The sequence below is a fragment of the Hydrogenovibrio thermophilus genome, assembly GCF_004028275.1.
Lineage (GTDB): Bacteria > Pseudomonadota > Gammaproteobacteria > Thiomicrospirales > Thiomicrospiraceae > Hydrogenovibrio > Hydrogenovibrio thermophilus.
In genome coordinates, this window is sequence record NZ_CP035033.1 from 1,958,090 (window position 1) to 2,015,294 (window position 57,205).

Here is a 57,205-nt window from a genome sequence, read left to right on the forward strand (position 1 = left end):
AATCGGCCTGTCGTTGGACACCTTAGAAGCCGCCCTGCGCAAAACCCTCGGCAAAAAAGGCGACGAGGTTGTCCAGCAATCGCTGGAAGCCGTCAAAATCGGCACCACTCTGGTGGCGGAAACACCCTATTGCCGTCTGCCGGATTGGACGCCCACCGACACGCCGCGCTGGAACATCAGCGGCAACGAAGCTTGCGGACTGGGCGCCCTGCGCGGCGGCTTGAAGCTGGCCGCGGCCTATCCGATCACCCCCGCCACCGACATTGTCGAATACCTTGCGCCGCGCATCGAACAACTGGGTGGCAATGTACTGATTGCCGAAGACGAGCTCGCCGCCATGAACATGGTCATCGGCGGTTCTTTCGGCGGTTTGCCGAGCATGACCGCCACCTCCGGCCCCGGCTTTGCCTTGATGACCGAAGCCATGGGCCTCGCCATCGCCAGCGAAACACCCGCGCTGGTGGTGACGGTGATGCGCGGCGGGCCGTCCACCGGCATTCCCACCAAATCCGAACAAACCGATTTGAACCAAGTGCTGTATGCTTTCCACGGTGAAGCGCCGCACGTGGTGGTTGCACCGTTGAACGTGCAGGAAATGGTGCCGATTTCACAATGGTCGCTCGGTCTGGCCGAAGCCCTGCAAACGCTGGTGGTGGAAGTCACCGACCAGCATTTGGGACAATGCCGCGCCATTATCGACCCGGTGCCGCCGCAGGATTTCGGGTTGCAACGCAAAACCGCCACACCGCAGGAAGGCGCTTATCGCCGCTACCAACTGACCGAAGACGCCATTTCACCAATTGCCTGGCCGGGCATGCCGGACACCCAATACACCGCCGACGGCCTGGAACACACCGAAGTCGGCGTGCCGTCCTCAATGGCCTCCGACCATTCGGAACAACTGGCGAAACGCGCCCGCAAAATCGCCGAGTTCGATTACGGCGACCGATGGGCCAGCCTCGACCTGCCACCGAAAACCAAAACCGTCGTCATCACCTGGGGTTCCAGTTATGAAGCGGTGCGCGTGGCCATCGACAACCTGAATGCCGACGGCGCCAACATCGGCTTGATCGCTTTGCGTCTGTTGATGCCGCTGCAAACCGACGCCTTGCAAAAACACTTCAAAAGCAAACAGGTCATCGTCATCGAACAAAACGCCAGCGGCCAGTTGTATCATTATCTGCTGTCGCAAAATGCGATTCCGGTCAAAGCCGTTTCTATCGCCGAAGCCGGGCCGATTCTGTTCAATCCCGCCCGTGTCGAACACCACTTGACCGCCTGTCTGGAGAATAACCAATGAGCACCGACGCCTTGAACCACGTGGAAGTCAGAACCACACAAAATGCCGCCGAATCGGATAATCCCGCTAAGCCTGCCAGACCGGCCAAACCCAATGATTATATGTCCGACATTCACCCGGTCTGGTGTCCGGGCTGCGGTCACTTTTTCATTTTGCGCGCCTTGACCAAAGCCCTGGCCTGGTTGAATTTGCCGAAAGAGAAAATCGGGCTGGTGTCCGGCATCGGGTGTTCCTCCCGCTTGCCCGCCTACCTGGATGTGTACGGATTCCACGGCGTCCACGGACGTGCTCTGGCCGTGGCCAGCGGCTTGAAATTGAATCGCCCGGATTTGACCGTGTTGGTCGCCGGCGGCGACGGTGACGGCTACTCCATCGGCGGCAACCACTTCATTCACGCCTGCCGTCGCAATATGAACATGACCTACATCGTCATGGACAACGAAGTTTACGGTATGACCAAAGGCCAACCGTCGCCCACCACCGCGCCGGACTGGCACAGCAAACTCGCGCCGCACGGCACCGGCATCCGCTCCTTCAACCCACTGGGCATTGCACTGGCCTCCGGCGCCAGCTTTATCGCCCGCGGTTTTTCCGGCGACCCGAACGGCTTGAGCAAATTGATTGTCGAAGGCATTCAGCACAAAGGCTTTTCGTTGATTGAAGTGAAAAGCCCCTGCGTGACCTTCCGCCCCGAAGAAAAGGAATGGCAAAAAACCATGCGCCCGTTGAATGTCGAACCCACGTCCGACGTCATCGAAGCCGCCAAAGCCATTCACGCCAGCGACGGCTTCGATACCGGCATTTTCTATCAGGCCGATTTGCCGATTTACCCGGACGGTGACAGCACGGTCAAAACTGGGCAAACCGAACAAGCCACCTCCGAAGCATTGGCCGACGACCAGGCGCAAACCATCCTGAACCGTATTGAAGAGGGCCATTTGGTATGAACGCACTCCACACCAAAACCCAGCCACGCCCGCACCTGAAAACCAGCCATAAAAACCTGGCCTGGGTGCTGGCGGCCGTCAATGAGATGATTGAAGAATCCATGTACCATTGCCAAACCTTCGGCCACACCTTGCAGGCGCATCACAACCCGAACGCCGCGCGGATTTTCGATTCCATGCTGCCGCATTTCGAATCCGAACAATCCTTCCTGCTGGACAAACTGCCCAAGGTGCAACTGCCGAGCATTCCGCCTTGGGAGATTCCGCATCAGGAATACGAACACCCCGCCATGCGCCTGTTCCAAGCCCATTATCTGATGACCGAAGCCGAAGCCTGGAAACTGATGGGCGAAATGATTCAGGTGCACACCTGTTTTTACAACCAGCTTTTGGAAGAACTGCAACAGGACGAAATCCGCGAACTGCTGCAATCCCTGCAAAAGCACTGCCAGATCTGCCGGGAAATGTGCAAACAGCAAAGCCTCACCATCGAACCACATCCCGAGGATTTGGACCCGCCGAATATCCAAGGATGAAAGGTTAGAAGACTCGAAAGGATAACTCATGCTGTCCACCTGGTTTCAGAAACTCACCCAAAGAATCCTGCACCCGTCTTTAAGCTGGGTGCTGCCGGTCAAAGGTGTGTATTTCTATGAAACCGACGCCGTGGAAAATCATGGCTTGCTGACGCCGGGCGCCATCGTCACCCTCAAACCGGAACCCGATAATGAATTCGACCGCCATGCCGTGCAAATCTGGCTGAACGGTTCGCCCTGCTTGCTCGGTTACATCCCGCGCAGCCATTCGCGCCGCATCGCCTGGCTGTTGCAACACGCCCAGCTCAAAAGCGCGGAAATCGAATCCGCTTATCGGCAATATCACCGGCTGTATATTTACGTCCGCCTGCAGTTTGACGTGCGCTGGTGGCAAGCCGTGCAATATTGGATTCGATAACTCACACCGCCAACCGCTTCGCGAAACAGTTGCCCGCCCTGCCGAGTTTTGTCACAATGGGCGTTCACATCTTTAACACAGCGAATCACACAAGCCTATGACAACCGACACCAATCTGGAATCCCTCGCCCAACAACTCGATGCCTCCGGCGACTATCAAGTCCTGCGCCGTTTTCAAGCCGTTTCCCAATATCAGGCACCGCAAGGCGATGATTATCATAAAGTCTGCATTATCGACACCGAAACCACCGGGCTGGACACCTCGGTGTGCGAAATCATCGAACTGGGTTATCAGGTAGTGGAATTCGATTCGCAAGGCCACTTCTATCGCGTATTACTCGCCAAAAACTTCCTCAACGAACCGGAAGGCGAAATCACGCCCGAAGTCACCCAAGTGACCGGCCTGACCCTGGAAGACGTGCAAGGCCACCGCATTCCGTGGGAAGAAGTCGAAGCCGATCTGGCGGACGTGCAACTTTGCGTGGCGCACAACGCGGCTTTCGACCGCCCCGTGGTGGAACGTTATAACGATTTGTTTGTGGAAAAGGTTTGGGGCTGCTCCGCCAGCCAGGTGGACTGGTTTCACCTCGCCAAAGTCGGCTCGCGCAGCCAAGAGTTTTTATGCTGGAAAGTCGGGCAGTTTTTCTATGGCGCGCACCGCGCCTTGGACGACGTGCAAGCCCTCACTCATTTGCTGAGTTTCCCGATTTCCGAATCGCAACTGCCCGCCTTCCACTTCCTGCTGGCGTCCGTGCGCCAGCAAAAAGTGCTCATCAAAGCCACCGGCGCGCCGTTTGATTTGAAGGATGCGTTGCGCCAACGCGGTTACCGCTGGCAAGTCTCGGAACGCGTCTGGCAAAAAATCTTCGACGCCAGCCAACAACAAGACGAAATCGCCTGGCTGATTGAAAACAACACCCCTAATCCAGACGTGATTAAAATCAAAGCCACCGATACCTTTTCAGTGCGTGCGCAGTAAGATGAATACAAAAAACGCCCAGGCCTGGGCGTTTTTAGAAAAGGTTCCTAGACTTAATTAAAATCAACCAAGCCGATGGCTATCGACGTTGTGCTTACCAAGCAAGAATATTTTTAGTTATTAATCTTACGCCTGTGTAATGCCTCTTTGCACTCGACTCGGTAAAACAAAAAGTATTTCTGCTAGTGCCATAGCAAAATCAACCACTCTCTCCGCATCCGCCTGAGAAGGAAGACTTGCTTCTTCATCGGCATGACGTTGATCATTTGCATCCAACCTTACCTCATGCGCCCAAGTAGCCATATCTTGCGTTATTACGTGATCTTTTACTGTTTTTTCAATTCGATCATAGAGGCTTCCTTTAGCATACCCCTTTAGTTTCAACATTGAATCCACAGCGCTTGCTGCGAGCATGACTGCTCCTGATGGTGCATGCAAACTATCTATAGCTTGTTGCAAAAAAGAACGAGGCCTTTCAGGTATATCTTCTTTTATCGATTTTGGCAAAGGATAGATTTCTACTACTTCACCACGATCAGCGAAACTAGCAGCAGTCACAACACCACCACACCTCTCACATGCATAGACATTCCAAACCCTGTAATTCGCCCCCATATGATCTCTAGTGTCTAATTGTTGTTTTGCAGATAGATTTGGATTAGCAACCGAACAATGAGGACAACGGTCAATTACTAAATTTTGCGATAATGTTGGCATAATACTCTTGATCCCTTATGGCTATAGTAAAAATACCTAGATAATTAGAGAAACCCCCACCCTCGAAACTTTCTCACTTAGTGTAATTATCCTACACACTTTTCAACTTAAACGTTAATCAAAAAAACCACCAGGCCTGGTAAGTTTTGGATAATCCAATCTAGCTAATACAAAGCCCTTCTTTCTGGCTTCTCGGCCATTTTTTGATTTGCAGTTCGCGCTTTAAAGCTTGGCTTTTGTCGGGATGGTTTTCGGAATAGACCAGTTGGCAGGGTCGGCGGCCTTGGGTGTATTTGGCGCCGCCGTTAATTTCGCCATTGTGTTGGCGCAGTCGGCGTGGCAGGTCGTTGGTGATGCCGCAATAGAGGGTGTTGTCGGCGCAGCGTAATAAATACACTTGCCAGTCGTTTTTAGAGGTTTCGGTTGTTTGCGTTTCGTCAGTCATCTTTGGAAACGCTGGGCGGAATATCAAACACCTTGGCGACACCTCGGCCGCGCACATCGGCGGCGGCTTGCAGGCCGTTGTCGTCCTGCACAATCAATTGCACGTCGCCCAAGTAGTTACCGCGTTTCAAACGGTAGCCCATCAATTCCAACGCCTGACGGGTGTCGGTGTCGAGTTCGGGGTGGTATTGAATCAAATCCTTCGGCAGCAGTTGATGATGCACGCGTGTGGCATCCACCGCTTGCTGGGCGGGCATTTTGCGGTCCACCACATTGACGATGGTTTGGAACACGGAGGTGATAATGGAGGAACCGCCCGGTGTGCCGACCACGACTTCGGCTTGATTGTCCTTGACCAGAATGGTCGGTGACATGGAGGATAACATGCGTTTTTCCGGGGCGATTTCATTGGCTTTGCCGCCGACCACGCCGAACACATTCGCCACTCCGGGTTTGGTGCTGAAGTCGTCCATTTCATCGTTCATCAGAAAACCGGCACCGGAAACCACCACGCCGCTGCCGAACGGCATATTCAAGGTGTAGGTATTCGACACGGCATTCCCGTCACCGTCCACCACCGAGAAATGCGTGGTATCCGGCGATTCGCCCAGGCCTGGTTGAATTTGTTCCGATTCGGAAATCTCGTCCATTTTCACTTCGCTGGCGCGGCGTTGCAGATACGCATCCGAAATCAATTGCTGAATCGGCACTTCGACGAAATCCGGGTCACCGAGGTATTTGGCGCGGTCGGCATAAACGCGTTTTTCCATTTCCGCATAGAAGTGGGCGCGCGTGGCGTCCGGCGGAATACCGGCTTTGTCCATCGACACCAGCGCGTCTTGGAATTCGTCGTCCAGCAAGGCTTTCATTTTCAGCAGTTGCACGATGGCGATGCCGCCGGAGCTGGGCGGCGCGGCGGAAATGACTTCGCGCCCTTTCCATTCAGCGACAATCGGCTGACGCCATTTCACGCGGTAATCGGCCAAATCCTGACGGGTAATCAAACCGCCGTTGGACTGCATTTCCTTGACCAGTAAATCGGCGGTTTCACCAAAATAAAAATCGTAAGGCCCGAGTTTGGCGATGCGTTTCAAGGTTTCCGCCAACTCCGGTTGCTTGAAGGTTTGCCCGGCTTTGAGATGACCAAAATAGGTTTTGAAATTGAGCGGTTGTTTGGATTTGTCGGCAATCCAGTTTTGATACCATTGGGCGACTTTGACCAGATGCTCGGACACCACAAAACCGTTTTCGGCGTAATCAATCGCCGGTTGCACCAGCATCCACCACGGCATGGAACCAAATTTTTGGTGCGCTTCCCATAAACCCAACACCGTGCCCGGTACGCCGGAAGCTTTGTAGCCGACCAGAGACTGATACGGAATCACGCGTTTTTTGGCATCCAGATACAAATCACGATGCGCGGCTTGCGGGGCTTTTTCGCGGTAATCGAGGAAATACGCCTGCTGATTCTGTTGCGCTGCGTCAGCCGAGGATTTCGGCTTGGGAAAATACAAAGTCATAAAACCGCCGCCGCCCAGGTTTCCGGCCTCGGGATAGGTCACTGCCAAGGTCAGGGCCGCGGCAATGGAAGCGTCCACCGCATTACCGCCGCGTTGCAGAACCTGCTGGGCGACTTTGGCGCTGTATTCGTCCGGCATGGCGACGGCGGCTTGTTTGGTCGGCGAGGTTTGTGCGGCCTGAGCACTGCCCCAAACCGCAACGGCCACCACCAAAAACGAAACGACTTGTAACATTCGACGCATGAACAACATCCTGTTTTATCTTTTTATTATTTAAACAATCCGCCTATTGTAACAAACCTTGTTTTTGTTACGGTTTTATCCGTTTCGCCGGTGAGACAGACAATTCGAAGAACCGCCAGGCCTGGTGAAAACCGGGATAACCGTTTGCGAGTTTAACCTTCGTTGTCCGAACCGGATATTTGCGTGGCGAAATAATTGTAGAACTGTTTGGCCACCCGGCCACTGCGCCCGCCGCGAGCGGTGGCGAAATTAATGGCTTCACGATGCAACATTTCACGGTCGCCCGCATAATCGGTAAACAATCGATCCACCATTTGCAGGTATTGATCCTGCGGCGGCGCGTAAAAGGACAAACGCAAACCGAAACGGTCCGCCAGCGAGGTGCTTTCTTCGACGGTATCACCATGATGGATTTCACCGTTCGGGCCAAGCGTGGCGGCGAGGTTGTCCTGCATTTTTTCGCTGACCAAGTGACGACGATTCGACGTGGCCATCATCAGAATGTTTTCCGGCGGGCGCTCGATGGAACCTTCCATCAACACTTTTAAATAACGATAGCGCGGGTCACCGGCTTCGAAGGTCAGGTCATCGCAATACAGCAGGAATCGCCACGGCAATTCGCGCAACAAGTCGCTGATTTCCGGCAGGTCGTCGATGTCTTGCTTTTCCACTTCCACCACGCGAAGTTTTTGATCGCCATAAGTGTTCAGCGCGGCTTTGACCAAAGACGATTTGCCCGTGCCACGCGCACCCCACAGCAACACATGGTTACGCGGTCGGCCGTCCAGAAACTGTTCGAGGTTTTGACGGAATTCGGCTTTTTGGGTGTCGATGCCCAGCAAGTCGTCCATTGCGATGCTGTCCAAATCGGAGACGGCGCGTAAACGCCCTTTTTTACCGCGCCAAACGGCGGCGTAGGTCTTTTTCCAGTTGATGTCTTTTGCCATGATTCTTTACGCTGAATGAGTGTGAACGTCGGATGAAACGGCGCCTAAAAGAGTTTAAAACTCGACGGATTGAATCATGATAGCGCAAATTCGCGACAAGACAAACGCAAAAACAATGAGGGAATAAATTTAGAAGAGGAGGAAGAAAAAGGCCGGTGAACCGAAGTCCACCGGTTGACATTACGTCAAGGAAGGATTGCCTGAATTATTGGTAATCGGTATACGAATGGTTTTCGTGATAGAACGAATAAACAATCACGCCAAGCGTCACCAATACGGACAAGCCAAGAATCAATCCAATCATGGTCGGATTATTCGCAAACGTGAAGTAGGCCGTGGCCCCTTCCCAACTGGTAATTGGACTCGCATTCATCGTATTTCTCCTTTATTACGTTGAATATTACTCTGAAATCAAATTAAGCGGTTTTTCCGACGGAAACACCGGAATCATCTTTGCCGTTATAAGCCGGAACCGATTCAGGATACGCTTGCAACGGTACTTCGACGATGTCCAAACCGGCCATTTCGGCTTTCGGTGGCACACGCAACAAACCGAACTTCGCCAATACCAACGATACGAAGTATCCAGGAATGAAGCCGACTAGCGCCATGACAACCGCACTTTGCAATTGACCCATGAAGGAAATGTTCGGCGCACCTTCGACCACATTCGGGAAGCCGCTGAACACACCCAGCATCAACAAACCGACCACACCACTGGCACCGTGCACACCGAAGGCACCGACCGGATCGTCGAGTTTGAAACGCGAGGACAGTATCTTATCGACCATTGGCGCGACGGCACCACCGATGAAGGCGATCAGGAACGCAAGCGGTGGATAGTAAAGATCCAGACCTGGCGCGGAAGCCACGATACCGGCAATCGCACCGGACAACATCCAGAACGGCTGACGTGTCATGACATAAGCCCCGATAATCCCGCCGGCAATCGCCATCAAGGTATTGAAACTAATCGCGGAAAGCGTGGTTTCGTTACCGAAAATAGACGTCCATTGCGCGCCCGGCATATAGATGATACAACCGCCCAGGAAACCGAAGAAACCGACCACGATCAACATCAAACCGATCATGCTCATCGGTACGCTGTGACCGACAATCGTATTCACTTCGCCCTTCGGACCGAATCGACCGATACGTGCGCCCAGATTCAGCAACACACCCAAGGCAAAGAAGCCCGCGACCATGTGCACGGCACCGGCGGCACCAAAGTCATGATAGCCCCATTCGGTGGTCAACCAACCGGTTGGGTGCCAACCCCAAGACGCGGCCAAAATCCACACCACAGACCCCAGCAGAACCGCCAGAACCAGGAAGGAACTCATGCGAATACGCTCGATGACCGCGCCCGAGAAAATCGACGCCGTGGTCGCTGCGAACAGCACGAAAGCACCCCAGAAGATACCGGAGGCATTATCCGACAAGTTCGGCCCCATGTTTTCCGACCAAGGCAACCCGGCGGCGCCTGCTTCGAAATCCGGAACGAACCCGTTGTACATACTCAAATAAATCCACCATCCGATGAAAAAGAAAGTGGGAACCATAAACGCAAACGCCAGAATATTCTTAACCCCGGACGCCAATGCGTTCTTAAGACGGGACGCGCCCATCTCATAGGCCAGGAAACCGACGTGAATAATGACCATCAGACCGGTACAGAACCAATAGAAAATTTCCATATTGATTGTATCGGACATTTCAATCATCGCCTGTAAACTGGCTAATGTAGGTGCTGATTGCTCCATAATTGAAACCTCTTAAAGTTGATTAAAGGACCCATCTAATCGTTCAAAAAAACTCAATCCCGATACGCGGTGCGTTTCGAATCTCAATTTTTTCGAACAACTTCCTCAGGTCTAACACGACACGCCGAGCATCCAAAACCGAACCTTTCCCGACAATGCCAAACAAAACCGCCCCTTTTGGAACGCTCAAAACAACACGTTTTTAACCACCTTTAAAGTCCCCGATGACTGAAAATGGCATCCAAACGCAAGCCACAAAACCAATGCCTGTCAGCATTGCAAATAAATGATGTCGCCTTCGTCGGCCCCCTGACATCACTTAAATTCATTGAAATGGAGCAAGATAAGCCCCATTTATAGATTAACTTCTCACCCGGGTTCGTTCCGGATCGTAAAACGGTAAGGCCACCACCTTGGCCGGAATGCGTTTTTGCTGCCCGTCCAGCTGCCCGACTTCCAGCTCGGTATCCACCGCGGCGAAGTCGGGTGCCAGACGGCACAGCGCGATCTGTTTTTTCAAAATCGGCGAAAAGGTCGCGCTGGTGACAACGCCGACCGGGAAACGCCCGTTGTAAATCTTGTCGCCGTGATGCACAGGTTCATTGCTTTGCACCGCCAGCCCCATCAATTTATGACGGCTTTCCGGTGCCTGACGCTCAATCGCCTGACGCCCGACAAAATCTTCATCGTTGGTTTTCAGCGGCGTGGTAAAACCGATGCCCGCTTCAAACGGATTGGTTTCCGGGCAGAATTCATGCTCGGCGAAAATCAAACCGGCTTCGATGCGCAGCTTATCCAGCGCATCGAAGCCCAAGGGCGCGATGCCGTATGCCTGACCGGCTTCCCAAATCACATCCCACAAGGTTTCCGCATCGTCCGGGTGGCACCAGACTTCAAATCCCAGCTCCCCGGTGTAACCGGTACGGGACACCATCACCGGCGTTCCGGTCGGCCCGCCTAGGCGTCCGATGGTGAAATGGAACCAGGCCAGGTCCGCCACATCCGTTTGGTGTTCCGGCGTCCAAATCAGCTCTTGCAACAGCGCCCGACTGTTCGGGCCTTGCACCGCGACATTGTGGAGCTGGTCGGTCGATTCGCGCACCGTGACCTGATGCCCGGTTTTCTCCGCCAACTCGCGCAACCATTTGCCGGTATAAGGATCACCACACACCCAACGGAACGCCCGGTCGCTCATTTTGAACAAGGTGCCATCGTCAATCATGCCGCCGGTTTCGTTGCAAATCGCCGAATAGACGATTTCCCCCACCGAGACGCGTCGAACATTACGGGTAATGGCATACTGCATGAACACTTCGGCATCCGAACCGACCACTTCGAACTTACGCAGCGGTGTCAGGTCAATCATGGCGACCTTTTCACGGCACGCCAGATATTCGGCATTGACGCCCCAGCCTTCGTATTCGGTCGCCACCCAGTAACCCCGGTATTCGGCAAAATGTTTGGTGAGTTTCGACGTTCGACTGTGAAAGCCGGTTTGCTTGGTCATGCGGGACAACTCCTCTGGAATGGTTCGATAAGCGATGGAACGGGTAAATTGTTCGTTCTCATCGTAGATTCGGACATGAATGTCGGTCGGATGCCAACCGTTGGCCGGGTCGATGTCATCCGGGCAGGCCGACGAGGCACACAACAAATCCCGATTGGCTTTCAACAAAACGTAATCGCCGGGGCGAGACCAGGGTTCCGCAAACCCGATGGTGCCACACGGCTCGACATAGGTATTGAAGAAGAAATTAATCGCCGGCCAGCCACTGCGCGGTTGAATACCGTATTTTTTCAAAGCGTTGTTGAAGTTCTCGGTACAACTGATGTGACCGAAATACCCCTGGTCTTCATAAAACTTCGGACTGCAGGCGAACAGGAAGCTGTCATGACAACCGACCGTATCCTGAACCACTTCCAACATGGTTTGCTGGTCTTCGTCCATGAACTTGGAAAACAATCCCGGTTGCGGTAAGGACAAACCCATATTGGTTCGGGTCGCGGTGCCGTCGATCATCTTTTCTTGCCCGGCTTCCAGCGCGGCCTTATCGAATGCGATGAAGTCGGAGCTTTGTTTGCCTTGCACGTCGATGATTTGAATCCACTGCCCGGCTTTCACTTCATAAGTGCGTGCGCTGCTGTGCGGAACGCGGATTTCCTGTACCGGTTCGGCCAGCGGTTCCGGCAAATCAACCGGCGCCTGGGCATAATGCACCACCTTCAACTCGGTGGTCGGCTGATGGGCATCCACCGCCATGTTGTCGCCCGCGGCCACCACAACGAGTGTGACATCCTGCTCGGGTGAAATATCCGGTAAAGCTTGCGCAGTAAACGTATAGGCGTCACTCAAGGCCGCCTCTTTCACCTGCCAATTCTGAAACCGCGCTTTCAAACGATTAGAGGCCTGACCGTTGGCGGCCATCAGATTTAGGGTGCCATTCGCCGGACCGACCGTCACGGCGTCCGAAACCGGTAACCGATAACCGTTGTCGGAAGCGAAGAACACTTCACATCCCTGACAACCGTCGACCGAAGCCACTTGCACCCGATCGCCCGCTTGGACCGACAGACAGATGGCGTCCTGTCCGGGAATCCGGTACCCCTTTACATAGGCATGTGTTTGCGTCATGATGTTGCTCTCACTGTGCTCAATAAACGATTTGGTACATAACAGCGCATTTGCACTCAATCAGTGCGATTTCGGCAAAAAGACGATATGACTTTTCCCGACAAAATGCGGATGACTGACCCGATTTATTGATTCCTGATAATAAACAAAATTTACTGATATGATTTATTATTCAAGGACTTTGCACAATACTCCGTTGGCAGTAACCCCAATGGAGTAGGCCTGAATTCCGCTCCATGGCATGTTTGGTGCTTCTTCTCGTATCTGGGTAATAAATTGCACAATCAATGAGCCAAAAAGGTGAGCAAGGTGAGTCGGAATGGTTAACCTGGGACAACTGTTATCGTTCAACATTTCCACACTTTGGCATCGTTCCGTCCGCAAGACAGCGCCTCATGCTTTAAACGCGCTTGATTATTCGGATATCGCCTTCCAGCTGGCCACCACCGACAACCTGAATAACCTACTGCCCAGCCTGCTTTCCCAAAGCGCTCTGCAAGCCCAATGCACAGCCGAACTGCCTCATTACGACAGTCTGTTCATCCTGACACCATTGGCCGGTCATAAATACCATGTACACGCGTCGGCCCTCCTGCCGCCCAATCCGCAACTGATGAATTATTTCGAATCCCTGCGCATCCGCACACCGGGGCTCAGCAACTCGCAGCGCATCGACCAGGTCGGCGCGCACAATATTGTGTTCTTCCCGCTGCAAAACCGTGAAAGCCATGAAGAAGCCTATCTGGTGGTGGTTTTCAAAGGTCCGATTCCCGGGGACAATCACGCCGCCAACCTATTACGTCCATTACGCAACGCATTACAGAAAGGGCTACAGGCGCATCAAAAACACCAGCAGCAAATCGACCAGGCCGTGCAGCAGGAACGCGAAGCCCAGGCCGCCGATTTACACGACTCCATCGCACAGATACTGAGTTATCTCAAAATGCGGGCTTATACCTTAAACAGCGCGTGCCTGGAACTCGAAGACCCGACCTTCCGAAAACTGAGCAAAGACATTGAACAACAAATCGGCTTTGCGCACCGCTTGACCCGCGAGATGATTTCGTCCTCCCGCGTGACCTATGAAGAACCGCACCTGTCAAGCGCCATCGAAAACACCATGAATGAATTCGAACAGCTTTCCGGCATCGTCTTCGAGCTGGATAACCGGGCGAAAGAACCGCTGGAAACCGTCTCGCATCCGAATGAAGTGCTGTTCATCGTGCGTGAAGCGCTGTGTAACCTGGTGCGGCACTCCCATGCCTCCCACGCACGGATTGTCATGACCCATCGCGCCGATGTTGGCATCAGCATCACCGTGGAAGACAACGGCATCGGCATCCGCCCGGACCCCGCCCGAAAGGACAGTTTCGGGCTCCGCATAATGGAAGAACGCGCCCGCAAACTGGGCGCCAAATTACAAATCGAAACGCGTCAGCAAGGTGGCACGCGCGTTTGTTTACGGCTACCAAGGAAACACTGACACCATGAAATCCCCTACGACAGCGAATGCTATCGTCGTCGACGACCACCCTTTATTCCGACGTGGCGTCGTTGAACTGCTGAATGAAAGCGACCGTTTTGACGTCATGCAATCCTACGGATCGGCATTGGACTTGATTGAAGACATGCCGGAGATACCGCCGGACTTATTGCTGCTGGATTTGCAGATGCCCGACATGAGCGGCATCGAAGCACTGAAAGCCCTTCGCCCGCAACTGACCGACACCAAAATCGTCATGCTGACGGTGTCGATGGATAGTCAAAGCCTGATGGAAGCCATCAGCATCGGTGCCGACGGATATCTGCTGAAAGACACCGACTCCGAGCAGATTCTCGACCACCTGTCGGCGGTGCTGGCCGGAAAAATCGCCATCGACGAATCCGCCGTGACCTTGCTGGCCCAAGGCATTCGCACCCAAGGCCAACCGGCGCCCACGCAACGCGAACCGGAAAACCACGAGGACATTCTCAACGAACTGACCGAACGCGAACGCCAAACGCTGGAATTGATTTCAAAAGGCCTCAGCAACAAGCTGATTGCCCGCGAACTCGGCATCAGCGACGGTACGGTCAAAGTCTACGTTAAAAATCTGCTGCGCAAACTCGACCTGCATTCCCGGTTGGAGCTTGCGGCCTGGAATCATCGCCTGAAAGCGTCGCAAACGGACGAATCGTCATGACCGCCTGGCTGCAAAGCGCGGCCGATTGGCTGCGAAGCCCCCAAAGTTTGAATCTGGAGACGCTGATCGACAGCCTCAACGACGCCGTCATCGTCATCGAAAAACACAATCGGTTGCAGTACGCCAACCGCCATTGGTCACAATTGACGGGACACGCTTCCGCCGACTGTCAGTACCAACCCTTCACCCAATTCATCCACCCGGAAGATCGCGTCAACTGGCAAATCGCTTTCCAGAAATTTCACCAGGCCTGCGACAGCCAATTATTATGGCTACGCATTCTCGATAAGGAGGATGTGGTGCATTGGTGCGAAATACGGGTGCAACCGCTATTGCCCGACCGGCCTTACCCATTAAGCGCCACTTTGTGCGACATCACCCCGCAAATCCGTTCCGACCAAATAAAGGAAGCCCGTTACCGCAGCCTGAACCGTTTAGTCGACCGGGTGCCCGCGATGATTTATCGCTCCCGCAACAACATCCACTGGACCATGGAGTTTGTCAGCGATGGTTGCCGGGAGCTGACCGGTTACACGCCGGAAAAGATGATTAACAATGCCGAACTGTCTTACGGTTCGCTGATTCACGACGACGACCAGGAAGACGTCTGGTGCAATGTCCAAAAAGCCATACAGGACAACCGTTGTTTTGAAATTGCCTACCGTTTGCGCCACGCGGACGGTCATACCCGCCAAGTGTACGAAAAAGGCTGTGCCATTTATTCCGATACCGGTTCCATTCTCGGCATCGAAGGCGTGATTTTCGCCTTGGACAGCGTGCTTTAACACATCACCTACCCCACTCGCACTACCCCGTTACCCTTTTAGAGTTACTAACTCTTAGGAATACCGAACTCCGGTTAAATCCATTAACTTATCTCCTAACGAAACAAAGAAACTTTTTTTCTTTAAAAGAAACGTCGTTTCATTACCACACTTATTTTATTAGGTTTCATTAGGAGACATCACCATGACAAAACGTGTCGCGATTATCGGCGCCGGGCCTAGCGGGCTGGCACAATTGAGAGCTTTCCAATCCGCCCAATCCAAAGGCGCGGACATTCCGGAACTGGTTTGTTTTGAGAAACAAAGCGATTGGGGCGGTTTGTGGAATTACACCTGGCGCACCGGGCTGGACGAAAACGGCGAGCCGGTGCATTGCAGTATGTATCGTTATCTATGGTCAAACGGCCCGAAGGAATGTTTGGAGTTCGCGGATTACACCTTCGACGAGCATTTCGGCAAGCCCATCGCCTCCTACCCACCGCGTGAAGTGTTGTGGGATTACATTAAAGGCCGGGTCGAAAAAGCCGGTGTCCGGGATTACATCCGTTTCAACACCGTGGTCCGCAACGTTTCATACGATGACGCCTCCGAAACCTTCACCGTCACGGTTCAAGACCACAATGAAGACAAAATCTATTCCGAAGAATTCGACTATGTGATTTCCGCCTCCGGTCACTTTTCCACACCGAAAGTGCCTGAATTTGAAGGCTTCCAGACCTTCGGCGGCCGTATCCTGCACGCCCACGATTTCCGCGACGCCTTGGAATTCAAAGACAAAGATATTTTATTGGTAGGCGCCAGTTACTCGGCGGAAGACATCGGATCGCAATGTTATAAATACGGCGCCAAAAGCATCACCACCTGCTTCCGATCGGCACCGATGGGCTATAAGTGGCCGGAAAACTGGGAGGAAAGACCGCTTTTGGAGCGCGTCGACACCCACCGCGCCTATTTCGCCGACGGCAGTTCCAAAAAAATCGATGCCATCATCCTGTGCACCGGCTATTTACACCACTTCCCATATCTGCCGGACTCCCTGCGTTTGGTGACGGACAACCGACTTTGGCCGCTTGACCTCTATAAAGGCGTGGTCTGGGAAGATAATCCGAAGTTCTTCTATCTCGGTATGCAAGACCAGTGGTACACCTTCAATATGTTCGATGCCCAGGCCTGGTATGTCCGCGACATCATTCTCGGGCGCATTCCATTGCCGAGCAAAGCGGAAATGACCCAAAACTCCCAGGCCTGGCGGGAAAAGGAATTGAAGCTGGAAACCGCGGAAGAAATGTACACCTTCCAAGGCGATTACATTCAGGAACTGATCGACGCCACCGATTATCCGTCTTTCGATATTCCGGCCGTCAACCAGACCTTCCTGGAGTGGAAACACCACAAGAAGGAAAACATCATGACCTTCCGCGATCATTCCTACCGCTCTTTGATGACCGGCACCATGTCGCCGAAACATCACACGCCGTGGATTGATGCGCTGGACGATTCGCTTGAAGCGTATCTCGCGGACGGCCCACAGGACGAAAAACTCGCATCCAACCAATGAACCCGGTCAGACATCAGGAGGCGTTTATGCAACCCGTTCCCAGTATCAAAAGTCGGCCGGTCTATGAAGACATCGGCATCGACCCGTCCGTGCAAAAACATCTGTTCATCGCGCAAACCGGCAGCTTCGACAAATTGGCGAAAATCTACCAGGCCTGCCCGAGTGATAAAAGTTGCTGGATTGTCGGCGACGACACTCAAGAAAGCCTGCCCGACAACAGTCGTTTCGTTTCGCAGGACGGCATCGACACGGTGTTCGGCGAACAGTTCGCCGACCTGCCGATTTCCAGCCACATCTATGTGGCCGGGCAAAACGAATCTTTTTTGTGGGACATCCACAACCTCGCCACCCGGGCCGGACTCGCTTCGGAACAGGTGAAGATGTTCGAACCCGTCACCAACCAGAGACGGCTGTTCTGCACCCATTGCTACACCCTCACCGAGGGCGTGACCCATTCGCCTTACGAATGCCCGGGCTGCGGTCGCCTATTGTTGGTGCGTGACCATTTCTCCCGCATCCATGCGGCCTATGTCGGCGTCATCATCAATGCGGAAGACCCGAACGACATTCCCGAAACAGAGGAGTTGAGCTAATGAGTGCCGCTATGAAAGTCCATGTCAGCGCCATCCGTAAAGTGGCGCCGACCATCAAGGAATTCACCTTGACACCGGTTGACGGTGAATTCTTTCCCTTTTCACCCGGTTCCCACATCGTGGTGGAAATGCAGGCCGACAGCAAAACCATCCGCAACGCTTACTCTTTATTGAGCGACCCGATGGATAACCGCCAATACCGCATAGCGGTTCGCTTACAACCCGAATCGCGTGGCGGTTCCGATTTCATGCATCAGGAAGTGCACGAAGGCGACGAATTGACGATTACACCGCCGAACAACCTGTTTTCGCCGGACTGGCGTGCCAAGAAACACGTGTTCTTCGCCGGGGGCGTCGGCATCACACCCTTTATGTCGTACATCCCGGAAATGCTGCGCCGCGGCGCGGACTTCGAACTGCACTACATGTATCGCAGCACCCAGACTGGCGCTTATGTGGAAGCGCTCCGCAACCTGATCGGCGAGCGTTTGCACACCTACGACTCCATCACCTCCAGCCGGGCGGAAATCGCCGACATCATGGCCCATTGCCCGCAAGGCACGCACCTTTACATCTGCGGGCCGGAATCGTTGATCGACACAGTGCGTTACCGCGGCCAACAAACCGGCTGGCCGGCGTCCCACATCCATTACGAAGCCTTTGCCGCGCCCAAACCCGGCAAACCCTTTGTGGCGGAATTGAAGAAATCCGGTAAAACCATTTATGTGCCGGAAGACCAATCGCTTCTGGAAGCTCTGGAGGCCAACGAAGTTGAGATACCGAACCTGTGCCGTGGCGGCGTTTGCGGCCAGTGCATGAGCCCGGTATTGGATGGTGATATCGAACATCGGGATGAGTTCCTATCCGAAAAAGAAAAGTCCGGCAACCGCTGCATTATGCCTTGCGTGTCTCGCGCCAAGTCCAGCCGGTTACACCTAGACATTTAATCAAAGGAAATTGACGATGAGATTAGCCCCAAAACCCGTACAAACTTTCCGAGACGACTTCACCTACACCAACAGTGACGAAGCCATCAAACGCTTTCCGTTCCCGTTTCCGGAAGACGAATACATGTATTCGGTCAATATCGAACCCCACACCCTGCCCGGACCGGAAGGGTCGGTCTACGAACACCTGTTCGACATCGACGAACACTATCTGTCGGAAATGGCGGAACGCAAACAGGTTCTGGCCGAAAACCCGAAACGCTGTTTGGCCATGGACCACATGGACCTCGCCTGCTGGGATTTCATCGACCGCGCCATGACGACCATGTCGCAGGATTATCCGAATTATTTCACATTAGAAAAAGATGGAGAACATTGGACATGGGAAAACAAACTACTCGGCATCAAGGACACCTTCACCTTCGGCGACAGCCGCACGCTGCCCCAACCCCCGATGGAGTACATGGGCTGTCAGGTGCAAGGCGATATCGCCCTGCTCGACCAACGGGACAACGACCTGTTTATGGACGCGGGCATCATCACCTGCCCGGCGGATTGGTCGCTGGCGTTCGACGCTGGTATGAGCTTTTCGCAATGGCATGGTCCAGTCCCTTTGGCGCATGAAGCCGGCATTTTCGAACGGGCCCTGAAATACCTGACCGCCATCCCGGTCGACCAACCGGTGCGTCGTTTGAACTGGACGTTGACCATCAACGCCCGCATGGACACCTCACCGGAAACCTATCCGAACTGGGGCACCGACCGCGACAGCGTCACCCCGGAAAACGTCGGCGAAAAGGTCTATCTGCGTGTCGAACTTCAGGTGTTGGATCGCATGCCGCGAAGCAATGCGCTGATGTTCAGCATCCGCACTTATCTGATCAGCATGAACGACCTGGTCACCAACCCGGAATGGGCCAAACGCATGCACCGCGTCATGAAAACCCTGCCGGAAGAGTTGATTGAATACAAAGGCTTAACACGCTATCACCCCATCCTGTTGGACTGGCTGAAACAGTTCGATTTGGAAAACTGATACACACGAATCATTGTTTACCCGCTCGGCGGCAGCGTCGGGCGATTTTTATCACGCACTCAAAAAGTAGTAAAGGAGAACGTCATGGCGATGACACATTACCCACAAGCGACGAAACGTACCGAAATCCCGAGCATGGGCGTTAATAACTGCAATGCCTTCCTGACGGATTTGGTGGTTTCCGAAGACCCGGACAAGACCATTGTCGGCGGATTTTTCAAGATCGAAAAATCCGATGAGCCGTTGGTGTACACCTACACTTATCATGAAATGAAAATCATCGTCGAAGGCGAGATGATCATTTCCGACGAAACCGGTCAAGAAGTCCATGCCCGAGTCGGGGATGTCTTTCATTTCCCGAAAGGCAGCGTCATCACCTTCCAGTCCCCAAGCGTCGGGTTAGGTTTCTTCTGCGGTCAACGTCGCGAAGGCGAAGGCTAAGAAATTAGCAACCGCACAAAATAAAAAACGGCCAGGTCTGGCCGTTTTTGAAGGTGAATCAAACCGGGTGGTTTATTCGGTTCTGTCCGTCACTTCCACCAAGTGATAGCCGAATTGGGTCTTGATTGGCCCTTCCAAAGAGCCGACCTCGGCCGAAAAACAGACCTTATCGAATTCCGGTACCATCATGCCCGGTCCGAATTGTCCCAAATCCCCGCCGCTACGGCTGGATGGACACTGAGAATTTTCACGCGCCACATCGGCGAAATCCGCACCCTCTTCAATTTGTTTTTTCAACGCCAACGCTTTCTCTTCGGTATCGACAAGAATGTGTCTCGCGGTCGCTAATGCCATTTTTACTTTCCTTTTCATTTCGATGGTCGCTCCGGTTCGATTGCAATGCCCGAACCCCAAAAGCGACCACCATTTTTTCAATCAATCATTGCTTCAGTTCGCATATAATACCCCAATATGAAAAATGAATCATCCGACAAAACCGCCATGCACTTTGCACAGATTCCCATGCAATCGGTCGGCCCGTTCAAACTCATCGGCGAGGTGGACACCGACGACCTGATGGTGCCTATGGCGACCTATGAATCGCCGCTTTGGCCGTCGGTGGCTCGTGGCGCCCGCGTCACTCATCATGCCGGCGGCATTCGCGTCACCGTCATCGACGAGCGCATGACCCGCTCGGTCCTGCTGGAAGCGCCGAATGCCGAAATCGCCCTGCGCGACACCCGCGCCCTGCAACAACGCCAGGACGACTTGCAAGCCGTGGTATCGGAATCCAGCCGCTTCGCGAAACTGCTGGACACCCACGTGCAGATTGTCGGCAAACTGATTTATTTACGTTTGGAATTCCATACCGGCGACGCCTCCGGCCACAACATGGTCACCAATGCCGCCGACCGTCTGATTCCGTGGATTCTGCAACAGTATCCGGAACTGGATTACGTCTCCATTTCGGCCAATTACTGCACGGACAAGAAAGTCTCCGCCGTCAACGGCATTCTGGGGCGTGGTAAAAACGTGGTGTGCGAAACCACCATCCCGCGCAAACTCTGTCAGCGTTTTCTGAAAACCACCCCCGAAGCGCTGGTGGATTTGCACATCAAAAAAGACCTGATCGGCAGCATCGTTTCCGGCGGCTTGCGCAGTGCCAACGCCCATGTGGCGAATATGCTGCTCGGCTTTTACCTCGCCACCGGCCAGGATGCCGCCAATATCGTCGAAGGCTCGCAAGCCATCAACCACGCCGAAGTCACGCCGGACGGCGACTTATATTTTTCCACCACATTACCGAATCTGATTGTCGGCACCGTCGGTAACGGCAAAGGCCTGGACTTCGTTTTGGACAACCTCAAGCAACTCGGTTGTGACGACAAAACCGCCAGGCCTGGTCAAAATGCCCGTCGCCTGGCCTGCATCGCCGGCGCCACCGCTTTATGCGGCGAACTGTCATTGCTGGCGGCGCAAACCAATCCCGGCGAATTGATGGCCGCCCATTTGAAACTCGAACGCCAAGCAGATTCCGATTAACGGCTCCCCCATGACCGATTCGAATATCACACAGCGCAAGCAGGATCACATCCATTTTCTTTTGCAGGATGCCGACATCGAACGCGGGCAATCGGGCTTCGAACGCATCCGACTGACCCATCGTGGCCTGCCGGAATGCGATTTCGCGGACATCGACAGCGGCACCGACTTTCTCGGCAAGCCTCTGTCTAGCCCGTTACTAATTTCCTCCATGACCGGCGGGGCGGCCGCCACGCTGCAAGCCATCAACCGCCGTCTGGCCGAAGCCGCCGAAAGCGCCGGCATGGCGATGGCGGTCGGTTCGCAACGCGCCATGATTCAGGACCCACAAGCCCGCGCCAGTTTCGAACTGCGCCAATACGCGCCGACCATCCCGCTGATTGCCAATATGGGTGCAGTGCAGTTGAACTATGGTTTCGGCCTCGACGAAGCGCAACGCATGGTGGACGTATTGGAAGCGGATGCGCTTTACCTGCACCTCAACCCGTTGCAGGAAGTCATTCAACCGGAAGGCAACACCAACTTCGCCCAATTGACCGATAAAATCGCACAACTGGCCGAAGCCTTACCAGTGCCCATCATTTTGAAAGAAGTCGGCTGCGGCTTATCCGCCAGAGACATCGAACTCGGCTTGTCGGCCGGCATTCGGTGGTTCGACCTGGCCGGACGCGGCGGCACTTCCTGGAGCCGAATCGAGTCGCATCGCGCCCATTCCAGCCAGTTGGCCAGCCTGGGTGAAACCTTCCAGGACTGGGGCCTGACCACGCCGCAAGCCCTGTTGCAAGCTCGCCCGTTTCAGGACCGGGCACACTTTATCGCCAGTGGCGGAATTCGCAATGGCATCGACATGATTAAATCGGTTATAATGGGCGGCCAAATTTGCGGGGTCGCCGCGCCGTTACTGAAACCGGCCATGGATTCCACCGCCGCAACGCTGGCAACGATAGAACAATTGAAGCAGGAATTCCGTACCGCGCAATTCCTGCTGGGTGCGCCGACACTGGCGGATGTATTTTTAAACGATTCACTGATAGAGCCGTAACGGAATTTCCTTTTAACGCATGAAAGTAGGTATTGATCTCATTCACTTCGCGACCTCGGACTACGCCCTGGGGCTGGACACTTTTGCCGAAGAAAAAGGAACCGACGTCAACAAATACCACATCGGTATCGGGCAGGAACAAATGTCCATCGCCCCACCGGACGAAGACATCGTGACCCTCTCCGCCAAAGCGGCGGCACCGATCATCAACCAAATCGACCGCAACGACATCACCGCCGTGCTTTTCGCCACCGAATCCGGGGTGGATCAGTCCAAATCGGCCGGCGCTTTTTTGCACGGGTTGCTGAAACTCTCCAACCGATGCCGCGTGGTTGAATTCAAGCACGCCTGCTACGCCGGCACCGCAGCCTTGCAAATGGCCACCACCATGGTCAAGGCCAACCCGAAAGAAACCATTCTGGTCATCGCCGCCGACATCGCGAAATACGATGTCGATTCGTCCGGTGAAGCCACCCAAGGTTGCGGCGCGGTGGCCATGCTGGTCAAAGCGGAACCGCGCATTCTCGCCATCGAACCTGGTTCCGGTTATTACACCGACGACGTCATGGATTTCTGGCGCCCGAACAAACGCACCACCGCATTGGTGGACGGCAAATACTCCACCAAGGTTTACCTGAACAGCTTGAAGCAGGCCTGGGAACATTTCGTGGAAGAAACCGGACGTCACTTTGAAGACTTCGACGCTTTCTGTTACCACATTCCGTTTTCCCGTATGACCGAGAAAGCGCATAAAACGCTGGTTAAAAAAGTCGGCGCCAAACTGAGCAGCGACACCTTTCGTGAGCAGACCGCGCCCGGACAGGTTTACAACCGCGTTGTGGGTAACAGTTACAGCGCCTCTTTATTCATCGGTTTCTGCTCGTTTCTGGATAACGCCATCCAGGATTTGACCGGTAAACGTTTCGGCTTTTTCAGCTATGGTTCCGGTTGTGTGGCGGAATTCTTCAGCGGCATCATCCAACCGGGCTACCAACAACATTTGATGACCGAAAGCCATCGCCAACAAATTGAATCCCGCCAGCCGTTGGATTACCAACAATACTTGGCGTTCTATCACCAAACGGACAGCGACGTCGAGAACATCACCTTCCCGCACAACAACAAAGGGCCTTTCCGTTTGGCGGGCATCGAAAACCACATCCGTCGTTACGAATCGGGTATCCAACCGGCTTAAACAGCTCTCAAACGATTCCCAACCGTTTCTAGCCGGGTGTAACGCCCTTTCACGTCCAGACGTCACTTCTGCTAAAATTCAAAATATCCCGCTTCGATAAGGCTTGTGCATGTCGTCTTTAAACACTTTTCCCGCCATTGCCGTATTGATTGCCTTGATTTCACTGGTGGTCGCGTTACGCGCATCCGGCCTTTTGAAAACCGATGACGGCCCCTTGTTTGCTCGCATCGTGACCCACTTAACACTCCCGGCCACCATCTTTTATGCGCTCGCCCATGCCCGTGATTTGCAGTGGGATTATGCGCTGGTGGTGCTGTTCTTATTCGCCGCGGAAACCTTGCTATTATTACTCGCCTGGCTGACGGGACGAGCCCTCAAATTATCGCGCCCGCAACTGGGCAGTTTGATGTTGGTATCGGCCTTCGGCAGTTCTGCCTTGCTCGGTTATGCGCTGGTCGAACAACTTTTCCCGAATGATGTCGAAGCCTTATCCGAAGCCGTGTTCATTTCCGAACTGGGTGTGGGCGTCGGCTTATTCACACTCGGCACTTTGGTAGCCATTCACTTCGGCCAGGCAACCAACTCGACCAACTCAATGCTTCGAAGCCTTGGACTCTTCGCCAAATCTCCGATTTTCCTGTCCATTTTGGCGGGCCTAGCTTACGGCCAGTTTCAGGCACCGGTGGATAGCCCGTTTTTCAAAGAACTGTTTGCTGCGTTGCATTTGGTGGCGCAAGCCAATACCTTTTTTGTGATTCTCACCATCGGCGTGATGTTGCAATTTCATGGTTTGAAGGCGTTGGCAGGTTTGGCAGCCGTTGCGATTGTGCTGAAGCTTCTAATCAGCCCTTTATTGGTTTGGTTACCGTCTCTGGCCATGTCGTTGCAGACTTGGCAAATGGATGTGATTTTATTGGAGTCGGCCATGCCATCGGCCTTGTTAAGCGTTGTTCTGGCGGCGCGTTACGGCTGCGATGCACCATTGGCGTCAAAACTGGTCTATGTCACCACACTGGTCAGTGCCGGTTCGATATTACTGGTATTGGCAATATTGGGATGACTCGAAAAAGAACAAGTCGGTAAGAAAATAAAGGGAAAAATAATGGCGGATAGCGGGGGATTCGAACCCCCGATAGGCTATTAACCTATACACGCTTTCCAGGCGTGCTCCTTCAACCGCTCAGACAGCTATCCGAAAGAAGTGGCGTATTTTACTGTCAAATCCTTACAAAGTCTAGCCTCGAATGCAAAATTATCACAGGGTTTTGTATTTGTCGAAAATCCCCGGTGCAGGCGCTTTTCAATCGGCATAAAAAAACCGGCCCGAAGGCCGGTTAAGGAGAAACAAAACCGACCAGGCCTGGCCGGTTTTCTTCAATCACGATCATGACGTGATTACATCATTTCTAAATCCATTTGTACCGCTTCCACACCGGCTGCGGCGCATTTTTCATCGTCCATACCATCCGGCGCACCACTGACGCCCACGGCGCCATACAATTTACCGCCGGCTTGAATCGGCACGGAACCGGCCATGAATGCCAAACCTTCACCCATGGTTTGCAACGGACTGTTGGCACGTCCACTTAGCTGGGAACCTTTCACGTTAAACATAACGGCCGTATAGGCTTTTTTCTCACTGATGGACCAGGAAACCGGTGGTGCCATGGTGTCACGTAACTTCGCTTGCGGAATTCCGTTACGCTCGACAACGGTCACACTAACCGGGATGCCTTTCTCACGGCAGGCTTCAATCGTGGCCATGGCGATTTTATTGGCGACATCCATCGACAGACGGCTGACATTAACGGCCATTTCTTCGGCTTGAACAGGCAAAGCAGCGGACACACCGATGGCGGCGGCCAAACTCAATTGCGTTAGTTTTTTCATTTTCATACTCGCTCCAAAGTATTGTTTAAGTCAAAGACTGAGGTTTACATGCCGGGCGGCCAACATTGTGGTCCCGTGCTAACGTATTTAGGAGATACAGATTTTCATTCTAAAGATTTTTACTCACTTGTAAAACGACCACCCGATTCCCCGGGTGAAATTCGCGGTTGTCTTTAAGGCATTTTATCGATGAAACAAAGGTTTTTCGGGGGCTGACGGACATTGTGAAAAGATTATGCAATGCCGCAACACAAGAGACCCTCCAGTGGTTCCGGAGGAAACTCAACTCGTTTTCAGGCGGCATTCGTTATAATAAGGCCAATACCCTGAATGGAACACACATGAAGACAGTCTGTACCACACCCGCCAAGCTGATTCTGACCGGCGAACACTCGGTTTTGTTCGGCGCCCCGGCGTTGTGTATGGCCGTCGCGCTGGACACGGTGTGCGAGATTGATTTCAACCCGTTGGAAACGGCCGACCACCAGCCTTTTTTGGAGATTGAACTCACCGATTTCAACCAGAAAATGGCGTATCCCTACCTGACTTGGCAAAAACGTGTCACCCATATCGAATCGCGTTATGCGCTCTATGAAAAGAATGCCCTCGCCATCCAAACGGTGTTACAGCAACCCGTGGACTTGGTATTGCTGACATTACAGCAATTCCACAACCTGCAGCGATTAAAACCGGGGCATTGGCAAATCAAATTACGTTCGCACAATCTGAGCGGCAAAGGCCTGGGCAGTTCGGCTTCCATTATCATCAGTCTGCTGCACAGCTTATTCGTTCACCACCAAATCGACATCAGTGAAATCGACCTTCTGGCACTGGCCCAGCAGGTGGAATCCCGCCAGCATGGCGCCTCCAGCGGATTGGACCCGACGACGGTTTTCCGCGGCGGTTTATTGCGTTTTCAACAAGGCGTGCCGTTGCAACAACTGACACACCAGAATTTCAATGCCTGGGTGATTGACACCGGCAAGCCCAGTTCCACGACCGGGCAAGCGGTGAACCATGTCCACCATCACTTCACCCACCAAAGTGCCATCTGGCAGGATTTCAAGCAGGTGGCTTCAAACATGGAGTCGGCGTGGGACACCTCGGATGCCGAACGCCTGAATCAGGCCATCCGAGACAATCAAGCGTTGTTGGAGCACATCGGTGTGGTGCCGGACAAAGTGAAAACCTTTATTCAGGCATTGCACAAGACCGGCTACTCGGCCAAAATCTGCGGTGCGGGCAGTATCAGCGGCGACCAAGCCGGTGTTGTACTTTGCATCGGTCCGGATGCGCCGTCGGAAGTCTGCGAGGCTTACGGTTACGATTACTACCCTTTGAAACTCAATGAAACCGGGAGTCAATGTGAAGTGCATCACTAGCGCTCCCGCCAATATCATGCTGATGGGTGAACACAGTGTGGTGGCCGGAGAAAAGGCCATCGCTTGCGGCCTGAACCAGCGGCTGCGCATCGAATGGCAAAGCCGTACCGACCGACGGATTCTTATTCGTTCCGAACTGGGGGACCACGAAACCGACTTGGACACTCTGGCCCCTCATCCGAAACTGACTTGGGTGCTCGCCGCCCTGCGCCATTATCAGCCGACCTTATCGCATGGTTTGACACTCACCATCGAAAGCGACTTCAAATCCACGCTGGGGCTGGGCAGTTCCGCCGCATTGTTGGCCGCTTTATTGGGGGGACTCGATGCGATTACCGACCGAACCCCCGACTTTAAAGCGCGCTTTGACACCGGACTGCATCTGATACACGAATTGCAGGGACGCGGGTCCGGTACCGATTTGGCCGCCAGCTTGAGTGGCGGCGTGGTGCTGTTTGACCCGAAAGAGCGCCAGACCGAATCGCTGACCGTCGAATTCCCGCTCACGCTGGTCTATTGCGGCTACAAGACGCCGACGGCTAAAGTGTTGCAAAAAGTGGCCGACGACTGGCAACATCAACCCGATTTGCTGGCCGCGCTTTACCGCTTGATGGGTCAAACCACCGACGCGGCTTACCAAGCCTTGAAAACTGACGACACGACCGAGTTTTATCGTTTGGTGAATACGTATCAGGGATTGATGGATGCTTTGGGCGTCAACGACCCGGTGTTATCGGACTTGATCGTTCGCCTGCGTCAGGACCCCGGCATTACCGCCAGCAAGATTTCCGGTTCCGGCTTGGGCGACTGTGCGTTAGGGTTCGGGCGGCTGGCCGAGCCGCTGACCGGCTTTGAGCCATTGCCAATTGCCATCGATTCACGCGGCCTGGAAGTCCAGAAGTTGTAATTCAACCCGACACAACATGAACCGAATCGCTTACAAACATTGACCGAAACCGTTTGAGAAACCCACATGACACCGATTGATTTTATCCAACACATCCTCCCCCCAAACCATACGCCGGTCAAAACCGGTTACGGGCAAGCCCCGGTCAATATCGCACTCAGTAAATACTGGGGAAAACGGGATGTTGCACTCAACCTGCCGACCAACGGCAGCCTGTCCATCAGTTTGCCGGAACTCGGCACCGAAACCCGCTTGAGCTGGCATGAAACCGGTCCCGACAAAATCACCTTGAATAATGAGGAAATGGCACCGGAAGCGCCCTTTGTCAAGCGCCTGAGCCGGTTTTTGAATTTCTTTCGCCCGGACGCCAACGGCGGATTCGACGTCGAGACACTGAATACCGTGCCCACGGCGGCGGGATTGGCATCCTCCGCATCCGGTTACGCGGCCTTAGTCAAGGCATTGGACGACTGTTTTCAATGGCAACTTGCACCACGCGAGCTGTCTTTACTGGCCCGTTTGGGCAGTGGCAGTGCCAGCCGTTCGCTGTATGACGGGTTTGCCCTTTGGCATAAAGGCGAACGCGCAGACGGTTTGGACAGTTATGCCGAAAAAATTGACCAGACCTGGCCGGAATTCTGTATCGGCTTACTGGAAATCGACACCTCCACCAAGCCAATCGGCTCAACGCAAGGGATGCAGCAAACGGTCAATCATTGCGAACTTTACCAGGCCTGGCCGGAAAAAGCGGAACAGGATTTAGCGACAATCCACCGTGCCATTCTGGACAAGGATTTCCAAACGCTCGGCGCGACCGCGGAAAACAATGCTTTGGCGATGCACGCCACCATGATCGCGACCTGGCCGCCGATTCTGTATTGGCAACCGGAGTCGGTCGCCGCCATGCACCGAGTCTGGCAGTTGCGCCAGGAAGGTGTAACGGTGTATTTCACCATGGATGCCGGACCGAATTTGAAATTGTTGTTTCTGGAAACAGAAACGCCCGCGTTGATGCGGGCGCTTCCGGAAATGAAATGTTTGAAGCCGTTTGCGTAAAGTGACCTTAAACCGTTTATTTAACCACCGATAGGTGCGACCCTTTTTTGGACTTTTTGGCTTTGGACTTTTTGGACTCATCGTCTTGGTCGGCTTTTTGAGCGGTTTTCTGAGAGGCCTCGTCAGACGCACCGGAATCCTTCACCGCCGACATGGTCGGCTTACTCGGCGACTCATCCGTGGCTTCCGGATAGGGTTCCGGCGGGAACGGCATGCCCTGCCCGTTTTCACGCGCAAAAATCGCCAACACCGCTTCCGGCGGAAACCCTAAACGTCTTTCCACACCTTGAAATCGCGCTTTGAAACTGAACCAGTCATTCGCAAACTGTAATTCACGAATCGCATTGGGATGCACATTCAAGACGATGACGCCGTCCTGCGCAAAATCCATCGGCACTTCGATGCCCGGATAATTGGCATCCACTTGCACATGTGGCGTCCAGTCGTTATCGACAATCCAGTCGAACATGGCACGAATCATATAAGGGCGGTTGGAAATCATCGTTACGCTCGCTTAAACCACTTCTCGCATATCCAGCTCGTCGTCGGACAAGCTATCCGGGAACTCTTCTCGCGCCAGCACTTTTTCAGCGTAATCGACCACCGGCTTGGCGGACTTCGGCAAATCGATACCCAAATACGGCAAACGCCACATCAATACCGCCAAGCTGACGTCCACCAGGGAATACTCCTCGCTCATGAAATACGGTTGATGTTCGAACACCGGAATCATTTGAATCAAACGCTCCTGCAAATCTCGGCGCGCGGCTTTGACTTCTTTTTCATCGTCGCTGTTGGCGATGGTGTCGGCCAACTGATACCACTCCTGTTCGATTTGACGCAGCATCTGGCGGGCACGCGCTTTGGAAATCGGATCGACCGACAACAACGGCGGATGCGGGAAACGCTCGTCCAGATATTCGACGATGACTTGCGGATCGTACAACACCAAATCACGGTCGACCAAGGTCGGCAAGGTGCCGTAAGGGTTCAGTTCCAGCAAATCCTCCGGAATGCCTTCGGAGGTATCCACTTCGATGATTTCCAACGGGATGTCTTTTTCTTTTGCCATCAAACGCACGCGGTGCGAGCTCGGACTTTTGGAATCTGAAAATAAGGTCATTACGGATCTTTGCGTGATAGGCAAATCTGACATGGAGTTCTCCTGGAAATCGAATCGTCAATATTGTTGTTTTTCAAAGCCTTAGCGTCGAACACGAATGCTTCCGATTAAAGCTCTATAAAGCCATTATACATGGCTTGTCAAGCCCTCTTTCGGCGTCAGGATTCTTCGATGGAAAACGGCAGGACACCGCGAATATCGTCGGCTTGAAACGCCAACATCAGCAAGCGGTCCACGCCCAGCGCCACGCCCGAACAAGCCGGTAAACCGTCAACCGCCAAGGCGCTTAACAAGGCCTCATCCATCGGAACATTCGGCAGGCCATTTTCCGACCGTTGGGCCAGGTCGGCTTCGAAACGACGGCGATACTCGTCGGCGTCAGCCAGCTCCTGATACCCATTGGCCAATTCCATGCCGTCGACAAACACTTCAAACCGCAGCGCCAAACGCTCGTCCTGAGGATGAAGCTGCGCCAAGGCGGCTTCACGCGACGGGTAATGATACAAACAGGTGATTTTCCCCCGTCCCAATTGCGGCTCAATGACCTCGGTCAACACCAATTGTTCCCATAAAGGTTTATCGTCGGCGTCCACTCCGACAATTTCCGGCACCCTATGCTCGGCCAGGCAGGCCTGGCAACTTTTCGCATCAGTGTCATGAACAGCTTCCAACCCGGCATAGGATTCAAACGCTTCTTCATAGGAAATCATTTCCACCGGACGATCACCGAGCAGGGATTGCACGACCTTGACGGTTTCGTCCATCATCGCGCGTAAATCGAACCCCAGACGATACCATTCCAGCAGAGTGAACTCGACTTGATGCCGGCGGCTGACATCCCCATCCCGAAACACCTTGCCGAGATAGAAAATGTCGCCACTGCCGGCGCATAACAAACGCTTCATCGGGTATTCCGGCGAGGTGTGCAAATAAAAGATGCGGGGATCGGCCTCACCGGGCACCTGAACCTGAGTGCTGAGCGAACGCAAATGCAGGTCCGGCGTGGCGGCGGACGACAGAATCGGCGTATCCACTTCCATTACCGAGCGGGCATAAAAAAACGCCCGCAAGGTTTTCAAAGCCTGCGAACGTTTTTTCAAGTGGTCAATCGATGTCATACTTCGCCTCGATTGAAAACCGTCAACTTACTTGGCGCGGGAAACGTATTCCCCGGTCTGGGTATTACAGACGACCTGTTCGCCGATTTGAATGAACAACGGCACTTGCACCACGGCACCGGTGGACAAAGTCGCCGGCTTACCGCCGGTTCCGGCCGTGTCGCCTTTCAAGCCCGGATCGGTTTCCGTGACTTCCAAAGTCACTTGTTTCGGCGGCAGTACGGAAATCGGGTCACCGTTCCACAAAGTCACGGTGCAGATATCCTGTTCGATCAACCATTTGCTGACATCCGCCACGGCGGCTTCGCTGGCTTGATACTGCTCGAACGAAGCCGGGTCCATAAAGTGCCAGAACTCACCGTCGTTATACAAATATTGCAATTCGGTGTCCATGACATCAGCCGCTTCGACTTTTTCGCCGGACTTGAAGGTTTTTTCCAACACGCGCCCGGTAATCAGGTTACGGAATTTCACACGGTTAAACGCCTGACCTTTCCCCGGTTGAACAATTTGGTTGTCCACAATGGTACACGGTTGACCGTCCATCAAAAACTTCAAACCGTTTTTAAATTCGTTCGTACTGACTGTTGCCATGATTTTTTCACCCTTAGATTCACGCCGAGAAAACAGGAGTCGGCGCGCATTGAACTCTTTTCATGTAAAATAAGCCGCATATTTTAACGCAACTCCGCCCGTGAAGGTAGTTTCTTATCACAAAACCGGGAAACCGGGGCGAATCGTTCATGGGCTTCAAACACAACGCCATGAAGCATCGCGGCCCCTCTGCAAAACGTTGCGGATAAGTTACGGATAAACACGGGCAGCGCAACACGGAACCACATGATTCAATCCATCGAACAATTGTGCGATTTAATCGAACTCGCGCCGGAAACCTTGGCGCTGGATATCGACAGCCCCTTTCCGCTGAAAGTGCCCAAACACTTTGCGCAGCAGATTGAAAAAGGTCAGCCAAACGACCCTTTGTTACGACAAATTCTGCCAGACCTGGCGGAACGACAGCCCGTACCCGGTTTCGTCGCCGACCCGGTGGGCGATTTGCAATCCAACCCGCAACCGGGATTGATTCACAAATACCACGGCCGTGCCCTGTTGATTGCCAGCCCGCGTTGCGACATCCACTGCCGTTACTGTTTCCGCCGTCACTTTCCTTACGAGCAGGCCAAAAAACAACACTGGCAAGCCGCCATCGACACCTTGAAAAACGCGACCGATATCGAAGAAGTGATTCTCAGCGGCGGCGACCCCATGACCTTGTCGGAAAACGCCCTGATCGATGTCATCGGCGAACTGGAAGCCATTCCGCATTTGACGACGTTACGCATTCACAGCCGCACGCCGGTGGTGGCACCGGAGCGCGCCAATCGCCCGCAACTGCTGGCGAAACTGTCGCAAAGCCGTTTGCAAACAGTGCTTGTCGTACATTGCAATCACCCCAACGAGTTGAGCGAGCAAACCGCCGACTGCTTGCAGGCGTACCGCAGCGCAGGTGTGACATTACTCAATCAGTCGGTGCTCTTGAAAGGCGTCAACGATTCGGCCGACACCTTGGCGGCCTTGAGCAAAAAACTCTTCCGCCAGGGGGTTTTACCGTATTATTGTCACCTATTGGATAAGGTCGCGGGCGCGGGCGACTTTGACATCGAAAAGGCCCAGGCCTGGGCGATTTTCGAACAATTACGCCGCCGCCTGCCGGGCTATTTGGTGCCGCGATTTGTCGAGGAAATCGCCGGCGAACCCTATAAGACACTCTTAACCGAAACGGATTGACCGAATTTATGAAACCGATGACAAGCGCTTTTTCACCCCTTGACCGTCCGGCACGCGCGGCTTTCTGGCTGGTGCTACTGGTCAGCGTATGGCATTTATTGCTAGCCGGCCAATTGAACTTGAGTGTCGATGAAGCCCATTACGCGCTGTACGGCCTGAAACCGGACTGGAGTTACTTCGACCATCCGCCGATGGTGGGCTGGCTCAATGCTTTGATGGTGCCCTTTACCCATTCCGACTTCGGGCTGCGAATCTTACCGGCGACGTTATTCGCGCTCGCCAACTGGGTGCTTTACAAACTGGCGAAACGTCTGTTCCCGAGCTTTAACTGGATCGGTTTCTGGACGCTGGCGCTCGTCAACAGCGCCATTATGTTCCAGCTATTGAGCATTTCGATGTTACCGGATACGCCGTTGATGCTGGCCGGACTGATGCTGCTTTGGCACCTGCTCAATCTGCGGGAAGCACCGCTGAACTCCGGTGACTCGTTGAAAAACTGGCTGTGGATCGGTTTCTGGCTGGGCGTAGCGGCTTTGTCCAAATACACCGCGATTACTCTGGTGCTGTCCTTGCTGCTGGTCATGTTGGTGGAAAAGCGTTTTTACTGGCTGAAAGACAACGGCCTTTGGCTGGCCGTGGCACTAACCGCACTGATGATTACGCCGGTTTTGTATTGGAACGCCACCCATGACTGGATTTCATTTCTGTACCAATTGAACCACGGCCAACATCACGACCAATGGGATTGGCTCAGAGCCGTCAACACCCAGTTGGCGCAATTAGGCGTTTATTCGTTGGCCCTATTCGTGATCGGGCTTTGGTTGATGGTGTCGTCCTGGTTCCAGGCGCACCGTGAAAATGCTCGTCTGTTGGCCGCCTTCTCGCTGCCGATTATCCTGCTTTTTGCCCTGAACTCCGGTTACGAAATGAGCCTGCCGCACTGGACACAACTGGCTTGGCTGTTCATCAGCCCGGCCGTGGTGTATTGGCTGTGGCGACGCTGGCAATACAAAACCGCTCGTGTGTTCGTTTACGTCAGTTCCGCCATTACGCTGGCCGGCAGCCTCGCCCTCAACAGCCAGTTGGCCGTCCCTTGGATGCCGTTCCCGGCCAATGGAAACCCAGTGCGGGAACTGCACGGCTGGCCGCAAGCCGTTGCCATGGCGGAAAGCTTTCAAAACGACCAGCAGCAGCCGCCATTGTTCGCGGCCAACTGGTCACAAGCCAGCCGCATCGCCTGGTATGCCTACCCGCAACCGGTGTACGTCACCGACAACCGTTTCGACCAATTCGATCTTTGGTATGGCAATCCGCCGGCCGGTTCCGAGGGTTTATTGCTGGTGCCGTCTTATGAAGACCGTCCGCCCGAAACCGCCAGGCCTGGGCACTTTCAACACTGCCAACCCTTGGCGGTCATGCCCGCCTTGCATGGCGACATCACCATCGTGACCTATCACCTGTACCTCTGCCAAGGTTTCCAACCGGTTCAATATTCCGGCTGGGCGGCGCAATTGCCACTGGTACAGGCCACGGAATGACTATGACTGCTCGCCTCATAACCGCCGTTGGTCAACCCGACTCGCAGTTTCGTTTGGGTTTTGCGATAATACCCCGCAATTTCTTCCCAAAACTCACATGACGTAAGGAACTCGGTTTGGGCAACCTCATAAAACTCGGTCTCTCCATCGCGATTATCGGCTTTATTTTGTATAAGTTCGATGTCCGCGCGGTTTGGGACACCATTCTCAACGCCAATGGCGCCTTTCTGCTGGCCGCCTTAGCCGTCCAGATGCTCAGCCAAACCGTGGCCGCCTACCGCTGGTCGTTGATTATGGGTATCTTGAAGTTCAAACACAGCTTCGGGTTTTACTTCCGCAGTTATTTCAAAGGCAGCCTGTTCAACCAGGTGTTGCCGACCAGCATCGGCGGCGATGCCTATCGGATTGCCGAAGTCACCGCGCATGGTGGTTTGGTCAAGGAAGCGTTTTATGGCGTGTTCATCGACCGCGTTGTCGGCTTGGTTGGTTTGCTGTTGCTGAATCTGTTCGCCAATATGATTGAATCCAACCTCATGCCTTACGAAGTCTTTATGACCATCAACGTGATTTTGGTCGCCTCCTTGTTCGGTCTCTTCGTGCTGATGGCGATTCATAAATTCGACATTTTCAAACGCTACCGGCTTACCCGCCTGTTCTATGAATTATCCGAGCGCTTCCGCTTCATCTATAAAACCCCGAAACGCATCAGCCAGCAGCTCGGCTTGTCGATTGTGATTCACCTTCTGTCGATGGTCGCGATTTTCGGCATTGGCCACAGTGTGGGCATCAACGAACCGCTGGTGGCTTACTTAGTGATTATTCCGCCTGCGATTCTGCTGACCTTATTGCCGATTTCCTTCGCGGGCTGGGGTGTACGCGAAGGCGCGCTGGTGGCGTTATTCATGATGATTGGGATTGATGAAAACCTGGTGTTGGCGATGTCGCTGCTTTATGGCTTGATTCTGATTCTCAGCGCACTGCCAGGCCTCTACTTCTACCTGACCAGTCAGCACAAATACCTTTAAGCAATTTCCCGAAACAAGATAAAAAGACTTACAATAACGCCATGAATGTAGATTTAATGCGAAAAATCGATCACCACTTAGGGGTTCCGCTGACCTTCGTCAGCACCTATGTGTTGAAAACCCTATACTGGCTAAAAGGCAAAAAGCCCGCCACGCCGAAAAACATCCTCTTTGTGGAACTCTCGGAAATGGGCAGCACCATCATTGCCGACCCGGCCATGAAACGCGCCCAAAAAGTCTTTGACGCCAATCTGTTTTTCGTGATTTTCAGTAAAAACAAGCCCAGCCTGGATCTGTTGAAGACCATCCCGCAGGAAAACATCTTCACCCTCTGCGAAGACAATTTGTTCACGCTGATGCGCGATGCGGTGCGTTACCTGTTCTGGTGCCGAAAAAACCGTATCGACACCGCCATTGACCTGGAACTCTTTTCGCGAGTATCGGCGTTGCTGACCGGTTTCAGCGGCGCCAACAACCGCATCGGTTACCATAATTTCCACGGCGAAGGGCTCTATCGCGGTGAAATGCTGACCCATAAAGTCAGCTACAACCCGCACATCCACATCGCCAAAAATTTCATGGCACTCATTCATGCCTTGGAAGCGCCGAAACCGGAAGTGCCTTATGCCAAGGTACTGATCAGCGACGACCACATTCGCTTGGATCAAGTCACCTTCAGCGATGATGAAAAGGAATTCGTGCACCAAAAGGTCGCCGACTGTTATGCCGATTACGACCGCGACGCACACGAACTGGTGCTCATCAACCCGAATGCCAGCGACTTATTACCGCAGCGCCGTTGGCCGAAAGCCAACTTCATCGCATTGATGCAACAAGTATTAACCCAGTATCCGAATGCGCTGGTATTGATTACCGGCGCGCCCAACGAGCGCGAAGAAGCGCAACAACTTCTGGAACAAGTCGATCACGAACGTTGCATCAACTTCGCAGGGCAATTGAAGCTGCTGCAAATGCCGATTTTGTATAGCATCGCCCGACTGATGGTCACCAACGATTCCGGGCCTGGGCATTTTTCGGCCATTACCCCACTCAAAACCTTTGTTCTGTTCGGTCCGGAAACGCCGAAGCTGTACGGTTCTCTGGGCAACAGCACGCCGATTTTCGCCGGACTGGCCTGCTCACCCTGCGTGAGCGCCGCCAACCACCGGAAAACCCCTTGCACCGAACCGGTCTGCATGGATGCCATCACGGTCGACACTGTCTTCAAACAGGTTCAAATCGAACTGAATTATTAAGCGGAACCCTGAGTTAAAGATCAGGTCAAAAGATAAAACAACCACCGGCCGGGCGGTGATAAACAAGGCTTAATGCAAACGCCGCAATAAGAAAAGCGCACTCAACACCAGCACAATGGACGGTAAAAACGCTCCGATAATGGCCGGGAGCTGATAGACGACACTGAGGTTGCCGAAAATCTGATTCAACAGATGAAAACTCATGCCGATCATAATGCCGACAAACACCCGTTGCCCGATGCTCACCTGACGTTGCGACCCAAAAATCAACGGGAACACCAACGCGATCATCCCCAGAATCACAAACGGCATCGCCACCTTGCGCCAAAACGCCAGCTTATAAGGTTCAGCATCCAAAGCATTGGCCTCCAAAAAACCAATGTATTGGTACAAATCCCAAATGCCCATATAACGGGTTTCAACATGCAATGTCTGCAACAGCGTCGGCGTGACCGGCAAGGAAACCGGGAGCGACACATCCTTAAAAGCGATGTAATCCAAACGTTTCCATTCCGGGCGGTCCGCTAATCGGGACAGCGCCATCTTCCAGTCCAGGCGTTTGCCCTCCACACTGAACAAATGCCATTCACCTTTTTCAAAACGCGCGGTTTTGGCAAACATCGTCTGCTTCAATTCACCGTCTTGCATATCGTAAATACGCACATCGTAGAACTGAGTGTCGGAAATGACTTGTCCGACATGAATATAGCGCTCCCCTTCCCGCATCCAGAAGTCGTCGGACGCCCCGATGGAAAAGCTTTTATGGAGCGCTTCGCCGCGCATCTTCTTGGCGTAACTTTCACTGGCCGGCGCCACCCATTCCCCGATAACGGCCGCGCAAATCCACAGAATGAACGCCGACTTCATCACGCCCCAGAAAATGCGCCCGATGGACCAGCCGGTGACGCGCAAAATCGTCAATTCAGCATGGTTCGCCAGGCCGCCCAACCCAATCAGGGTACCGATCAATAACGCCACCGGGAAAATCTCATAACCGTACACCGGCAACTTCAACACCGTGTACAACGCACCTTTTTCAAACGTGTATTCATCGGTCAGTTTGCCAACCTGAATCATGAACTCCGAAAAGCCCAAAATCACCAACAAAACCATCAGCACCAACAAGGTATGTCCGACCAGAACCCGGCCAAGGTAACGTTCAATCAAGTTCATCTTGATATTCATGATTTCGACTCCGCGGGCTTCTTAAACCAGCGACCGACATCCGGCCACTCGAACCAACTCGGCTTCAGCGAGCCTTGATACAACGCATAGGCCAAAAACAACACCGGCACCGGCCACAGCCCGATAGTTGTCGGCAACGATTCGTTGGCGATGGCTTCTTTGAAGGTCACCAACAATTGGTTGTAAACGACATACAGCACCAACGCGAAAAACACTTTACCGAACCGGCCTTCCCGCGGGCCGGAACGACTCATCTTCAACCCCAGCAACCCCAAGACAAGAATACTGAAGGGCGTGACCAGGCGCCATTGAAACAAGGCCTGATAATCCAAGTTATCCGACTGCCACAACTGCATACTGGCGATTTCAAATTTTTTCTGGCTTGGCGGGGTCACTTGTATTTCCGGCAAAAACCCTTCAAACCGGCGGAATTCGCGGGCGGTGAAGGCATCGCCTTTGTCCAGCCCTTCATAACTGTGGCCGTTCAACAACACCAAAGCCAACTTGCCGTCAATCCACTCGAAGCGGCCTTGCGGTGCCGTCATCAACACATCCTGCTCATCGGTTTTCAATCGTAACCAGACCGACAACAGGTCACCGTCGTCATCGATGGTGCGGGTGTAAAACACCCCTTCACCGTTCGGCAAGGGGTTGAATTTTCCCGGCACCAAGGCCGCCAACGGCGAGGTCACTTGCGCCTCCGCCACCAGATGCCGTTCCTGCTGATAACTCCAAGGCGTCACCCACAAGGTAATCCAGGCGGTCAGCAAGGCTAACGGCAACAAAAACCAAAACACCCGTTTCTGAAAATAGCGCGTCGGAATACCGCAACTTTGCAGCACCACCATTTCCTGATCCTGATACAAGCGCCCCACCGCCAGCATGACACTCAACAGCGCGACCAACGGCAGAATCACTTCCAAAGCCGGTGGAATTTTATACAGCAACACTTTGAAGATAATGGAAGACGGAATGGTGCCTTCGACGGCCACGGCCAGCAGTTTGGTGGCCTCGGTACCAAAGGTGATCAACAACAGTACCGACAGAACGGCAAAAAAGGTCGCAAACAATTCTTTGTAGAGATATTTATCAAGAATTCGCAAAAACAGCCACCAAAGCGTTAGAATAATGAGATATTTTCGAGACGGCGACACCGCCATCCAACCGATTGAAAACACGCGCATCTGGCTCGCTGACATTCAGCCACCAGACGAAAGGTTCATTTGTTTTCAAGATTATACAAGAAGGAATTCCGCGACATGAAACAAATCCAGTTTAGTCTCTCTTCAAACGCCGACCTGAACGCTTTCGACACCTTGGTTTTACCGGTGTTCGACAAAGGGCAAACCACCGATTTGGGCACCGACACCCAATTGGCGACCTTGACCGAAAGCCTGTTTGAACAAGGGGATTTTCTGGCCAAACCGGGGCAAACCCAAATGGTGTTTCAGCCGGCGGGCGTACCATGCCGTCGTGTCCTGCTGGTCGGCTTCGGCGACATCGGCAAACTGACCGTCAAAGCGTATCTGGAAAGCTTGAACGCCGCGGCCAAAGCCTTGGACAACTCCGGCGCGGAAGAAGTGCTGAATTCCTTGATTGACGTACAACCGGCCGAAACCGACCAGGCCTGGTCGGTTTATCAAAATGCCTTGGCTTTCCAACGCAGCCTATACGATTACGAACACGAAAGCCGCAACAAGAAAACCCCGAAGACGCCGAAATTAAACGGCATGACCTTCCCGGTTGAAGCGTCCGCAGAAAATGTGTCGCAACTGGAACAAGCCCAAGCATCCGCTCTGGGCATGGCGTTGACCCAGGATCTGGCGAACATGCCAAGTAACTTCTGTACCCCAACCTATTTGGCGGAAACCGCTCAGAAACTGGGCGAAATGCACGGCTTTGACGTCAATATCCTCGACGAAGCCGAAATGACTCAAATGGGCATGGGCGCTTTCATGGCGGTGGCACAAGGCGCGCATACGCCGCCAAAAATGATTTGCCTGTCCTACCGGGGAGCCGGAGACGAAGCCCCGATTGCCTTGGTCGGTAAAGGCGTGACTTTCGACACCGGCGGGATCTCCTTGAAACCCGGCGAATCCATGGATGAAATGAAATACGATATGGGCGGTGCCGCCACCGTATTGGGCGTTTTCGAAGCCTTGGGGCGTTTGAAACCTAAGGTAAACGTCGTCGGCGTGATTCCATCCACCGAAAACATGCCGGCCGGCAACGCCACCAAGCCAGGCGACGTGGTGAAATCGCTTTCCGGTCAAACCATCGAAATTCTCAACACCGATGCCGAAGGGCGTTTGATCCTGTGTGATGCGTTGACCTATGCACAGCAAACCTATCAACCGAAAAAAATCATCGACATGGCAACCTTGACCGGTGCCTGCATCATCGCACTGGGCCACCAAATGTCCGCCGTGCTGGGGAACAACCAACCGTTAGTGGATGCCCTTCTGGCCTCCGGCTTGAAAACCTACGACCGCTTCTGGCAAATGCCGTTGAGCGAAGAATACGACGAGCAACTGCAATCCAATTTCGCCGACATGGCCAACATCGGCGGTCGCCCGGCCGGCACCATCACTGCCGCTCAATTCCTGGCACGTTATACTAGGGATGTGGAGTGGGCGCATCTGGACATTGCCGGCACAGCTTGGGTCAGTGGCAAAAACAAAGGTGCCACCGGTCGCCCGGTACCGGCCGTGGTCGATTTTCTAATGGCTCAGGCCGGCCAGTAAACGGAGTTGCATCATGTCGGGTGAACAAGATGTGGTGTTCTATGTTTTGAGCAGTGACGGCGATGCGGAACGCGAAGCCTTCATCGCCAAACTGGTCAATAAAATTCACCGTGAAAACCGCTTGTGCGACATTCGTTTCGACGAAGAGCAAGCTCGAACACGCTTCGACACGCAGCTTTGGCAATACCAACCACAAGCGTTCATCCCGCATGTCCTCGGAGAAGAAGTCAACGAACTTGCCGCGCCGATTCGCCTATGGTCGGAGAACATCGCCCAACCCTGTCAGGACGTCTTACTCAACATCCACCCCGTTTTTCCGGAAACCTTCGAACAATACCGCCGGACCATTGAGGTACTGGATCAGTCCGAACGGCTGATTCAAATGGGGCGTGAGCGCTGGAAAACCTATAAAGCCAAAGGCTTTGAGCCGGTAGTGCATAAAATTTAACGCCCCGACATAGCCTTGGGCTAAAATAAGCCTCCTAAGAAAAACATCAAAAATGGCGAAAAACGCTTTTATGAAACGCACCGCTCAGCTTGTCAAACCGGGTCGACGCTTAGCCCGTCTGCCATCCGCTCTCCGCCTTGCCCTGCTCGGCGGCCTCATGAGCATGAGCCAAACGGCGTCGGCGTCCGTCGTATCATCGCCCGCTCCGAGCAACCCACCCGCTATCACCGAATTCTGTCAGGACTTTGCCGATAAACTGCGCACCGTGGACTACCAAGGGTGCCTGACGCTGAACTTGAATCAAAGTATCGAACATAAAAGCATCGAACATCGTCCCCTGACCTACAAGGAAGTGCTACCGGCCAATAATCAGCCACCGAAAGGGCGCATCCTGTTTATCAGCGGAATTCACGGCGATGAATACTCCGCCATCAGTATCAGCTACCTATGGCTTCAAACCTTATTGAGCCCTGAGAGCCAAACCCAATACCATTGGCTGTTTTTACCGCTGGCCAACCCGGATGGGCTTTTTCAAAGCCCGGCGACCCGACAGAATGCCGACGGCGTCGACTTGAATCGTAACTTTCCGTCACCCGACTGGGACGAGCTGGCCATACGCACCTGGAAAAACCACTATCGCATGAACAAGCGTCGTTACCCTGGTCCGACCGCGGCCAGTGAACCGGAAACGCAATGGATGGTGCAATTGGTTGAACGCTTCAAACCCACCGCCATCATTTCGATTCACGCACCTTACGGCCTGCTGGATTACGATGGTCCCGAACATGCCCAACCCAATAAAATCGGCCACCTCAAGCACCGTGCCCTAGGCACCTACCCGGGATCACTCGGTCGTTATGCCGGCGAACACCTCAATATTCCGGTTTTGACACTGGAGTTGAAATCGGCCGGCCGCATGCCGAACCAAACCGAAATCAACCACATGCTGAATGACCTGGAAACCTGGGTGACCGAAAAAATCGAACAAAAAGAGTGGGATCTGTAAAGAGCCACACGAATCGTGACGCCTTGAAATAAGGATAGATTAAGGGTTGCCGGATAACGCCAGGTTTTGTGACACGCTCGGCGCGTTTTTGGATTCCTGCTCGGTTTCAAACACCAACTGCCAACGCCCTTCGTTTTGACGTTGCCAATACTGCTCCACCAGTTTACGCCCTTCGTCGATTGGGAAGCTCACGTAATAAACCCCTTCTTCCCCGGGATAAGCGTACACACTGACGTGACCCCAATCCACACGATAATCATTCTGGCTGCGTAGCCATTGATTGATTTGCGAAAGTACCTGCTGTTTGTCTTCATCATTCCGTTCAATGAAATTACGCTGGATGTTCTGCGCAATGATGACCGGCGTCGACGGCAGCAAGCGGTATTTGAACACCAAAGATTCCATCGCCGGATTGTTCAGCACCACACAACCACGGCTGGCCAACGGCGCTCGACTAAAGGTATTGCGTGGCGTGCCGTGCAACCAGATTCCGGAACCGGTTCGACCTTTTTGCTTATCCCAACTGTTCGGGTAATTCAAGGTCAAAGCCGCCACACCATACAATTCAGGCAATTTGGAATCCGGTAGTTCTTTTTCGATTTTGTAGATACCGATTGGGGTTTTCAGGTCGCCGCGCACTTGCTTGCCGGTGCCTTTTTCACCCAACGAGACGTAATAATTGACCACTTCCTGGTAACCGTTTTCGTTTTTACGATATAGGAATAGGCGGTGTGCTTCGGAATCGACAATCACCAAATAGGGTTCGTCACTGGTTTTCAGAACATACTGCGCCAAAAGCGCATCCCACGTAGCATCTTGATTGACACCGTCGTTTTCCTGTTGCTGCCAACGCACCTTGGCTTCGGACAATAAGGACTCCGCCTCGCGCTGATTGCGTTGCCGTTGTTGCTGAATCCAATCGGCCTTACCGGCGCGAATCGCATAGAGTTCGGCTTTGACCAGTTGGGCCAGTTTGTATTCCGGCATATCTTTGGCGAGCGTCTGCGCCTGGGAAACGGCTTGATCGAATGAAGCCGTTTTCACCGCGCCCAAACCGGACAATAAGGAATGCTCGGCCTGCAAAGCGCCGTCTTCCGCGGAAACGGACGTCGCCATCGCGCTCAGGCATAACAGCATCGCCCCCCAGATTGGGCGAGGTTTCCGAAAAGGTTCCGGTCGTTTGCACTCAGTCATAAAGCACGTTTTCCTGTACGATTTTCCATTGGTCGTCCTGGTTCTGCCATACCAGTTTCTTGCGTACGCGATCCTTAAACGTATTGGATTCATAGGCTTGCCAGAAAGTCACTTGAATGGTTTGCGGCGTCAACGGCACTACCTGAACATCGTCCAACTGGATACGGATGTAGCTCGGACGCGTCAAACTGCGATCCCGGCTTTTCGCCCAGGCCTGGTGATTATTGTAATTGTCCGAGGTGTAATCCGGGCTGTAATAATCAAGATAACGGGACACTTCCTGTTCCACCCAGGCCTGACGCCAGCTTTCGACGCGGTTCGCGACCCGTTTCATATTGTTTTCCACCAACGCCAATTGCGCCTGCTCCGGTGTTTTCAACTCGGTGCCGGCCGACAGAATCCATTGCCCTTGCGGCAAATCCACTTCCGATTTTTTAAACACGGATTGATACGCCTGCTGCGCCTGGTAAGCGTAAATCTGGTTCAGGTTCTTGCGCAAGGCGGCGATTTTCGGGTCGGCGTTCAATGCCGACTCCAGAACCTGTTGCGCCTTGTCGTACTCGTGTTGCTTGATGTAGGCCGCCGCCAGGTTATTACTCGCCGCCAAATCCTGCGGGTAATCTTTCAACAGGCCTTGCAACAGTTGAATCGCGCCGTCCATATCACCGGACTGAGACGCCTGAATCGCCTGTTCGAAACGCGCTTGATACGCTTGCTCATCCGCTGTCGCCGTCTCGGCAAGCATCGTCAAGGGAGCGATTATCCCCCAAGTCCACAAAAGAGTCGTCAACAGGGCGCCGGGGCGTTTTCGAAGATGGGTGCTATCGTGTTTCATAAATCCTTTTTTGCGAACCGGGGCACGTATAACCGTCAGATTTCTTTAAAAAACTAAGGTATTCTAACGTAAATCGCCCACGCCAACCATAGAAGTTTTCAAGCCTTTGATTTCATCACGCAACTTGGCGGCCTGCTCGAAATCCAAATCCTTGGCCGCTTTGTACATCTGTTTTTCCAACCGCTTGATGGCCGACGCCAATTCCGCCGGCGTCATGGCCTTGGCTTTCGACGTATCATAACCGCCCTCCGACTCGGCCGCTTTCAGTTTCGCCGCGGAAGCACCGGCACGCGGTGCGTACGGTGAATCTTCCAAAATATCCGCGACTTTTTTGTTCAATTTTTGCGGGGTGATGCCGTGCATTTCATTGAACTCGATCTGTTTGGCGCGGCGGCGTTCGGATTCGTCAATGGCCCGCTGCATCGAATCGGTGATTTTATCGCCATACAAAATCGCCTTACCGGCCACGTTTCGCGCCGCACGGCCAATGGTCTGAATCAGAGATCGTTCGGAACGCAAGAACCCTTCTTTATCGGCATCGAGAATTGCGACCAAAGACACCTCTGGAATATCCAGCCCTTCCCGCAACAGGTTGATGCCGACCAACACATCGAATTCGCCCAGCCGCAAATCGCGGATGATTTCAATTCGTTCCACCGTGTCGATATCCGAATGCAGGTACCGCACCCGGACATTGTGTTCTTCCAAGTATTCAGTAAGGTTTTCCGCCATGCGTTTGGTCAAGGTGGTCACCAATACCCGCTCCTCCTTGTCCACCCGCAACCCAATTTCGCCCAACAAATCGTCCACCTGGGTAAGCGCCGGGCGCACTTCCAGAACCGGGTCCAGCAAACCGGTCGGCCGCACCACCTGTTCGACGATTTTGGACTGATGTTCTTCCTCATACTTTGCCGGGGTGGCGGAGACGAAAATGGTCTGAGGCATGATGCGTTCGAATTCGTCGAACCGCATCGGCCGGTTATCCAACGCCGACGGCAGACGGAAACCGAAGTTGACCAGATTCTCTTTACGGGAACGGTCCCCTTTATACATCCCGCCGATTTGCGGAATGGTGACGTGGCTTTCGTCGATGAACATCAGGGCGTTTTTCGGCAGGTAATCCAGCAAAGTCGGCGGCGGTTCGCCCGGGCCCCGACCGGATAGATAGCGCGAATAGTTTTCGATGCCGGAACAATACCCCAGCTCCATCATCATTTCGATGTCCAAGCGCGTGCGTTCTTCCAAACGCTGGGCTTCGACGAGTTTGTTGGCGTCCCGCAATTCCTGCAGACGCACCACCAGCTCATCCTTGATTTTGTCAATGGTTTCCAACACCCGTTCCCGCGGCGTCACGTAATGGGATTTCGGATAAACGGTGATGCGGGTCGGACGACTCAAGACTTCGCCGGTCAACGGGTCAAACCAGGCCAGCGAATCGACTTCGTCATCGAACAATTCGATGCGAATGGCATACTCTTCCGCCTCGGCCGGAAAGACATCGATGACATCGCCCCGTACCCGGAAACAGCCCCGCCACAGCTCGACGTCGTTACGGGTGTACTGCATGCTCGTCAAGCGTTCCAGAATATCGCGCTGCGAGATGACATCGCCTAAACGTAACTGCAAAATCATCTTCAAATACAGGTCCGGATCACCCAAGCCGTAAATCGCCGAGACGGTCGCGATCAGCACCACGTCATTGCGTTCCATCAATGCCTTGGTGGCGGACAACCGCAACTGCTCAATCTGTTCGTTCACCGAGGAGTCTTTGGCGATGTAAGTATCGGAAGCCGGCACATAGGCTTCCGGTTGATAATAATCGTAGTAGGAAACGAAATATTCCACCGCATTGTGCGGGAAGAAACTTTTCATCTCGCCATACAACTGCGCCGCCAAGGTTTTATTGTGCGCCAGAATAATGGTTGGCCGCTGAACCTGTGCAATGACATTCGCCATGGTGAACGTCTTCCCGGAACCGGTCACCCCCAGCAGGGTTTGAAAGGCTTCACCATCTTCCAATCCCTCCACCAATTGTGCGATGGCAGTCGGTTGGTCACCGGCCGGCTGGTAGGAAGAAACAATTTCAAATGCTTTGGCCATGGGCTCGTCGAGACTCCGCGTCGGGTTCGTTAAAAAATAATTTGTTGTCAGTTTACTGTCGGCCAATCCGATTCAATTACCGATTAAAGAAAATTTACGCCAAAACCGCCCTAAACACTGAATTTTTCACTTAAAAAAAGGCCGAATTGGTTGTAAAATGACCGTAACATTTTACCTGAGTGCCAAGCAGAACAAAACCGAAACCCATTGGAATCTTGGGAATCTGAAAAAGAATCGCCCAACAATGTCGAATCCGTTCTGCTTCCGGTTCGTATGGCACCGTCCACCAACTTGAATGAGATGAAAATTTATGTCCCGACTGTCCAATCGTGTTAATCGAGTCAAACCCTCCCTGACCTTGGTCATTACCGCCAAAGCCGCCGAGCTGAAACGCGCCGGGAAGGACATCATCAGCTTGGGCGCCGGCGAGCCGGATTTCGACACCCCCGACCACATCAAAGCGGCCGGCATTCACGCCATTGAAAACGGGCAAACCCGTTACACTGCCGTGGACGGCACACCGGAACTGAAAGACGCCATCATCGCCAAATTCAAGCGTGACAATCATCTTAACTTTGCGGCCGACCAGATTCTGGTATCGTCTGGCGGGAAACAGAGTTTTTACAATCTGTGCCAAGGCGTTTTGGACGACGGCGACGAAGTGATTATTCCTGCGCCTTACTGGGTGTCTTACCCGGACATGGCCTTGCTGGCCGGTAGCGAACCGATCATTATTGAAGCCGGCATCGAGCAAGGCTTCAAAATCACCGCACAACAATTGGAAGCGGCGATTACCCCAAAAACCAAACTGGTGGTCATCAACAGCCCGTCCAATCCGACCGGAGCCGTCTACACGCCGGAAGAACTGAAAGCCCTCGGCGAAGTGCTCACAAAGCACCCGGACATACTGATTGCGTCGGACGACATGTATGAACACATTTTGCTCACCGACACACCGTTCACCAACATCCTGGAAGTTTGCCCGGAACTGACCGACCGCACCGTGGTCATGAACGGCGTCTCCAAAGCCTATTCGATGACCGGCTGGCGCATCGGTTACGCCGGCGGCCCGAAAGACATCATCGCAGCCATGCGAAAAGTGCAATCACAAAGCACGTCCAACCCGTGCTCGATTTCCCAGGCCGCATCGGTGGAAGCCCTGAACGGCGACCAAGGTTGCATTCAAACCATGTTGGTGGAATTCAAAAAACGCCACGATTTCGTGGTGGAACGTATCAATCAAATTCCCGGTTTCAAGTGCATTCCGGCCGCCGGCGCTTTCTATGCCTTTATGGACGTCCGCGATGCCATGAAACAGAAAGGGGTTGAGACGGATGCCGATTTCGCCACTGCGATTCTGGAAGAGGTCGACGTCGCCGCCGTGCCGGGGTCCGGCTTCGGTGCCGAAGGCTACTTGCGTATCTCCTTCGCCACCAGCATGGACAACTTGGTGAATGCTCTGGATCGCATCGACGCGTTTATGCAAAAAGCTTAATCCGCGAGTCGTTTAAACGTTCTAAATGAAAAACCGCCAGGCCTGGCGGTTTTTTTGTGTTCAGGGGAACTTGCTCAAGAATCTTTAAAGACAAGCCATCGGACACGCAAAATCGCTCGCAACCTGCGTACTGGGTTCAAATCCGGTTGAGGTGACGTAACACCAACATCAAAGCCGCATAAGCCCGCCCTTCGGAAAACTCCGGATGTTCCAGTAAAGCTTTCCAGTCGGTCAACGGCCAATGCACCACTTCCAGCGGCTCCGGTTCATCACCTTCCGCTTGCTGCGGACGCAGCCCTTCCGCCAACACCACATGCGTTTGATGGGTCATATAACCGGCGGCCAGGCTGAGCGAATCCAATAAGGAAACCTGCTCGGGAAAAAAGCCGATTTCTTCCTGACTTTCGCGCACCGCCGCCTGTCGCCAATCTTCGCCCGGATCGATTTTGCCTTTCGGGAAACCGAGCTCATACCGTTCCACACCGGCCGCGTACTCGCGAATCAGCACCAAGGCGTCGTCCAAAACCGGTACAATCAGAACCGCGCCGTGCACCGAACTGACTAGGCGCTCGAATTGCACCTGAGTGTCATTCCCATAGAGGATATCCAATCCTTCCACGGTGAAAATCCGCGTGTTAGCGAGTTTTTTTTTCGTTAGAATAACGGGCGATTTTTTCGTTTCCATAGCGAGCATCATACGAGAATAGGAGTTAAAATGCGAATTAAAACCACCGCTCAAGGCCCCGCCATCCCATGGAATGACATCGAGACGGTTTTGCTTGATATGGACGGGACACTGCTCGATTTACACTTCGACTGGCACTTCTGGATGACCTACGTTCCACAAATGTACGCCGAGCGGAATCAAATTACCGAAGACGAAGCCCAACGCATCATCCGCGAGAAAATCCACTCCCAGCAAGGCACCCTGAACTGGTATTGCCTCGATTACTGGACCGAACAGCTCGACTTGCCCATTGCCGCGCTCAAACACGAACTCAAACACATGATTCAGGCGCACCCGGAAGTCATCACCTTCCTGCAACGCCTGCAAGCGCTGGGCAAGCACGTCATCATGGTCACCAACGCTCACCGCGATAGCCTCGCCATCAAACTGGAAATGACCGAAATCGGCGACTACTTCGATGAGATGATTTCCGCCCACGACTTCGGTATGCCGAAAGAAGATGGCGCCCTTTGGTCGGCGATTCAGAATAAGGTGCATTTCGACCCGAAACACACCTTACTGGTGGACGACAACCTCCACGCGCTGGAATCCGCCCAAGCCTTCGGCATCGCCTATCAACTGGCCGCGGTTCACGTCAGTCCGAAAATGGACAAAATCGACCCGAAAGCCTTTCCTTACTTCGAGAACTTCAACCAAATCATGCCGGATTGAGCGGCGTCAACCGATACACGGTTTCCGTAGTGGACACGCTTTTGCGTTCAAAGGTTTCCGAGTGTAGCACCTCAATTTGGTAGCGATCGACAAACAAATCACGGATTTCACTCTCCGGCACCGAAAACGGCGGCCCGGCTTTCAACGTCTGGTCGTACTCCAAACCGATCAACAACATCGGAACCGTGGCTCCCAGGATTGCTGTCATATGTTCGGCATACCGACGGCGCATTTCCGACGGCAAGGCCACCAACGCCGCCCGGTCATAGACGGCTTGAACCCCTTCACAGTCATCGGCGGACAAATGGAAAAAATCCCCACAGAATAACGTCATGTCCTCCAGCTCGTAACCGCAAAAACGGTCATGCTGAGCCGGCCGGCCGTTCAAATCGTTTTCCGTCAGAAAATCCGCCAGCGCTTTTTCGCTCAGCTCCACACCTAAAACCGGATGTCCGGTCGCATGCAGCCACACCATATCCTGTGACTTACCGCATAAAGGCACCAGCACAGCCGCGCCTTGGGCGACTCCCAGCATCGGCCAGTAAGTTTTCAGCAAGGCATTCACCCCCGGTTGATGGAAACCGATTTCGTCTCGCGCCCATTTTCGATGCCAAAAATCCGCTTTCATGTTTTCCGTGTTTATCCTTTGTTTTGCGCCTGAATTACGCTAATATGGCTGGCAATAATTTTACTCAAAATCGATGACGAAAAGTTTGCAACAACCATGAAAATGTCGAAACCACCGGTCCCGGAAAACCGATTACAAGCCACCCGCGCTTTCTTACAGCGCAAATGGGTGAAAAATCTCTTATTCATGCTGGCACTCATCATCGTCTATCTCGCCTTACGTCCGTTCATGCAAGGTGACGTCGTCAAAGGGCCGGCCCCGGCTTTCGAAACCGAATCCATCACCGACCAGCCGATTCGACTCGCCGATTATCGCGGCCAGCCCGTCATGGTCCACTTCTGGGCCACTTGGTGCCCGATTTGCCAACTGGAACGCGACAGTGTCGAACGCCTCTCCAAAGACTACCCGGTGATCAATATCGCCACCCAGTCCATGGACGACGAAGGCCTGCTTGCCTTTGCCGAAGAGCACGGCATGAACCCCAACCAAATCGTCAACGATTTCGACGGCCAACTGATGAAAGCCTTCGGCGCCCGCGCCGTCCCCGCCACCTTTATTATCGGCCCGGACGGCAACGTTTCTTTTGTCGAAGTCGGCTACACCACGCCTTATGGGCTGAGAGCGCGTTTATGGTGGCTTCAATAGCATCCAAGTTCCGCCGTAAAAACACGCCTAAAGGACAAATCATCCACAGTGTCCGGGACGGCTTCGGCCTGATTGAAGTCGTCGACACTCAAGTGGCACGCAGCCTGTATTTCGGCACCCGCGTCGAGCAAAGTCGCCTGTATTTCAACGCCCCCATGACGCTGGCGTTCGAATACCAAGAAGCGTTGATGGAAGCTATTCTGGAGCATCCGGCCGCCATCAACCGCCTGTTAACGCTGGGGCTTGGTGGCGGCAGCCTGCCCGCTCAAATGCACCATATTTTTCCGAAATGCCAGCAAACCGTGGTGGAACTACGTCCGGCGGTCATCGACATCGCTTACCGGTATTTCCATCTGCCGGAAACGCCACACATCGACACGCGAGAAGCCGACGCCTACATGTTCGTCCTGCAGGAAACCGAGCGCTACGACATCATCGTCATCGACCTTTACGACGGCGACAGCATGCCGCCCGAATTCACCGACGAAATCTTCCTGCTCGCTCTGCAAAAACTGACCAGGCCTGGCGGATTATTGTTATTCAATTTGTGGAAAGGCACGCCGGAAAAGACCCTCAGGGTCATCCGCTTTTGGGAAGACATGACCGACTGTGAAATCACCATGCGCGAAATCCACTCCAGCAACAATCTGATTCTATCGGTAAAACCACGTTAACCCGAGGAGAACACCATGACCGCTCCCAGTCTCAGCGCCTACTCCGAACAGTTTGAAACCCTGTTCAACCAGCACCGCATCGCCTGTATGGTGTGCGAACTGACGCCGCCTTATCGAGTGAACTATCACTCCGTGGCGTTACGCAAACTGATTCGTTTACCCGATGACGACAGCGCCATGCACCTGCTCGACTGGGTTCACCCGGACGACCGTGAGCGCTACCAACTTGAGTTGAAAGCTTACGCCGCCCAGCCGGAAACCCCGAGTTTCGAACGCTTGCCGTTTCGCATCCTCAACCAGAACGGTGAAATCAAATGGGTGCGCGAACTCGTCCTGATCGACGACAGTGACGGCCAACAACTGGTACTCAGTTGGGAGGACATCACCAAGCGTTATCTGGAAGACCAGCAAAACCGCGAAAACAAACACCAGTTCAACTTGGTGTTGGACTCGCTCAATGTCGGTTTTTTCGAATTTCTATTCGGCACCAACACGGTGTTCTATTCGCCGACCTGGAAAAAACAACTCGGCTACGAACCCTATGAAATCGAAGACAAAATGGCCGAATGGGAAAAACGCGTGCCGCCCAAATACGTCACCGCGGCCTACAAAAATCTGGAAAAACATCTGTCCGGCAAAACCGAATGGTATGAAGCCGTTTTCCCCATGCGCCACAAACAAGGTCATCAAGTCTGGATTCTGGCCAGAGGCAAAGCCGAGCGCGACGCCAACGGCCATCCGTATAAAATCATCGGCACCCATACCGACCTGTCGGCGGTGCAAAAGCTGCCGAAACAACTTCAGGCGCTGGCCGACATCGAGTTTCACCCGGAAACCCTTTACCAACGTGCTTTCGCTACCGCGCCAATACCGCTGTCTCTGTTCAATCTCAATTCCAACAAAGTGGAAATCAACCCTAAAATGGTGGAACTTTGCGGCTACCAGAGCCAGGAACTCACCGGCCAGGTCTACACTCGCTTCTTCCACCCGGACGACCGTCAAGCCAGCATCGAAGCCATTGAGCGCCATATCCGCAACGCCACACCGAACCTGGAAACCGTCGAGCGACGCGCGTTTCATAAAGACGGCCGTCTGCTGACATTACGCATCACCAGTTTTGTCACCACGCTGGAAAACGACGACCGAGTGCTGTGTTCCTATATCGAAGACATCACCGAAGCGACACAAAAAGACACAGAGATGGATGCGAAATCGTCGCCACTGGATTAAAATGCTCCCCTATTTGAGTCCTCATTCACCCACCCTGCAAACTTGAAGGCGTTATTGTTCTATGGCACTGCTTTTCCTACGCGACACCCAACTCAGCTACGGCACCCAAACCCTCTTGGACGGCGTCGATTTTAAAATCGAGCCCAACGAACGGGTCTGTATCGTCGGGCGCAACGGCGAAGGCAAATCCACCCTGCTCAAAGTCATTGAAGGCAGCGTTCAAGCCGACGATGGCAGTCGAATTCTGCAAGACGGCGTGCAAATCGCCAAGCTGCAACAGGAAGTGCCCAACGACACCCAAGGCAGTGTCTTCCACATCATCGCACAAGGCCTGGGCAATATCGGTCAATTAATCGAACGCTTCCACCAATTGACCGCGACATTGGCCGACGACAGTTCCGAAAACACCTTGAATGAACTGACTCGCACCCAACAAGCCATTGATGACCAGGACGGCTGGGACCTGAACCAGAAAGTCGAAACACTGATTTCCAAACTCTCATTACCCGCCGAAGCCGAATTTTCCGAATTGTCCGGCGGCATGAAGCGCCGAGTTCTGCTGGCGCAAGCCCTGATCCAAGACCCGGACATTCTCCTGCTGGACGAACCGACCAACCATTTGGACATCCCCTCCATCCAATGGCTGGAAGACTTCCTGAAAAACCTGTCTTGCAGCCTGGTATTCATTACCCATGACCGCTCCTTCCTGCAAGCGCTGGCGACGCGCATCGTGGAGCTGGATCGCGGCCAGCTTTATAACTGGGAATGCGATTACGCCACCTACCTGCAACGCAAAGCTGCACAACTGGAATCCGAAGCCAAATCCAATGCCGAATTCGATAAAAAGCTGGCGCAGGAAGAAGCCTGGATTCGTCAGGGCATCAAGGCGCGCCGCACCCGAAACGAAGGCCGGGTTCGCGCGCTGGAAAAGCTGCGCGAAGCCCACAAGGCGCGCCGTCAGCAACAAGGCAAAGCCAACCTGCAATACAACCAGGCCAATCACTCCGGCAAACAGGTCATCGAAGTGGACGACATTCACTTTGCCTGGCCCGACCAAGTCGTCATCGATCATTTCTCCACCATGATTTTGCGCGGCGACAAAGTCGGTTTTATCGGTGCCAACGGCTGCGGGAAGTCCACACTGCTGAAACTGCTGCTCGGCCAACTGTCACCGCAATCCGGTCACATCAAACTCGGCACCAATCTGAAAATCGCCTATTTCGATCAACACCGCGACCAGCTCGACGAAAACAAAGCCGTGGTCGACAGTGTATTGGAAGAGTCGGACTACATCGAAATCAACGGTCAACGCAAGCACATCATGGGCTATCTGGGCGACTTCCTCTTCAGTCCGGAACGGGCCCGCCAACCGGTCAAAGCCCTGTCCGGCGGCGAACGTAACCGTCTGTTACTGGCGCGCGTCTTCGCCAAACCGTCCAACCTGCTGGTGCTGGACGAACCCACCAACGACTTGGACATTGAAACCTTGGAACTTCTGGAAGAACTCCTGCTCGATTATCCGGGCACCGTGCTCATCGTCAGCCACGACCGGGCCTTTTTGAACAGCGTGGTCACCAGCTCCATCGTGTTCGACGCACCAGGCCAAGTCAATGAATACGTCGGTGGTTACGACGACTGGTTACGCCAGCGCCCGGCGCACTACGACGCCCCAACTCAAAAAACCGGCACTCGGACAAACACCCAAGAACCCGCCAGGCCTGGCGAAAAGGCCGAAACGCCAGCCGCCAAATCGAGCGACAAACCCGCAGCGAAAAAACCGAAAAAGTTGAGCTACAAAGACCAACGGGAATACGATGCCCTGCCGGAAACCATCGAAACACTGGAAACGGAGTTGGAAGCACTGCAAATGCAAATCAGCGAACCGGCGTTTTATCAACAAACCGGCCATGAGGCGGTCCTGGAACGCCTCAATGCGTGTGAGGCCGAATTGGAAGCCGCTTTCGAACGTTGGGAAATTTTGGAAGCCCAACTCGAAGACTAGGCATATCAGAATTGGCGAAGGTCAGTGACCGAGCACGGCGCTTGGTCTGGGCGGCATCGACAACTCTTCTCGCCACTTTTTCCAGCGGTTCAAGCGACTCAATAATCGCAACATCGCTTTGGGTTGCACCGGTTGCGCCAGTTGAAAGCGGAAATAACCCTTATTGATGAGCGGCAGAGCGGCGGCCAATTCGTCATCCCGCCGCATCAACACCACCGGCGTTTTCAAAATGGTCGGGTTGTTATGGGTCGTTTCCTGCCAGGCCTGCTCGACCTGATTGGCCAATTGAAAATCGATGAGAATCGCCAAATACACCCGGTGGGTGGAATAGCGACGCTTTTCAATTTCCGAGACCACCGCATCAACGTCATTGAAGGCCGCGACACTGATGCCGTAGCGTTTCAGAAACTGTTCAATATCGGCAAAACGTTGCGCATCCGGTTCGCATACGGCAATGCGTCGGCCTTTCAGCCATTTCAATTCTTTTTTGAATCCCATTTTTGTCAGTCCACACGGTCAAGGCGGATTCGAGACTTGTTCCCGGTCGGAACCCGCTGAAAATTCGGTTTTATTTTTTGTTTTATTTTTTATATTACCAAAAAATCCGTTGCCTCGGTGTGGCTTTAAAATGACAAACAGATGACCTCTGTGCGCCGTTTCCGCCGACGCGACCAAGCCAATCCTAGACGGTGACCACCCATTCCACCCAACATAAATAATAATAATTCTTAATTGCAATCATATAAATTTCGCGTAGAATGCTAGACTCGCTTTTGCGAAAAACATGATGTCACCATCGCAAAAAATACGCTACAATTTTATTCTATTGCGTAATCGAAATCCCACGCTGGAAAACCTTTTTATTTTTGCTTATTTTTGGCAGGAAAACTTCTTTATGAGCTGTAACGAAAAACATACTTATTCTACCTTTTGCCGTTCTTCCAACAATGCGTTGAAAGAACCGATGTTCTTTGGCCAAAACGTCAACGTGGCACGTTACGACCAGCAAAAGCACCCGATTTTCGAAAAACTGATTGAAAAGCAATTAAGCTTTTTCTGGCGACCGGAGGAAATCGACCTGTCGAGCGACCGAGGGGAATACGCCGATCTGCCGGATCACGAAAAACATGTTTTCATCAGCAACCTGAAATACCAAACCCTGCTGGATTCGGTACAGGGCCGTTCGCCGAATGTGGCGCTGCTGCCGTTGGTGTCCATTCCGGAACTGGAAACCTGGATTGAAACCTGGTCCTTCTCGGAAACCATCCACAGCCGCTCTTACACCCACATTATCCGTAACATCGTCTCGGATCCGTCATTGGTGTTCGACGACATCGTCACCAATGATGAAATCGTCAAACGCGCCATCAGCGTCACCGAACATTACGACCGTTTGATTTACCTGACCAACCGCATGTACGCCGAAGAAATCGATCTGGAAAAAGACGACGCCTTCCGTAAAGAAGTGAAAACCGCCTTGTTCCTGACCATCGTATCGGTCAACGTGTTGGAAGCGATTCGTTTCTATGTCTCCTTCGCTTGCAGCTTCTCCTTCGCCGAACGCTCCTTGATGGAAGGCAACGCCAAAGTCATCAAGCTGATCGCTCGTGACGAAGCCCTGCATTTGTCCGGTACCCAGCACATCATCAACTTGATGCGCGAAGGCAAAGACGACCCGGAAATGATGCAAATCGCCAAGGAAAACGAAGACATGGTCTATCAGATTTTCCGCGAAGCCGCCGAACAGGAAAAAGAATGGGCCGACTATCTGTTCAAAGACGGTTCCATGATCGGTTTGAATGCCGGCATTTTAAAAGACTACGTCGAGTACATCACCAATACGCGTATTCGCGCCGTGAAACTGGATCCGATTTTCGAACAGAAAAGCAATCCGCTTCCGTGGATGAACAACTGGCTGGTGTCCGACAACGTTCAAGTCGCACCGCAGGAATCGGAAATCAGTTCCTATCTGGTCGGCCAGGTGGACTCCACCGTCGGCAAAGACGACTTCAACGATTTCGCGCTGTAAACAGCCGTACTCATCATCTCCCAAAGCCCGCTTCTGCGGGCTTTTTGGTTTTTCGCCCCCGTCAATCTTGTTACAAAACTGTCATCCGCTTATCACTTGATTTTCAAATAAGCACTCTAAACTGGCCGGAATGAACGAAGCGACACACATTCTGGCGTTCCTCCGTCACGGGGAATACCATCAAAAACCCAATACGCCCAGCGCGTTACAACACGGTGCTCTGACGACCTTAGGCCAACAACAGGCCGCTCGCGCCGCCGAAGACGTGTATCATTACGCCCAGGCGCACGGCTTGAGACTTCACCCGGAAATCGACACCTCGCATTCGTTACGTGCCTGGCAGACCGCCGACGCCTTGAAGCAAACACTCAAACGCCAAGCCGGTTTTCAAGGACGTATCGTCGAGCAGAAAACCCTACACGAACGTTCCGTCGGTGCCCTGGCGAACTTGTCCGTTACCGAAATCGAGCACATTTTGGAGCAGGACCCAAGAGTCGAATCTCCCCCGCTCAACTGGAAATCCGACAGTCATTACCGCTTACCGGTACACGGTGCGGAATCCTTATTGTCCGCCGGAGAGCGGGTTGCTGGACACCTCAACCGAACGTTCGCGTCACTGGCGCAAACCGAAACGCAACCGACCTTGAAAATCGTCGTGGGGCACGGGGCTTCCTTTCGACACGCCGCGTTTTTGCTCGGCCTGCTGTCGTTTGAAGACATCGCGCAAAAGTCCATGCACC

The 57,205-nt window shown here is 53.4% G+C and carries 56 protein-coding genes and 1 tRNA gene (2 of these 57 cut by a window edge); 35 read left to right on the top strand and 22 right to left on the bottom strand.

Annotation, left to right across the window (positions count from 1 at the left end):
- The 5 genes from EPV75_RS09185 to EPV75_RS09205 all read left to right on the top strand — a co-directional run.
- A protein-coding gene (locus EPV75_RS09185) for a 2-oxoacid:acceptor oxidoreductase subunit alpha (protein WP_128385181.1) crosses the window boundary here: on the top strand, positions 1-1,300 show its 3' portion. Its footprint begins 473 nt before the window's first position; the window shows 1,300 of its 1,773 coding nt (coding positions 474-1,773); its start codon lies beyond the left edge, outside the window; it ends in the stop codon at positions 1,298-1,300.
- Complete coding sequence (locus EPV75_RS09190) at positions 1,297-2,247, top strand: 2-oxoacid:ferredoxin oxidoreductase subunit beta (RefSeq protein ID WP_082672168.1); 951 nt, start codon at positions 1,297-1,299, stop codon at positions 2,245-2,247. The genes EPV75_RS09185 and EPV75_RS09190 overlap by 4 nt, the downstream gene beginning before the upstream one ends.
- Entirely contained in the window at positions 2,244-2,783 is a 540-nt protein-coding gene (locus EPV75_RS09195; RefSeq protein ID WP_068650414.1) for a hypothetical protein, read from the top strand. The genes EPV75_RS09190 and EPV75_RS09195 overlap by 4 nt, the downstream gene beginning before the upstream one ends.
- Before the next feature lie 28 nt (positions 2,784-2,811).
- A complete protein-coding gene (locus tag EPV75_RS09200) occupies positions 2,812-3,201 on the top strand; it encodes an HIRAN domain-containing protein (protein WP_128385182.1) in 390 nt (129 codons plus the stop codon).
- A gap of 97 nt (positions 3,202-3,298) precedes the next feature.
- Entirely contained in the window at positions 3,299-4,180 is an 882-nt protein-coding gene (locus EPV75_RS09205) for a 3'-5' exonuclease (protein WP_128385183.1), read from the top strand.
- Positions 4,181-4,306: 126 nt separating this feature from the next.
- Here EPV75_RS09205 and EPV75_RS09210 read toward each other — a convergent pair whose 3' ends face one another.
- From EPV75_RS09210 to EPV75_RS09235, 7 genes are all read right to left on the bottom strand, one after another.
- A complete protein-coding gene (locus EPV75_RS09210) occupies positions 4,307-4,897 on the bottom strand; it encodes a DUF4145 domain-containing protein (RefSeq protein ID WP_128385184.1) in 591 nt (196 codons plus the stop codon).
- 160 nt (positions 4,898-5,057) lie between these two features.
- Entirely contained in the window at positions 5,058-5,342 is a 285-nt protein-coding gene (locus EPV75_RS09215) for a GIY-YIG nuclease family protein (RefSeq protein ID WP_128385185.1), read from the bottom strand.
- On the bottom strand, positions 5,335-7,104 hold the full coding sequence (ggt, locus tag EPV75_RS09220; protein ID WP_128385186.1) for a gamma-glutamyltransferase: 1,770 nt from the start codon (positions 7,102-7,104) through the stop codon (positions 5,335-5,337). The genes EPV75_RS09215 and ggt overlap by 8 nt, the downstream gene beginning before the upstream one ends.
- A gap of 152 nt (positions 7,105-7,256) precedes the next feature.
- Positions 7,257-8,051 (bottom strand): ATP-binding protein, encoded by a 795-nt coding sequence (locus EPV75_RS09225; RefSeq protein WP_128385187.1) that lies wholly within the window; start codon positions 8,049-8,051, stop codon positions 7,257-7,259.
- A gap of 205 nt (positions 8,052-8,256) precedes the next feature.
- A complete protein-coding gene (locus tag EPV75_RS12275) occupies positions 8,257-8,424 on the bottom strand; it encodes a hypothetical protein (protein ID WP_192893979.1) in 168 nt (55 codons plus the stop codon).
- 43 nt (positions 8,425-8,467) lie between these two features.
- Positions 8,468-9,814, bottom strand: a complete 1,347-nt coding sequence (locus EPV75_RS09230) for an ammonium transporter (RefSeq protein ID WP_192893980.1) — start codon at positions 9,812-9,814, stop codon at positions 8,468-8,470.
- 361 nt (positions 9,815-10,175) lie between these two features.
- The gene (locus EPV75_RS09235) at positions 10,176-12,446 is read right to left on the bottom strand and encodes a DUF1989 domain-containing protein (protein ID WP_128385189.1); all 2,271 of its coding nucleotides are present in this window, start codon (positions 12,444-12,446) and stop codon (positions 10,176-10,178) included.
- 319 nt (positions 12,447-12,765) lie between these two features.
- On the opposite strand from EPV75_RS09235, the gene EPV75_RS09240 reads away from it, so the two are divergent.
- From EPV75_RS09240 to EPV75_RS09275, 8 genes are all read left to right on the top strand, one after another.
- The gene (locus EPV75_RS09240) at positions 12,766-13,929 is read left to right on the top strand and encodes a sensor histidine kinase (RefSeq protein ID WP_128385190.1); all 1,164 of its coding nucleotides are present in this window, start codon (positions 12,766-12,768) and stop codon (positions 13,927-13,929) included.
- A gap of 4 nt (positions 13,930-13,933) precedes the next feature.
- Entirely contained in the window at positions 13,934-14,629 is a 696-nt protein-coding gene (locus EPV75_RS09245) for a response regulator (protein ID WP_128385191.1), read from the top strand.
- Positions 14,626-15,414 (top strand): PAS domain-containing protein, encoded by a 789-nt coding sequence (locus EPV75_RS09250; RefSeq protein ID WP_128385192.1) that lies wholly within the window; start codon positions 14,626-14,628, stop codon positions 15,412-15,414. Before EPV75_RS09245 ends, EPV75_RS09250 begins: the two co-directional genes overlap by 4 nt.
- Positions 15,415-15,598: 184 nt before the next feature.
- Complete coding sequence (locus EPV75_RS09255) at positions 15,599-16,972, top strand: NAD(P)-binding domain-containing protein (protein ID WP_128385193.1); 1,374 nt, start codon at positions 15,599-15,601, stop codon at positions 16,970-16,972.
- A 26-nt stretch (positions 16,973-16,998) separates the two neighbouring features.
- Positions 16,999-17,565, top strand: coding sequence for a dimethylamine monooxygenase subunit DmmA family protein (locus EPV75_RS09260; RefSeq protein ID WP_128385194.1), 567 nt, complete (start codon positions 16,999-17,001; stop codon positions 17,563-17,565).
- Positions 17,565-18,512 (top strand): PDR/VanB family oxidoreductase, encoded by a 948-nt coding sequence (locus EPV75_RS09265; RefSeq protein ID WP_128385195.1) that lies wholly within the window; start codon positions 17,565-17,567, stop codon positions 18,510-18,512. Before EPV75_RS09260 ends, EPV75_RS09265 begins: the two co-directional genes overlap by 1 nt.
- Positions 18,513-18,528: 16 nt before the next feature.
- Positions 18,529-19,548 (top strand): heme-dependent oxidative N-demethylase family protein, encoded by a 1,020-nt coding sequence (locus EPV75_RS09270; RefSeq protein WP_128385196.1) that lies wholly within the window; start codon positions 18,529-18,531, stop codon positions 19,546-19,548.
- An 84-nt stretch (positions 19,549-19,632) separates the two neighbouring features.
- Positions 19,633-19,989, top strand: a complete 357-nt coding sequence (locus tag EPV75_RS09275; RefSeq protein WP_128385197.1) for a cupin domain-containing protein — start codon at positions 19,633-19,635, stop codon at positions 19,987-19,989.
- 72 nt (positions 19,990-20,061) lie between these two features.
- Here EPV75_RS09275 and EPV75_RS09280 read toward each other — a convergent pair whose 3' ends face one another.
- A complete protein-coding gene (locus EPV75_RS09280; protein WP_029938637.1) occupies positions 20,062-20,343 on the bottom strand; it encodes a peptidylprolyl isomerase in 282 nt (93 codons plus the stop codon).
- A 117-nt stretch (positions 20,344-20,460) separates the two neighbouring features.
- On the opposite strand from EPV75_RS09280, the gene EPV75_RS09285 reads away from it, so the two are divergent.
- The 4 genes from EPV75_RS09285 (at position 20,461) to EPV75_RS09300 (ending at position 24,828) form a co-directional block, all read left to right on the top strand.
- Positions 20,461-21,531 (top strand): hydroxymethylglutaryl-CoA reductase, encoded by a 1,071-nt coding sequence (locus EPV75_RS09285; protein ID WP_128385198.1) that lies wholly within the window; start codon positions 20,461-20,463, stop codon positions 21,529-21,531.
- A gap of 10 nt (positions 21,532-21,541) precedes the next feature.
- Positions 21,542-22,573 (top strand): type 2 isopentenyl-diphosphate Delta-isomerase, encoded by a 1,032-nt coding sequence (gene fni / locus EPV75_RS09290; RefSeq protein ID WP_128385199.1) that lies wholly within the window; start codon positions 21,542-21,544, stop codon positions 22,571-22,573.
- 19 nt (positions 22,574-22,592) lie between these two features.
- Complete coding sequence (locus EPV75_RS09295; protein ID WP_128385200.1) at positions 22,593-23,768, top strand: hydroxymethylglutaryl-CoA synthase; 1,176 nt, start codon at positions 22,593-22,595, stop codon at positions 23,766-23,768.
- Between the two features lie 109 nt (positions 23,769-23,877).
- On the top strand, positions 23,878-24,828 hold the full coding sequence (locus EPV75_RS09300) for an AEC family transporter (protein ID WP_128385201.1): 951 nt from the start codon (positions 23,878-23,880) through the stop codon (positions 24,826-24,828).
- Positions 24,829-24,871: 43 nt separating this feature from the next.
- Here EPV75_RS09300 and EPV75_RS09305 read toward each other — a convergent pair.
- A tRNA-Ser gene (locus EPV75_RS09305) sits at positions 24,872-24,962 on the bottom strand.
- A 201-nt stretch (positions 24,963-25,163) separates the two neighbouring features.
- Complete coding sequence (locus EPV75_RS09310) at positions 25,164-25,664, bottom strand: GlcG/HbpS family heme-binding protein (protein ID WP_038151688.1); 501 nt, start codon at positions 25,662-25,664, stop codon at positions 25,164-25,166.
- Positions 25,665-25,999: 335 nt separating this feature from the next.
- On the opposite strand from EPV75_RS09310, the gene EPV75_RS09315 reads away from it, so the two are divergent.
- From EPV75_RS09315 to mvaD, 3 genes are all read left to right on the top strand, one after another.
- The gene (locus EPV75_RS09315; protein WP_128385202.1) at positions 26,000-27,040 is read left to right on the top strand and encodes a mevalonate kinase family protein; all 1,041 of its coding nucleotides are present in this window, start codon (positions 26,000-26,002) and stop codon (positions 27,038-27,040) included.
- Positions 27,024-27,947, top strand: a complete 924-nt coding sequence (locus tag EPV75_RS09320; protein ID WP_192893981.1) for a mevalonate kinase family protein — start codon at positions 27,024-27,026, stop codon at positions 27,945-27,947. The genes EPV75_RS09315 and EPV75_RS09320 overlap by 17 nt, the downstream gene beginning before the upstream one ends.
- Positions 27,948-28,013: 66 nt before the next feature.
- Entirely contained in the window at positions 28,014-29,003 is a 990-nt protein-coding gene (gene mvaD / locus EPV75_RS09325) for a diphosphomevalonate decarboxylase (protein WP_128385204.1), read from the top strand.
- 16 nt (positions 29,004-29,019) lie between these two features.
- Here mvaD and EPV75_RS09330 read toward each other — a convergent pair whose 3' ends face one another.
- From EPV75_RS09330 to efp, 4 genes are all read right to left on the bottom strand, one after another.
- Positions 29,020-29,505 (bottom strand): ClpXP protease specificity-enhancing factor, encoded by a 486-nt coding sequence (locus EPV75_RS09330; RefSeq protein WP_128385205.1) that lies wholly within the window; start codon positions 29,503-29,505, stop codon positions 29,020-29,022.
- A gap of 12 nt (positions 29,506-29,517) precedes the next feature.
- On the bottom strand, positions 29,518-30,159 hold the full coding sequence (locus tag EPV75_RS09335) for a glutathione S-transferase N-terminal domain-containing protein (protein WP_029938663.1): 642 nt from the start codon (positions 30,157-30,159) through the stop codon (positions 29,518-29,520).
- A gap of 125 nt (positions 30,160-30,284) precedes the next feature.
- On the bottom strand, positions 30,285-31,244 hold the full coding sequence (gene epmA, locus EPV75_RS09340) for an EF-P lysine aminoacylase EpmA (RefSeq protein WP_128385206.1): 960 nt from the start codon (positions 31,242-31,244) through the stop codon (positions 30,285-30,287).
- Between the two features lie 27 nt (positions 31,245-31,271).
- Positions 31,272-31,838, bottom strand: a complete 567-nt coding sequence (efp, locus tag EPV75_RS09345) for an elongation factor P (protein ID WP_029938665.1) — start codon at positions 31,836-31,838, stop codon at positions 31,272-31,274.
- A 246-nt stretch (positions 31,839-32,084) separates the two neighbouring features.
- Here efp and epmB point away from each other — a divergent pair, with 246 nt between their 5' ends.
- The 4 genes from epmB to EPV75_RS09365 all read left to right on the top strand — a co-directional run bounded on the left by epmB (position 32,085) and on the right by EPV75_RS09365 (position 36,851).
- Positions 32,085-33,032 carry an EF-P beta-lysylation protein EpmB gene (epmB, locus tag EPV75_RS09350; RefSeq protein WP_128385207.1) on the top strand — a complete coding sequence of 316 codons (948 nt, stop codon included), beginning with the start codon at positions 32,085-32,087 and terminating at the stop codon, positions 33,030-33,032.
- 8 nt (positions 33,033-33,040) lie between these two features.
- Positions 33,041-34,570 carry a glycosyltransferase family 39 protein gene (locus tag EPV75_RS09355; RefSeq protein WP_128385208.1) on the top strand — a complete coding sequence of 510 codons (1,530 nt, stop codon included), beginning with the start codon at positions 33,041-33,043 and terminating at the stop codon, positions 34,568-34,570.
- Positions 34,571-34,686: 116 nt separating this feature from the next.
- Entirely contained in the window at positions 34,687-35,595 is a 909-nt protein-coding gene (locus EPV75_RS09360; RefSeq protein WP_068650475.1) for a lysylphosphatidylglycerol synthase transmembrane domain-containing protein, read from the top strand.
- Between the two features lie 41 nt (positions 35,596-35,636).
- Entirely contained in the window at positions 35,637-36,851 is a 1,215-nt protein-coding gene (locus EPV75_RS09365) for a glycosyltransferase family 9 protein (protein ID WP_128385209.1), read from the top strand.
- Positions 36,852-36,920: 69 nt separating this feature from the next.
- Here the strand turns inward: EPV75_RS09365 and lptG are convergent, their stop codons facing one another.
- Both lptG and lptF read right to left on the bottom strand, forming a co-directional pair.
- Complete coding sequence (lptG, locus tag EPV75_RS09370) at positions 36,921-38,036, bottom strand: LPS export ABC transporter permease LptG (protein WP_225972302.1); 1,116 nt, start codon at positions 38,034-38,036, stop codon at positions 36,921-36,923.
- Positions 38,033-39,235: an LPS export ABC transporter permease LptF gene (lptF, locus tag EPV75_RS09375; RefSeq protein ID WP_225972303.1), complete on the bottom strand. Its 1,203-nt coding sequence runs from the start codon at positions 39,233-39,235 to the stop codon at positions 38,033-38,035. Before lptF ends, lptG begins: the two co-directional genes overlap by 4 nt.
- A 60-nt stretch (positions 39,236-39,295) precedes the next feature.
- Between lptF and EPV75_RS09380 the strand changes: the two genes are divergently transcribed.
- The 3 genes from EPV75_RS09380 to EPV75_RS09390 are packed head-to-tail and all read left to right on the top strand — an operon-like array spanning position 39,296 to position 42,234.
- A complete protein-coding gene (locus tag EPV75_RS09380; RefSeq protein ID WP_128385210.1) occupies positions 39,296-40,780 on the top strand; it encodes a leucyl aminopeptidase in 1,485 nt (494 codons plus the stop codon).
- A 13-nt stretch (positions 40,781-40,793) separates the two neighbouring features.
- On the top strand, positions 40,794-41,228 hold the full coding sequence (locus EPV75_RS09385) for a DNA polymerase III subunit chi (RefSeq protein WP_127119371.1): 435 nt from the start codon (positions 40,794-40,796) through the stop codon (positions 41,226-41,228).
- A gap of 52 nt (positions 41,229-41,280) precedes the next feature.
- On the top strand, positions 41,281-42,234 hold the full coding sequence (locus tag EPV75_RS09390) for a M14 family zinc carboxypeptidase (protein WP_225972304.1): 954 nt from the start codon (positions 41,281-41,283) through the stop codon (positions 42,232-42,234).
- A 39-nt stretch (positions 42,235-42,273) separates the two neighbouring features.
- Here EPV75_RS09390 and EPV75_RS09395 read toward each other — a convergent pair whose 3' ends face one another.
- The 3 genes from EPV75_RS09395 to uvrB form a co-directional block, all read right to left on the bottom strand.
- Complete coding sequence (locus EPV75_RS09395; RefSeq protein WP_051673407.1) at positions 42,274-43,428, bottom strand: L,D-transpeptidase family protein; 1,155 nt, start codon at positions 43,426-43,428, stop codon at positions 42,274-42,276.
- Positions 43,421-44,263, bottom strand: coding sequence for a nuclear transport factor 2 family protein (locus EPV75_RS09400; RefSeq protein WP_128385211.1), 843 nt, complete (start codon positions 44,261-44,263; stop codon positions 43,421-43,423). Before EPV75_RS09400 ends, EPV75_RS09395 begins: the two co-directional genes overlap by 8 nt.
- A gap of 63 nt (positions 44,264-44,326) precedes the next feature.
- Complete coding sequence (gene uvrB / locus EPV75_RS09405; protein WP_128385212.1) at positions 44,327-46,363, bottom strand: excinuclease ABC subunit UvrB; 2,037 nt, start codon at positions 46,361-46,363, stop codon at positions 44,327-44,329.
- 310 nt (positions 46,364-46,673) lie between these two features.
- Between uvrB and EPV75_RS09410 the strand changes: the two genes are divergently transcribed.
- Positions 46,674-47,858 (top strand): pyridoxal phosphate-dependent aminotransferase, encoded by a 1,185-nt coding sequence (locus EPV75_RS09410; protein WP_128385213.1) that lies wholly within the window; start codon positions 46,674-46,676, stop codon positions 47,856-47,858.
- A gap of 136 nt (positions 47,859-47,994) precedes the next feature.
- On the opposite strand, the gene nudE is transcribed toward EPV75_RS09410, so the two are convergent.
- Entirely contained in the window at positions 47,995-48,555 is a 561-nt protein-coding gene (gene nudE, locus EPV75_RS09415; RefSeq protein ID WP_318779053.1) for an ADP compounds hydrolase NudE, read from the bottom strand.
- An 18-nt stretch (positions 48,556-48,573) separates the two neighbouring features.
- Between nudE and yrfG the strand changes: the two genes are divergently transcribed.
- Positions 48,574-49,257, top strand: a complete 684-nt coding sequence (gene yrfG / locus EPV75_RS09420; RefSeq protein ID WP_128385215.1) for a GMP/IMP nucleotidase — start codon at positions 48,574-48,576, stop codon at positions 49,255-49,257.
- On the opposite strand, the gene tmpT is transcribed toward yrfG, so the two are convergent.
- Complete coding sequence (gene tmpT, locus EPV75_RS09425) at positions 49,244-49,885, bottom strand: thiopurine S-methyltransferase (protein ID WP_128385216.1); 642 nt, start codon at positions 49,883-49,885, stop codon at positions 49,244-49,246. The two genes, yrfG and tmpT, sit on opposite strands and share 14 nt — an antisense overlap.
- Before the next feature lie 102 nt (positions 49,886-49,987).
- On the opposite strand from tmpT, the gene EPV75_RS09430 reads away from it, so the two are divergent.
- The 4 genes from EPV75_RS09430 to EPV75_RS09445 all read left to right on the top strand — a co-directional run bounded on the left by EPV75_RS09430 (position 49,988) and on the right by EPV75_RS09445 (position 54,436).
- The gene (locus EPV75_RS09430; RefSeq protein ID WP_225972305.1) at positions 49,988-50,530 is read left to right on the top strand and encodes a protein disulfide oxidoreductase; all 543 of its coding nucleotides are present in this window, start codon (positions 49,988-49,990) and stop codon (positions 50,528-50,530) included.
- Positions 50,515-51,204 carry a spermidine synthase gene (locus EPV75_RS09435; protein WP_051673409.1) on the top strand — a complete coding sequence of 230 codons (690 nt, stop codon included), beginning with the start codon at positions 50,515-50,517 and terminating at the stop codon, positions 51,202-51,204. Before EPV75_RS09430 ends, EPV75_RS09435 begins: the two co-directional genes overlap by 16 nt.
- Positions 51,205-51,219: 15 nt before the next feature.
- Positions 51,220-52,434, top strand: a complete 1,215-nt coding sequence (locus EPV75_RS09440; protein WP_128385218.1) for a PAS domain-containing protein — start codon at positions 51,220-51,222, stop codon at positions 52,432-52,434.
- A 61-nt stretch (positions 52,435-52,495) separates the two neighbouring features.
- A complete protein-coding gene (locus EPV75_RS09445; RefSeq protein WP_128385219.1) occupies positions 52,496-54,436 on the top strand; it encodes an ATP-binding cassette domain-containing protein in 1,941 nt (646 codons plus the stop codon).
- Positions 54,437-54,457: 21 nt separating this feature from the next.
- Here EPV75_RS09445 and EPV75_RS09450 read toward each other — a convergent pair whose 3' ends face one another.
- Positions 54,458-54,934, bottom strand: a complete 477-nt coding sequence (locus EPV75_RS09450; protein ID WP_029938686.1) for a hypothetical protein — start codon at positions 54,932-54,934, stop codon at positions 54,458-54,460.
- 397 nt (positions 54,935-55,331) lie between these two features.
- On the opposite strand from EPV75_RS09450, the gene nrdB reads away from it, so the two are divergent.
- On the top strand, positions 55,332-56,465 hold the full coding sequence (gene nrdB, locus EPV75_RS09455; protein WP_029938687.1) for a class Ia ribonucleoside-diphosphate reductase subunit beta: 1,134 nt from the start codon (positions 55,332-55,334) through the stop codon (positions 56,463-56,465).
- Between the two features lie 130 nt (positions 56,466-56,595).
- Positions 56,596-57,205, top strand: the 5' portion of a protein-coding gene (locus EPV75_RS09460) for a histidine phosphatase family protein (protein ID WP_128385220.1). 107 nt of this gene lie beyond the right edge of the window; the window shows 610 of its 717 coding nt (coding positions 1-610); the start codon lies at positions 56,596-56,598; the stop codon falls past the right edge of the window.

Excerpts from the sequence above, each read along its gene's own strand:
- EPV75_RS09380 (WP_128385210.1), top strand. The coding sequence starts at position 39,296 with ATGAAACAAATCCAGTTTAGTCTCTCTTCAAACGCCGACCTGAACGCT.
- EPV75_RS09280 (WP_029938637.1), bottom strand. The coding sequence starts at position 20,343 with ATGGCATTAGCGACCGCGAGACACATTCTTGTCGATACCGAAGAGAAA.
- EPV75_RS09190 (WP_082672168.1), top strand. The coding sequence starts at position 1,297 with ATGAGCACCGACGCCTTGAACCACGTGGAAGTCAGAACCACACAAAAT.
- EPV75_RS09200 (WP_128385182.1), top strand. The coding sequence starts at position 2,812 with ATGCTGTCCACCTGGTTTCAGAAACTCACCCAAAGAATCCTGCACCCG.
- EPV75_RS09245 (WP_128385191.1), top strand. The coding sequence starts at position 13,934 with ATGAAATCCCCTACGACAGCGAATGCTATCGTCGTCGACGACCACCCT.
- EPV75_RS09330 (WP_128385205.1), bottom strand. The coding sequence starts at position 29,505 with ATGATTTCCAACCGCCCTTATATGATTCGTGCCATGTTCGACTGGATT.
- EPV75_RS09365 (WP_128385209.1), top strand. The coding sequence starts at position 35,637 with ATGAATGTAGATTTAATGCGAAAAATCGATCACCACTTAGGGGTTCCG.
- EPV75_RS09230 (WP_192893980.1), bottom strand. The coding sequence starts at position 9,814 with ATGGAGCAATCAGCACCTACATTAGCCAGTTTACAGGCGATGATTGAA.
- EPV75_RS12275 (WP_192893979.1), bottom strand. The coding sequence starts at position 8,424 with ATGAATGCGAGTCCAATTACCAGTTGGGAAGGGGCCACGGCCTACTTC.
- mvaD (WP_128385204.1), top strand. The coding sequence starts at position 28,014 with ATGACACCGATTGATTTTATCCAACACATCCTCCCCCCAAACCATACG.
- EPV75_RS09265 (WP_128385195.1), top strand. The coding sequence starts at position 17,565 with ATGAGTGCCGCTATGAAAGTCCATGTCAGCGCCATCCGTAAAGTGGCG.
- EPV75_RS09240 (WP_128385190.1), top strand. The coding sequence starts at position 12,766 with ATGGTTAACCTGGGACAACTGTTATCGTTCAACATTTCCACACTTTGG.
- EPV75_RS09335 (WP_029938663.1), bottom strand. The coding sequence starts at position 30,159 with ATGTCAGATTTGCCTATCACGCAAAGATCCGTAATGACCTTATTTTCA.
- epmB (WP_128385207.1), top strand. The coding sequence starts at position 32,085 with ATGATTCAATCCATCGAACAATTGTGCGATTTAATCGAACTCGCGCCG.
- EPV75_RS09275 (WP_128385197.1), top strand. The coding sequence starts at position 19,633 with ATGGCGATGACACATTACCCACAAGCGACGAAACGTACCGAAATCCCG.
- nrdB (WP_029938687.1), top strand. The coding sequence starts at position 55,332 with ATGAGCTGTAACGAAAAACATACTTATTCTACCTTTTGCCGTTCTTCC.
- EPV75_RS09260 (WP_128385194.1), top strand. The coding sequence starts at position 16,999 with ATGCAACCCGTTCCCAGTATCAAAAGTCGGCCGGTCTATGAAGACATC.
- efp (WP_029938665.1), bottom strand. The coding sequence starts at position 31,838 with ATGGCAACAGTCAGTACGAACGAATTTAAAAACGGTTTGAAGTTTTTG.
- yrfG (WP_128385215.1), top strand. The coding sequence starts at position 48,574 with ATGCGAATTAAAACCACCGCTCAAGGCCCCGCCATCCCATGGAATGAC.
- EPV75_RS09205 (WP_128385183.1), top strand. The coding sequence starts at position 3,299 with ATGACAACCGACACCAATCTGGAATCCCTCGCCCAACAACTCGATGCC.
- EPV75_RS09355 (WP_128385208.1), top strand. The coding sequence starts at position 33,041 with ATGAAACCGATGACAAGCGCTTTTTCACCCCTTGACCGTCCGGCACGC.
- ggt (WP_128385186.1), bottom strand. The coding sequence starts at position 7,104 with ATGCGTCGAATGTTACAAGTCGTTTCGTTTTTGGTGGTGGCCGTTGCG.
- EPV75_RS09235 (WP_128385189.1), bottom strand. The coding sequence starts at position 12,446 with ATGACGCAAACACATGCCTATGTAAAGGGGTACCGGATTCCCGGACAG.
- EPV75_RS09445 (WP_128385219.1), top strand. The coding sequence starts at position 52,496 with ATGGCACTGCTTTTCCTACGCGACACCCAACTCAGCTACGGCACCCAA.
- EPV75_RS09400 (WP_128385211.1), bottom strand. The coding sequence starts at position 44,263 with ATGAAACACGATAGCACCCATCTTCGAAAACGCCCCGGCGCCCTGTTG.
- EPV75_RS09285 (WP_128385198.1), top strand. The coding sequence starts at position 20,461 with ATGAAAAATGAATCATCCGACAAAACCGCCATGCACTTTGCACAGATT.
- EPV75_RS09430 (WP_225972305.1), top strand. The coding sequence starts at position 49,988 with ATGTCGAAACCACCGGTCCCGGAAAACCGATTACAAGCCACCCGCGCT.
- EPV75_RS09250 (WP_128385192.1), top strand. The coding sequence starts at position 14,626 with ATGACCGCCTGGCTGCAAAGCGCGGCCGATTGGCTGCGAAGCCCCCAA.
- EPV75_RS09385 (WP_127119371.1), top strand. The coding sequence starts at position 40,794 with ATGTCGGGTGAACAAGATGTGGTGTTCTATGTTTTGAGCAGTGACGGC.
- EPV75_RS09440 (WP_128385218.1), top strand. The coding sequence starts at position 51,220 with ATGACCGCTCCCAGTCTCAGCGCCTACTCCGAACAGTTTGAAACCCTG.
- epmA (WP_128385206.1), bottom strand. The coding sequence starts at position 31,244 with ATGACATCGATTGACCACTTGAAAAAACGTTCGCAGGCTTTGAAAACC.
- fni (WP_128385199.1), top strand. The coding sequence starts at position 21,542 with ATGACCGATTCGAATATCACACAGCGCAAGCAGGATCACATCCATTTT.
- EPV75_RS09215 (WP_128385185.1), bottom strand. The coding sequence starts at position 5,342 with ATGACTGACGAAACGCAAACAACCGAAACCTCTAAAAACGACTGGCAA.
- lptG (WP_225972302.1), bottom strand. The coding sequence starts at position 38,036 with ATGAATATCAAGATGAACTTGATTGAACGTTACCTTGGCCGGGTTCTG.
- EPV75_RS09315 (WP_128385202.1), top strand. The coding sequence starts at position 26,000 with ATGAAGACAGTCTGTACCACACCCGCCAAGCTGATTCTGACCGGCGAA.
- EPV75_RS09435 (WP_051673409.1), top strand. The coding sequence starts at position 50,515 with ATGGTGGCTTCAATAGCATCCAAGTTCCGCCGTAAAAACACGCCTAAA.
- EPV75_RS09255 (WP_128385193.1), top strand. The coding sequence starts at position 15,599 with ATGACAAAACGTGTCGCGATTATCGGCGCCGGGCCTAGCGGGCTGGCA.
- EPV75_RS09225 (WP_128385187.1), bottom strand. The coding sequence starts at position 8,051 with ATGGCAAAAGACATCAACTGGAAAAAGACCTACGCCGCCGTTTGGCGC.
- EPV75_RS09300 (WP_128385201.1), top strand. The coding sequence starts at position 23,878 with ATGTCGTCTTTAAACACTTTTCCCGCCATTGCCGTATTGATTGCCTTG.
- EPV75_RS09410 (WP_128385213.1), top strand. The coding sequence starts at position 46,674 with ATGTCCCGACTGTCCAATCGTGTTAATCGAGTCAAACCCTCCCTGACC.
- EPV75_RS09395 (WP_051673407.1), bottom strand. The coding sequence starts at position 43,428 with ATGACTGAGTGCAAACGACCGGAACCTTTTCGGAAACCTCGCCCAATC.
- EPV75_RS09450 (WP_029938686.1), bottom strand. The coding sequence starts at position 54,934 with ATGGGATTCAAAAAAGAATTGAAATGGCTGAAAGGCCGACGCATTGCC.
- tmpT (WP_128385216.1), bottom strand. The coding sequence starts at position 49,885 with ATGAAAGCGGATTTTTGGCATCGAAAATGGGCGCGAGACGAAATCGGT.
- nudE (WP_318779053.1), bottom strand. The coding sequence starts at position 48,555 with ATGATGCTCGCTATGGAAACGAAAAAATCGCCCGTTATTCTAACGAAA.
- EPV75_RS09195 (WP_068650414.1), top strand. The coding sequence starts at position 2,244 with ATGAACGCACTCCACACCAAAACCCAGCCACGCCCGCACCTGAAAACC.
- uvrB (WP_128385212.1), bottom strand. The coding sequence starts at position 46,363 with ATGGCCAAAGCATTTGAAATTGTTTCTTCCTACCAGCCGGCCGGTGAC.
- EPV75_RS09390 (WP_225972304.1), top strand. The coding sequence starts at position 41,281 with ATGGCGAAAAACGCTTTTATGAAACGCACCGCTCAGCTTGTCAAACCG.
- EPV75_RS09270 (WP_128385196.1), top strand. The coding sequence starts at position 18,529 with ATGAGATTAGCCCCAAAACCCGTACAAACTTTCCGAGACGACTTCACC.
- EPV75_RS09210 (WP_128385184.1), bottom strand. The coding sequence starts at position 4,897 with ATGCCAACATTATCGCAAAATTTAGTAATTGACCGTTGTCCTCATTGT.
- EPV75_RS09295 (WP_128385200.1), top strand. The coding sequence starts at position 22,593 with ATGAAAGTAGGTATTGATCTCATTCACTTCGCGACCTCGGACTACGCC.
- lptF (WP_225972303.1), bottom strand. The coding sequence starts at position 39,235 with ATGTCAGCGAGCCAGATGCGCGTGTTTTCAATCGGTTGGATGGCGGTG.
- EPV75_RS09310 (WP_038151688.1), bottom strand. The coding sequence starts at position 25,664 with ATGAAAATGAAAAAACTAACGCAATTGAGTTTGGCCGCCGCCATCGGT.